The organism is Mariniflexile fucanivorans, assembly GCF_004341235.1.
GTDB classification, from domain to species: Bacteria; Bacteroidota; Bacteroidia; order Flavobacteriales; family Flavobacteriaceae; genus Mariniflexile; species Mariniflexile fucanivorans.
Genome location: NZ_SLUP01000002.1, coordinates 346029 through 403699, shown reverse-complemented (window position 1 = coordinate 403699; position 57671 = coordinate 346029). Strand labels below are relative to the sequence as shown.

At 31.7% G+C, this 57671-nt stretch carries 62 protein-coding genes and 1 tRNA gene (1 of these 63 only partly in view); 13 read left to right on the top strand and 50 right to left on the bottom strand.

All coding sequences use genetic code 11. The features are described 5' to 3' along the window. The 6 genes from EV196_RS05330 to EV196_RS19855 all read right to left on the bottom strand — a co-directional run. Positions 1–817, bottom strand: partial view of an exonuclease/endonuclease/phosphatase family protein gene (locus EV196_RS05330; RefSeq protein WP_132215759.1) — the 5' portion only. The gene continues 278 nt to the left of window position 1, outside the view; 817 of the gene's 1095 nt are visible here — the first part of the coding sequence; the start codon lies at positions 815–817; its stop codon lies off the left edge, out of view. A gap of 12 nt (positions 818–829) precedes the next feature. Next, on the bottom strand, positions 830–1486 hold the full coding sequence (locus tag EV196_RS05325) for a P-loop NTPase family protein (protein ID WP_132215757.1): 657 nt from the start codon (positions 1484–1486) through the stop codon (positions 830–832). Further along, positions 1470–2117, bottom strand: coding sequence for a hypothetical protein (locus EV196_RS05320; protein ID WP_132215754.1), 648 nt, complete (start codon positions 2115–2117; stop codon positions 1470–1472). Before EV196_RS05320 ends, EV196_RS05325 begins: the two co-directional genes overlap by 17 nt. Next, positions 2114–2404: a helix-turn-helix domain-containing protein gene (locus tag EV196_RS05315; RefSeq protein WP_132215751.1), complete on the bottom strand. Its 291-nt coding sequence runs from the start codon at positions 2402–2404 to the stop codon at positions 2114–2116. The genes EV196_RS05320 and EV196_RS05315 overlap by 4 nt, the downstream gene beginning before the upstream one ends. A 241-nt stretch (positions 2405–2645) precedes the next feature. Next, positions 2646–3482 (bottom strand): RteC domain-containing protein, encoded by an 837-nt coding sequence (locus EV196_RS05310; RefSeq protein WP_132215748.1) that lies wholly within the window; start codon positions 3480–3482, stop codon positions 2646–2648. Positions 3483–3731: 249 nt separating this feature from the next. Further along, on the bottom strand, positions 3732–4094 hold the full coding sequence (locus EV196_RS19855) for a helix-turn-helix transcriptional regulator (protein ID WP_165876106.1): 363 nt from the start codon (positions 4092–4094) through the stop codon (positions 3732–3734). A 641-nt stretch (positions 4095–4735) separates the two neighbouring features. Between EV196_RS19855 and EV196_RS05300 the strand changes: the two genes are divergently transcribed. Further along, a complete protein-coding gene (locus EV196_RS05300) occupies positions 4736–5713 on the top strand; it encodes a D-cysteine desulfhydrase family protein (RefSeq protein ID WP_132215742.1) in 978 nt (325 codons plus the stop codon). A 144-nt stretch (positions 5714–5857) separates the two neighbouring features. On the opposite strand, the gene EV196_RS05295 is transcribed toward EV196_RS05300, so the two are convergent. Next, positions 5858–5931: transfer RNA gene (locus EV196_RS05295), tRNA-Met, on the bottom strand. Between the two features lie 130 nt (positions 5932–6061). On the opposite strand from EV196_RS05295, the gene EV196_RS05290 reads away from it, so the two are divergent. Together EV196_RS05290 and EV196_RS05285 are read left to right on the top strand one after the other, a co-directional pair. Beyond that, positions 6062–6451, top strand: coding sequence for an START-like domain-containing protein (locus tag EV196_RS05290; RefSeq protein WP_132215739.1), 390 nt, complete (start codon positions 6062–6064; stop codon positions 6449–6451). A 57-nt stretch (positions 6452–6508) separates the two neighbouring features. Further along, on the top strand, positions 6509–7351 hold the full coding sequence (locus EV196_RS05285) for an aminotransferase class IV (RefSeq protein ID WP_132215736.1): 843 nt from the start codon (positions 6509–6511) through the stop codon (positions 7349–7351). On the opposite strand, the gene EV196_RS05280 is transcribed toward EV196_RS05285, so the two are convergent. The 5 genes from EV196_RS05280 to EV196_RS05260 all read right to left on the bottom strand — a co-directional run bounded on the left by EV196_RS05280 (position 7348) and on the right by EV196_RS05260 (position 11937). Continuing rightward, complete coding sequence (locus tag EV196_RS05280; RefSeq protein ID WP_132215733.1) at positions 7348–7908, bottom strand: YqgE/AlgH family protein; 561 nt, start codon at positions 7906–7908, stop codon at positions 7348–7350. The genes EV196_RS05285 and EV196_RS05280 overlap by 4 nt on opposite strands. A 124-nt stretch (positions 7909–8032) precedes the next feature. Then, complete coding sequence (locus EV196_RS05275) at positions 8033–8305, bottom strand: HU family DNA-binding protein (protein WP_117178369.1); 273 nt, start codon at positions 8303–8305, stop codon at positions 8033–8035. A gap of 190 nt (positions 8306–8495) precedes the next feature. Then, entirely contained in the window at positions 8496–9443 is a 948-nt protein-coding gene (gene fmt / locus EV196_RS05270) for a methionyl-tRNA formyltransferase (RefSeq protein ID WP_132215730.1), read from the bottom strand. Between the two features lie 49 nt (positions 9444–9492). Next, positions 9493–11397 carry a RecQ family ATP-dependent DNA helicase gene (locus tag EV196_RS05265; protein ID WP_132215727.1) on the bottom strand — a complete coding sequence of 635 codons (1905 nt, stop codon included), beginning with the start codon at positions 11395–11397 and terminating at the stop codon, positions 9493–9495. Further along, positions 11398–11937, bottom strand: a complete 540-nt coding sequence (locus EV196_RS05260) for an AAA family ATPase (RefSeq protein ID WP_132215724.1) — start codon at positions 11935–11937, stop codon at positions 11398–11400. Positions 11938–12303: 366 nt separating this feature from the next. On the opposite strand from EV196_RS05260, the gene EV196_RS05255 reads away from it, so the two are divergent. The 3 genes from EV196_RS05255 (at position 12304) to murA (ending at position 14643) form a co-directional block, all read left to right on the top strand. Then, positions 12304–12597 carry a DUF493 family protein gene (locus EV196_RS05255; RefSeq protein ID WP_132215721.1) on the top strand — a complete coding sequence of 98 codons (294 nt, stop codon included), beginning with the start codon at positions 12304–12306 and terminating at the stop codon, positions 12595–12597. A 64-nt stretch (positions 12598–12661) separates the two neighbouring features. Beyond that, positions 12662–13330, top strand: a complete 669-nt coding sequence (locus EV196_RS05250; RefSeq protein ID WP_132215718.1) for a DUF4290 domain-containing protein — start codon at positions 12662–12664, stop codon at positions 13328–13330. Positions 13331–13335: 5 nt separating this feature from the next. Then, positions 13336–14643 carry a UDP-N-acetylglucosamine 1-carboxyvinyltransferase gene (murA, locus tag EV196_RS05245; RefSeq protein WP_132215715.1) on the top strand — a complete coding sequence of 436 codons (1308 nt, stop codon included), beginning with the start codon at positions 13336–13338 and terminating at the stop codon, positions 14641–14643. A 3-nt stretch (positions 14644–14646) separates the two neighbouring features. Here murA and EV196_RS05240 read toward each other — a convergent pair whose 3' ends face one another. The 22 genes from EV196_RS05240 to EV196_RS05135 form a co-directional block, all read right to left on the bottom strand. Next, positions 14647–14880, bottom strand: a complete 234-nt coding sequence (locus tag EV196_RS05240) for a hypothetical protein (RefSeq protein WP_132215712.1) — start codon at positions 14878–14880, stop codon at positions 14647–14649. A gap of 174 nt (positions 14881–15054) precedes the next feature. After that, a complete protein-coding gene (locus tag EV196_RS05235; protein ID WP_132215709.1) occupies positions 15055–15270 on the bottom strand; it encodes a hypothetical protein in 216 nt (71 codons plus the stop codon). 275 nt (positions 15271–15545) lie between these two features. Next, positions 15546–16478: a TIGR01212 family radical SAM protein gene (locus tag EV196_RS05230; RefSeq protein WP_132215706.1), complete on the bottom strand. Its 933-nt coding sequence runs from the start codon at positions 16476–16478 to the stop codon at positions 15546–15548. A gap of 70 nt (positions 16479–16548) precedes the next feature. Beyond that, on the bottom strand, positions 16549–17853 hold the full coding sequence (locus tag EV196_RS05225; RefSeq protein ID WP_132215703.1) for a cryptochrome/photolyase family protein: 1305 nt from the start codon (positions 17851–17853) through the stop codon (positions 16549–16551). An 84-nt stretch (positions 17854–17937) separates the two neighbouring features. Next, a complete protein-coding gene (locus EV196_RS05220) occupies positions 17938–18399 on the bottom strand; it encodes an SRPBCC family protein (RefSeq protein WP_132215700.1) in 462 nt (153 codons plus the stop codon). A gap of 50 nt (positions 18400–18449) precedes the next feature. Further along, on the bottom strand, positions 18450–18911 hold the full coding sequence (locus EV196_RS05215) for a TspO/MBR family protein (protein WP_132215697.1): 462 nt from the start codon (positions 18909–18911) through the stop codon (positions 18450–18452). A 9-nt stretch (positions 18912–18920) separates the two neighbouring features. Then, positions 18921–19091 carry a Lacal_2735 family protein gene (locus tag EV196_RS05210; protein WP_132215694.1) on the bottom strand — a complete coding sequence of 57 codons (171 nt, stop codon included), beginning with the start codon at positions 19089–19091 and terminating at the stop codon, positions 18921–18923. Between the two features lie 6 nt (positions 19092–19097). Beyond that, positions 19098–19613 (bottom strand): glutathione peroxidase, encoded by a 516-nt coding sequence (locus EV196_RS05205; protein ID WP_394343240.1) that lies wholly within the window; start codon positions 19611–19613, stop codon positions 19098–19100. A 31-nt stretch (positions 19614–19644) separates the two neighbouring features. Further along, on the bottom strand, positions 19645–20328 hold the full coding sequence (locus EV196_RS05200; RefSeq protein ID WP_132215688.1) for an SDR family NAD(P)-dependent oxidoreductase: 684 nt from the start codon (positions 20326–20328) through the stop codon (positions 19645–19647). A gap of 4 nt (positions 20329–20332) precedes the next feature. Next, positions 20333–20563, bottom strand: coding sequence for a hypothetical protein (locus EV196_RS05195; RefSeq protein ID WP_132215685.1), 231 nt, complete (start codon positions 20561–20563; stop codon positions 20333–20335). A 4-nt stretch (positions 20564–20567) separates the two neighbouring features. Beyond that, positions 20568–21263, bottom strand: coding sequence for a GTP cyclohydrolase I FolE (gene folE, locus EV196_RS05190; protein ID WP_132215681.1), 696 nt, complete (start codon positions 21261–21263; stop codon positions 20568–20570). A 54-nt stretch (positions 21264–21317) separates the two neighbouring features. After that, the gene (locus tag EV196_RS05185; RefSeq protein ID WP_132215678.1) at positions 21318–21599 is read right to left on the bottom strand and encodes a TIGR03643 family protein; all 282 of its coding nucleotides are present in this window, start codon (positions 21597–21599) and stop codon (positions 21318–21320) included. After that, the gene (locus EV196_RS05180) at positions 21596–22018 is read right to left on the bottom strand and encodes a hypothetical protein (protein ID WP_132215675.1); all 423 of its coding nucleotides are present in this window, start codon (positions 22016–22018) and stop codon (positions 21596–21598) included. Before EV196_RS05180 ends, EV196_RS05185 begins: the two co-directional genes overlap by 4 nt. Positions 22019–22129: 111 nt before the next feature. Continuing rightward, positions 22130–23611, bottom strand: coding sequence for a cryptochrome/deoxyribodipyrimidine photo-lyase family protein (locus EV196_RS05175; RefSeq protein WP_132215672.1), 1482 nt, complete (start codon positions 23609–23611; stop codon positions 22130–22132). Next, entirely contained in the window at positions 23601–25133 is a 1533-nt protein-coding gene (locus tag EV196_RS05170; protein WP_132215669.1) for a cryptochrome/photolyase family protein, read from the bottom strand. The genes EV196_RS05175 and EV196_RS05170 overlap by 11 nt, the downstream gene beginning before the upstream one ends. Before the next feature lie 14 nt (positions 25134–25147). Beyond that, positions 25148–26443, bottom strand: coding sequence for a DASH family cryptochrome (locus tag EV196_RS05165; protein WP_132215666.1), 1296 nt, complete (start codon positions 26441–26443; stop codon positions 25148–25150). Then, on the bottom strand, positions 26413–26553 hold the full coding sequence (locus tag EV196_RS05160; RefSeq protein ID WP_132215663.1) for a DUF2256 domain-containing protein: 141 nt from the start codon (positions 26551–26553) through the stop codon (positions 26413–26415). The genes EV196_RS05165 and EV196_RS05160 overlap by 31 nt, the downstream gene beginning before the upstream one ends. Then, positions 26550–27974 (bottom strand): SDR family oxidoreductase, encoded by a 1425-nt coding sequence (locus EV196_RS05155; protein WP_132215660.1) that lies wholly within the window; start codon positions 27972–27974, stop codon positions 26550–26552. Before EV196_RS05155 ends, EV196_RS05160 begins: the two co-directional genes overlap by 4 nt. A 4-nt stretch (positions 27975–27978) precedes the next feature. Then, the gene (locus tag EV196_RS05150; RefSeq protein ID WP_132215657.1) at positions 27979–28614 is read right to left on the bottom strand and encodes a flavin reductase family protein; all 636 of its coding nucleotides are present in this window, start codon (positions 28612–28614) and stop codon (positions 27979–27981) included. Further along, on the bottom strand, positions 28614–29924 hold the full coding sequence (locus tag EV196_RS05145) for an ABC1 kinase family protein (protein WP_132215654.1): 1311 nt from the start codon (positions 29922–29924) through the stop codon (positions 28614–28616). Before EV196_RS05145 ends, EV196_RS05150 begins: the two co-directional genes overlap by 1 nt. Positions 29925–29931: 7 nt before the next feature. Next, the gene (locus tag EV196_RS05140; protein WP_132215651.1) at positions 29932–30588 is read right to left on the bottom strand and encodes a TetR family transcriptional regulator C-terminal domain-containing protein; all 657 of its coding nucleotides are present in this window, start codon (positions 30586–30588) and stop codon (positions 29932–29934) included. Between the two features lie 131 nt (positions 30589–30719). Next, entirely contained in the window at positions 30720–31619 is a 900-nt protein-coding gene (locus EV196_RS05135; protein ID WP_132215648.1) for an alpha/beta hydrolase, read from the bottom strand. Positions 31620–31721: 102 nt separating this feature from the next. Between EV196_RS05135 and EV196_RS05130 the strand changes: the two genes are divergently transcribed. Both EV196_RS05130 and EV196_RS05125 read left to right on the top strand, forming a co-directional pair. Continuing rightward, entirely contained in the window at positions 31722–32435 is a 714-nt protein-coding gene (locus EV196_RS05130; RefSeq protein ID WP_132215645.1) for a DUF1003 domain-containing protein, read from the top strand. Positions 32436–32508: 73 nt separating this feature from the next. Then, entirely contained in the window at positions 32509–33360 is an 852-nt protein-coding gene (locus tag EV196_RS05125; RefSeq protein ID WP_132215642.1) for a DUF2911 domain-containing protein, read from the top strand. 91 nt (positions 33361–33451) lie between these two features. On the opposite strand, the gene EV196_RS05120 is transcribed toward EV196_RS05125, so the two are convergent. From EV196_RS05120 to EV196_RS05060, 13 genes are all read right to left on the bottom strand, one after another. After that, complete coding sequence (locus tag EV196_RS05120; protein WP_132215639.1) at positions 33452–33652, bottom strand: helix-turn-helix transcriptional regulator; 201 nt, start codon at positions 33650–33652, stop codon at positions 33452–33454. Further along, the gene (locus EV196_RS05115) at positions 33642–34067 is read right to left on the bottom strand and encodes a hypothetical protein (RefSeq protein WP_132215636.1); all 426 of its coding nucleotides are present in this window, start codon (positions 34065–34067) and stop codon (positions 33642–33644) included. Before EV196_RS05115 ends, EV196_RS05120 begins: the two co-directional genes overlap by 11 nt. A gap of 126 nt (positions 34068–34193) precedes the next feature. Continuing rightward, complete coding sequence (locus EV196_RS05110) at positions 34194–35414, bottom strand: hypothetical protein (RefSeq protein ID WP_132215633.1); 1221 nt, start codon at positions 35412–35414, stop codon at positions 34194–34196. Then, complete coding sequence (locus EV196_RS05105; RefSeq protein ID WP_132215630.1) at positions 35407–37905, bottom strand: DUF2339 domain-containing protein; 2499 nt, start codon at positions 37903–37905, stop codon at positions 35407–35409. The genes EV196_RS05110 and EV196_RS05105 overlap by 8 nt, the downstream gene beginning before the upstream one ends. Positions 37906–38018: 113 nt before the next feature. Continuing rightward, complete coding sequence (locus EV196_RS05100) at positions 38019–39002, bottom strand: Gfo/Idh/MocA family protein (protein WP_132215627.1); 984 nt, start codon at positions 39000–39002, stop codon at positions 38019–38021. Next, a complete protein-coding gene (locus tag EV196_RS05095; protein ID WP_132215624.1) occupies positions 38983–40692 on the bottom strand; it encodes a sodium:solute symporter in 1710 nt (569 codons plus the stop codon). Before EV196_RS05095 ends, EV196_RS05100 begins: the two co-directional genes overlap by 20 nt. A 113-nt stretch (positions 40693–40805) precedes the next feature. Next, positions 40806–43328 (bottom strand): PIG-L family deacetylase, encoded by a 2523-nt coding sequence (locus EV196_RS05090; RefSeq protein ID WP_132215621.1) that lies wholly within the window; start codon positions 43326–43328, stop codon positions 40806–40808. A gap of 151 nt (positions 43329–43479) precedes the next feature. Beyond that, a complete protein-coding gene (gene corA, locus EV196_RS05085; protein WP_132215618.1) occupies positions 43480–44547 on the bottom strand; it encodes a magnesium/cobalt transporter CorA in 1068 nt (355 codons plus the stop codon). A 20-nt stretch (positions 44548–44567) separates the two neighbouring features. Further along, the gene (locus EV196_RS05080; protein WP_132215615.1) at positions 44568–45101 is read right to left on the bottom strand and encodes a mechanosensitive ion channel domain-containing protein; all 534 of its coding nucleotides are present in this window, start codon (positions 45099–45101) and stop codon (positions 44568–44570) included. Positions 45102–45177: 76 nt separating this feature from the next. Then, entirely contained in the window at positions 45178–45771 is a 594-nt protein-coding gene (locus EV196_RS05075; RefSeq protein WP_132215612.1) for a Maf-like protein, read from the bottom strand. Next, positions 45771–46682, bottom strand: coding sequence for a geranylgeranylglycerol-phosphate geranylgeranyltransferase (locus tag EV196_RS05070; RefSeq protein ID WP_132215609.1), 912 nt, complete (start codon positions 46680–46682; stop codon positions 45771–45773). The genes EV196_RS05075 and EV196_RS05070 overlap by 1 nt, the downstream gene beginning before the upstream one ends. Positions 46683–46783: 101 nt before the next feature. Then, positions 46784–47293 (bottom strand): KdsC family phosphatase, encoded by a 510-nt coding sequence (locus tag EV196_RS05065; protein WP_132215606.1) that lies wholly within the window; start codon positions 47291–47293, stop codon positions 46784–46786. Then, positions 47274–48041, bottom strand: coding sequence for a Rossmann-like and DUF2520 domain-containing protein (locus EV196_RS05060; protein ID WP_132215603.1), 768 nt, complete (start codon positions 48039–48041; stop codon positions 47274–47276). The genes EV196_RS05065 and EV196_RS05060 overlap by 20 nt, the downstream gene beginning before the upstream one ends. 154 nt (positions 48042–48195) lie before the next feature. Between EV196_RS05060 and EV196_RS05055 the strand changes: the two genes are divergently transcribed. The 3 genes from EV196_RS05055 (at position 48196) to EV196_RS19850 (ending at position 52105) form a co-directional block, all read left to right on the top strand. After that, positions 48196–48582, top strand: a complete 387-nt coding sequence (locus EV196_RS05055) for a group III truncated hemoglobin (protein ID WP_132215600.1) — start codon at positions 48196–48198, stop codon at positions 48580–48582. 167 nt (positions 48583–48749) lie between these two features. Next, positions 48750–51938, top strand: a complete 3189-nt coding sequence (ccsA, locus tag EV196_RS05050) for a cytochrome c biogenesis protein CcsA (RefSeq protein WP_132215597.1) — start codon at positions 48750–48752, stop codon at positions 51936–51938. Positions 51939–51946: 8 nt separating this feature from the next. Continuing rightward, positions 51947–52105 carry a hypothetical protein gene (locus tag EV196_RS19850; protein WP_165876105.1) on the top strand — a complete coding sequence of 53 codons (159 nt, stop codon included), beginning with the start codon at positions 51947–51949 and terminating at the stop codon, positions 52103–52105. Between the two features lie 2 nt (positions 52106–52107). Here EV196_RS19850 and EV196_RS05045 read toward each other — a convergent pair whose 3' ends face one another. After that, the gene (locus EV196_RS05045; RefSeq protein ID WP_132215594.1) at positions 52108–52764 is read right to left on the bottom strand and encodes an HAD family hydrolase; all 657 of its coding nucleotides are present in this window, start codon (positions 52762–52764) and stop codon (positions 52108–52110) included. Positions 52765–53120: 356 nt separating this feature from the next. Here EV196_RS05045 and rlmF point away from each other — a divergent pair, with 356 nt between their 5' ends. Then, entirely contained in the window at positions 53121–54032 is a 912-nt protein-coding gene (rlmF, locus tag EV196_RS05040; RefSeq protein WP_132215591.1) for a 23S rRNA (adenine(1618)-N(6))-methyltransferase RlmF, read from the top strand. 29 nt (positions 54033–54061) lie between these two features. Here rlmF and EV196_RS05035 read toward each other — a convergent pair whose 3' ends face one another. Together EV196_RS05035 and pckA are read right to left on the bottom strand one after the other, a co-directional pair. Then, positions 54062–54745, bottom strand: a complete 684-nt coding sequence (locus tag EV196_RS05035) for a DUF2490 domain-containing protein (RefSeq protein WP_132215588.1) — start codon at positions 54743–54745, stop codon at positions 54062–54064. A gap of 193 nt (positions 54746–54938) precedes the next feature. Continuing rightward, positions 54939–56570, bottom strand: coding sequence for a phosphoenolpyruvate carboxykinase (ATP) (gene pckA, locus EV196_RS05030; protein ID WP_132215585.1), 1632 nt, complete (start codon positions 56568–56570; stop codon positions 54939–54941). Positions 56571–56904: 334 nt separating this feature from the next. Between pckA and bshB1 the strand changes: the two genes are divergently transcribed. Continuing rightward, on the top strand, positions 56905–57624 hold the full coding sequence (bshB1, locus tag EV196_RS05025) for a bacillithiol biosynthesis deacetylase BshB1 (RefSeq protein WP_132215582.1): 720 nt from the start codon (positions 56905–56907) through the stop codon (positions 57622–57624). Positions 57625–57671 lie beyond the last annotated feature (47 nt).

Below are 57671 nucleotides of genomic sequence, written 5' to 3'. Positions count from 1 at the left end.
TTAAATTGGTTTGTTGGAGTAAAGGCGATAAAGAATCGCAATAGGACGGCGCATTAAGTGTGCCTGCAATTATGATGTTGGTTTTATCTTCAGCTATCTGTTCCTGATAGATAGTTGCAATGTAGTTTGCCTGGTTTTTTCTTAAGGCATCCGTGAAATCCTTATCTTTAGTTTGCTTTTGTAATTGGGTTGATAAAATATGAATGGTTAAATTATTTGGTGTTAAAACTTCATATTCAATAAGGCAATTTATGGGATGGGTTTTTATTGAAACTAATTTATGATCCGTACGGAGTAAAATGCCCAATTCCAATCCATTCAATTCTTTACTTTGAACAACAAAGGATTGTGCATAAGGTTTGCAATCAAATTTAGGTAAAATCAATTGGTTGAATTCTTCCAAAGAGGCTCTATCTTCAATTTCTTGAAGCAATAATATATCTGGATTAACAGCTGCAATAACGCGCCCTTTGTTATCGGTGGCTTCTGGTCGAATGGGTGTGGTTTGTAATTCTATCCAACCATTCCATTTTGTGAGGTCACTGGCTTTGGAATCGGTGGAATAGTTTAAGCCTTTCATATATAAAAAACCTGCTTTTCTGCGTAAAACAGCATAAGGTCGAGGACTAGATTTTTCAAAACCAGTTAAAAAAGAGAGCTCCCTAATGCGGGTTTGATCTATTAAAGATACGGATGGTTTTCGCATTAAATCATCAAGCTCGTTAATCCAATCGGTTAAATTTTTTCCAAAAGATTTTTCTAATAAGCTTTTATCACGATGGAATAAATTCTGGATGTTAAAGGTTGCTATTTTCATAATGTTTTGGTTTTATTTTCGTTTATCGTTTGTGTGCTTATCAAATGCAATAAGATTGAATAGAAGGCGCATTCTACTTCGTACTCTGTTTCCGTACAATTCTTCTAATTCTTCGGCATTTAAGTTTGTTGTGGCATGGGTTTTTATGTTGTGATTTAAGAAAAATTCGTAGCGAGACAAGAGTATTTCTCCCATTACATTGCAATCTTTTGCATAGTGTCTTCCAATGGGTTCGATACCCAAATCATCAAAACAAAAAAACTGACTGCAGCCGTAATCTTCAATGGTTTTGTAACCTATGTGGTTAAACCCGAAAACGATGTTACGAGAAGGCACTAAAACGTATGGACGCTGATGTGGCACAATGAATTTTAAAAGTCTCATTAAACTAGTTTTGCCACAGCCAACTGGACCAGAAAGTAAGATGCCTTTGTTCGGGTCGATGTCATTTCGTTCGCAATTTTCAATGTCTTTAATAAAATAATGGCACAGTTTCATAATGATATTATGGTCTTCTTCATAGATTTTAAAATGTTTACCAAAGAGCAGTTTTCCTTTGGCATCGAGGTAGATTAGTATTTTCTTAAAATCATAGGTAACAGCATTTCCATCGAATGTACCAATCGAAAATTCTACACCACCTTCGGTGATTTTAGAGGGGTTGGTCATAATCTTTGATTTTTGAGGTTTTAAGGTTATCCTTGTTTTGAGACACTGGCTCAATTTTTTTTATTTCATTTGCTTTTATCATCCAATTTGAAGCGGTTGCGTGCCAATCTGTAATTTTGATTTTGCCTCCAAGTTTCCAATCAATTGATTTGTAATGGTTATAAAATTTTAAGGCTTCAATTTCAGGCCAATTGTTCATTTTAAAAAAAGCGACAGCTTCATTTTTATTTTTTGGTAGCTTAAGTTTATTAATGTTTTCTATTTGTTTATTAATGTTTGTATTATGTATCAATGCCTGTTCAGAGCCTGTTTCGGGCTTATTCAGAGCCTGTTCAGAGCTTGTTTTAAAAATGAACATCCTAACCTTACTCCCTTTAAAAATGTTATATGAAGGTAAATAGCACAGATACTTCCAGTCGTTAAGGTTTTTTAAGCATTTGTGATAGGTTGCAATTCCGCCAATTTTGGCTATTCCCATAACTTCTTCCCTATTAATATAAAATTCTTCAGGGAAGCGATTGATATTCCAAAACTGAAACAAGGACATATACAAACTGATATGGGTGGGATTTAATCGGGAGTCTTTCGAGAATTGTTGAAACACAGCGTTTAAATGTTTTATATAATTCATAAATCTTCACTCAATTTAATTTGAACCCGGTTTTCTATCATGATTTTCTGGATTTCATCAGCTTCATAAAAATTAATATTTCCCATTTTAGTGTGTGGGATTGTGCCATTCATTCTAAAGTTTTGTAAAGTTCCAGCGCTTATGCTAAGTAAATCCATGACTTCGGATGATTTGAGATACTTTTTTAATCCTGTGCCAGATTGTTTGAATAGTATCTTTTTAATATCATTTAGTAGTTCAATTTTGAATTCTCTTAGGTCGTCGGTGGTTATAATACTTGTTGCCATGATAAGATTATTACATTATTATTTATGTAGGTGTTTGACATTCGTTTAGCAAATTTGATAAGTTTTGATGGTGTTTAAGCAGTAGTTGAACCGTAGTCGGGTTAGATTTTTTAGTTGTAAAAAAGTTGGAATTTGTAGTGATTTGAGTTTTTCAAAGGACTGTTTGGGTGGAGTAAATAGAAAAAAAGTAAATAAAATGGTAATTACAGGAGGTGCACCCGACTACGGTGATTTTGAAGTATTATTCCTCAGAATTATTGATGTAGGTAGTTAGTCCTTCTGATAGGTCATCCAAAAATTTTGTACGGCTCATTTTTCTTGTTTTTATTTCGGCAAAGGTTTTGTAGCAATCCCCAATGTCAAAATGTAAAACCCTTTCTAGTGCAGAAGCGATTTCTTTAATATCGGATTTACCATTATTAATAACTCTATTATGATGAAGGGCATAGATTAATTCGGTTAGATCTGTTTTTGTTGAAGTCCATTGTAGTTCTACCTCATTTGTAACTTTTAATTTGCTATTTATTTTTGGATTTTTAGAGTTAATCAATCTGTTTTGGAGGTAGGAAATAAAATTATTGTACGCCGTGAGTTTGCCTAATAACATATCATAAGGTGTACAGAAATCGGGATCTTGAAAGTAGAATTTTGAAGAAGTAATAGGAAGATTGTCAAAATAATCTCTTGTGAAGTATTGCTCGTCAAGATGCGTGTGTTTTGACTCTATATAATGTGCAAAGTCCATATTATAAAGAAAAAAACGATTTAGTTTGCTCAATTTCTTTTTTACATGTTTTCGTTGTTTGTTTATGTCAGCTCTTGGAAATTGGATTTCGAATGAACGGATTTCAGAATAGTAAATAAGTTGGTTAAGGGGAATTTGCTTTATGTTTTTAAAAAAAAATATTTCTTCATTTATTGATTTGAACCCTTGTTTAATGATTTCTTTTTTAAAAGTATTGAGAAGGTTTCGACAGGTTATTATGCTTTGGTTAGCACGTTCAATATTTTCTTGAGTGTCATATTTTATATCATCCAATTTTCTAAGAAGGTTCTTATTATGTAGTTTGAAGTCCATTTTGATTTACTAATATAATTAGTGCTTATTGAAAAAGATTTCAAATTAAAAGGACAATATCGATGAAGAAAAGAGAGAAGCATTTATATAATTAATCGTTCATTTTTTATGTTTCTCTTAATTTAGGTTTATTATTATTTTCACAAAATGTATAAAATAATATTTATGAAGCAAATAAATAGTTGCGTAATTTATGCGTATTTAATGTGAATATTATTCACAATTTCTAAGTAATAGTTGAAATTAAAGCTATTTTTCAAATTTTTTTATAAAATCTTCTTTATTGGAAACTCGCGATTTTATAAAAACATTGGAAGCATGTTTCCTTACCGTACTATAAGCTAGAAACATATTTTTAGCTATTTTTTTATAGCTATTACCTTTTATAATTTGAATGGCAATCTCATTTTCTCTATTTGTAAAATTATATTCTTTCCCAATATTTCGTTTTAATATAAAAGTGTTTTTCAGTCTATACAAATAACTATTAATTTCCATCGTGGTAACTATAAAAAAAGCCATAGTAACCAATGGCTGGGTAATGGGTTGAAAATCGCCAAAATAAGTAAGCAATGGCAAAAGAATAATTGATAATATAGATGATAGACCCATATAAGTTTGGACTTTAAAATAGCGTTGCCTTTTTACCTCATTTTTTATAGTTAGAAAGAAATAAATAAGGAATGTAATGGACAAAACTATAGGTATTATTAAGAAAAGACTTCTTGCGAAGTTAAGGGACTTAGTATAGTAATAAGGTATTATGAAGAATATGAAAAAGCTAAGCGACAATATGATTGACAAGTTTTTAATTTTAAAAAAGTGGTTAGGTGTCATGATGTTGAATTCAATATATAAATACCAGACAAGGTAAATACACATAAAAATAGAGATGCTATATGTTACTATATATTGCATAAATAGTGGTCCTGGAAGAGATTTATTTGGTAATAATCCATTCAATAGGTTGTATAAAAGAAATAGGATTGCTAAAACCAAATATCTGTAGGATGCCTTGTTAGTTTTTTGTCGATTGAAAACTATTTTAAATAATTGAAAAATAATGATTATACTAATAACAATGCACATGAAAAGTACAATCCAATGCATTGATGATGAGTATTCATACTCTGGTGTATAATAATAATTTTTTTGAATAAAAAGCATTAAAGTGTTGAATTACAAAACATTAATATAATATTTTTTTTACAATTAAAGAAGTTTTATCTTAGTATTAATTAAAAAACACCAAGATGCTTTCAAAAAAATATTCATTAGGTTTTTTTCCAACACCATTGGAGAAGATGGAAAACTTGTCAAAAAAACATCCTGATTACAATTTATTTATCAAACGGGATGATAACTCTGGTCTAGCGTCTGGAGGTAATAAGGTAAGGAAACTACAATTTTTTATTTATGAAGCTTTAGAAAAAGGGTTTGATACCATTATTACCGCGGGGGCACAACAATCTAACCATTGTAGACAAACCGCTGCAGCATGTGCAAAGGCAGGTTTAGAGTGCCACCTATTGTTAGGGGGTAATCAACCAGAAAATTACACAGGTAATTTATTGCTTTCACATTTATTAGGTGCCAATATCCATTTTGCAGGAGAAAATAGAAAGGGTGAAGATTTATTTTCTTTAAAGAAAAAATTAGAGGCACAAAACAAAAAAGTTTATGTAGTGCCCTATGGAGGTTCTAACTTGCTTGGTGCCTATGGGTTTGTTGATGCTGTAAAAGAGTTAAAAGAACAACTATCCAACATGAACTTGAAAATGGATTATATATTCTTTGCTTCTAGTTCTGGTGGAACGCAGGCTGGACTCAAACTTGGAGTAGATTTATATGGACTTGATGTAATATTAATGCCTATAAGTATTGATAAATTGGGCTACGGAGATACAACATTGGATGAAGCTGTACTAGAACTATTGCTGGAAGGTCAGAAAACATTGGGTATTGAAAAAACATATACAATTGAAGATGCAACACTAATTAGAGGTTATGATTCACAAGGATATGGTGTTGTTACTTCAAACGAAAGGAATGCAATAAAAGAATTAGCACACAGCGAAGGTATTTTGCTTGACCCTGTTTATTCAGGAAGGGCATTTTATGGTATGTTAGACCATCTTAAAAGTAATAAAATTAAAAAAAATTCCAATGTTCTTTTTTGGCATACAGGAGGTTTACCAGCTAATTTTTATTATTCTAAAGAATTAATGTAAGAAAATAATATGAGTTTAATTGAATTTGTTGCCATTTGTGTTTGTTTGGTGTATTAGTGTAAAAAAACACAAAATGTTTTAGCTATGTTTTAGCAAAAAAAAAAGTCAAGAAATTTTTTTCTTGACTTTCCTTTGTTTACCTTGTAGCGAGAGGGGGGCACGATCCCCCGACCTCCGGGTTATGAATCCGACGCTCTAACCAACTGAGCTACCTCGCCTAATTTGAGGCTGCAAATATAAAAACATTATTGTTGTCTGCAAATAATAGTTGAGTAAATTATTATTAAAATTTTCTGCTTTACTTAGTAATTAATGTATATATTGGGAACTAAATATTTTATAGTACTTATGGACGAGAAAATTAAATTTGAAATTGAATTTACAATACAAGCATCACCTCAATTAATCTATCAATATATCTCAACACCTTCTGGGTTATCAGAGTGGTTTTCAGATAATGTGAACTCTAGAGGCGAATTGTTTACATTTATTTGGGATGATAGCGAAGAAAAAGCAAAATTGATAAGTAAAAAAACAGGAGAACGCATCAAATTTAGATGGATAACCGATGAGGATGACCAAACCTCTTATTTTGAAATTAAAATTCAGGTAGATGAAATTACTAAAGATGTTTCGTTAATAATTACAGATTTTGCAGAAGAAGACGAAGTTGAAGAGTCTAAAATGCTTTGGGAAAATCAAATTTCTAGTTTAAAGCAAGTATTAGGCTCTGCTTAATTCCAAAACAATATATTTGAATTATATTTGTCCCGAATTTACTTCGGGACTTTTTTTATGACAAATTTTAACGGAACAATTACAGATCAAAATCAATTATTATCAATCCAAAACAGAGGTTATGCATATGGTGATGCTCTTTTTGAAACTATAAAAGCATCGTATGGTAAATTACTGTTTTGGGAAGATCATTATTTCAGGCTCATGGCTTCTATGCGAATAATGCGCATGGATATCCCTATGAGTTTTACCATGGAATTTCTTGAAGAAGAAATTCAAAAAACGCTAAAAGCTAATAATCTTGATAATGTATCTACAAGAGTAAAGTTACAGATTCATAGAAATGAAGGAGGACGGTATTTACCAACAAACAATGATGTTAGTTTTGTAATTTCAGTAATACAAATTGAAGATGATTTTTATGTGTATAAAAATGATTTTTATGAGGTTGATTTGTTTAAAGACCACTACCTATCACCAAGTTTACTATCAACCTTAAAAACAAACAATAAAGTTCTTAACGTAGTTGGAAGCATTTATGCGGAAGATAATAATTTGAATAATTGCTTCATTTTAAATACGGATAAACAAGTTGTTGAAGCCTTAAACGGTAATATTTTTGTTGTTAAAGGAAACACTATAAAAACACCACCAATAACTGATGGTTGCTTAAAAGGTGTGATGCGTAAACAAATTATTGATGTTTTAAAAACCTTACCAGAATATGAAATGGTTGAGGAATCTATATCTCCTTTTGAGCTTCAAAAAGCAGATGAAATTTTCATAACCAATGTTATTGTAGGTATTCAACCCATAACAAAATATCGTAAAAAGTTATTTACCGCAGATATATCGAAAATTATTTTGCAAAAATTGAATGTAAAACTACGCTTAAGTTAATTATAGTTAGGGTTTTCTGGCGCATTACTCCAAATACTATATTCATCTCCAAACTCTAACATTTTTTCTTTCCAAAAGGTTTCGTAGTTTTTTTCAATGATACCGTTTTTATAAATATTTTCGGTAACCACCCACGAGTTTGATTTTAGCTCATTTTCCAATTGATTGGCATCCCAACCAGAATAGCCTAAAAAGAATTTGATATCATTTTCACTAATAATTTCTTTGGCAATAAGTTCTGCTACATTATTAAAATCGCCACCCCAATAAATACCTAAAGAAATTTCAATGCTATTGGGGATTAAGTGTGGTATTTTATGAATAAAATAAAGGTTGTCTTGTTCAACTGGGCCACCATTATAAACTTTAAAAGTCGCTTCAACTTCTGGCACTAAATCGTTTATAGTATAATCTAATGGCTTGTTTAGAATAAAACCTATGGAGCCTTCAGCAGAATGATCAGCCAATAAAATAATAGATCTATTAAAAGAAACATCGCCAATAATGGTAGGTTCAGCGATTAACAAATTGCCTTTCTTTGGTGTTAGTGTTACCATATTGTTGAGGAATTAGTAACTAAATCTAATATTTATTTATTAAAAAAGCAACTCTTTACATAAAATATAAAAAAAATGCCTTCAAAAAACTTGAAGGCATTTTTAATATGAATATTGTAAATGATTAATTTACAGCGTTTGATAAGTCTGCTCCAGCTTTAAACTTTACAACTTTTTTAGCTTTAATTTTTATAGTAGCTCCAGTTTGTGGGTTTCTACCTTCTCTAGCAGCTCTTTTAGAAACTGACCAAGATCCAAATCCTACCAAAGAAACACGGTTACCTTTTTGTAAAGCACCTTCAATTTCAATAAGTGCGCATTCTAATGCTTTTTTTGCAGCTGCTTTAGTAATTCCAGCATGTTCTGCCATTGCATCGATTAAATCTGTTTTGTTCATAATGTAATATTTAATTATTAATAATTTAGTTAAACATTTTTGTTAAATCCTACTACAAATTTATACGGATTATGCAATCATGCAAGTTATAGCTAACGAAAAGCATGTTATTGTTGATAAATTAAGGCTTTTGTTAATAAAGAATGTGTGATTTACCGTTAAATAGACCAATCGCAATAATAATAGGGCTTTAGAGCATTTTTGCGTTTTCATTAAAATTATAACCATTTAAAAGTGATTTCACATCCATAGTACGCTTTCCAGGAAGCTTAATATCTTTAATAAAGATGTAACCGTTTGATACAGCAACTTTTAGTTCTTTTTTTGTAGAAATGATTGTTCCGTTACTATAATTATGAGGGGTAGATTCTTTGTCTGCAGTATAAATTTTTACATCCAAGTTTTCTTCTCCATTTATTAAAGTACACCATGCAGCAGGATAGGGGCTTAAACCACGAATAAGGTTGTAAATATTTTCTAAAGAATCGTTCCAATCAATTTTACAATTGTCTCTATCTAATTTATAAGCGGTTTTAATTTCTGAAGAATCTGTTTGAGGTATTGTTTTTACAGATTCATTTTGAATAGATTCTACTGTTTTTAAAACTAACTGGCTACCAGTAATCATTAATTTATCATGTAAGCTACCAGCATTTTCTTCAGGATTTATTTCGATGCTTTCTTGAAGAATCATATCACCTGTATCAATTTTTTCATCAATGAAGAATGTTGAAACACCTGTTTTGGTTTCACCATTTATTATAGCCCAATTAATGGGAGCAGCACCACGGTAGTGAGGCAATAATGAAGCATGCAAATTAAACGTACCATATTCTGGCATTTGCCATACGACTTTTGGTAACATTCTAAAAGCAACCACAATTTGTAGGTTGGCATTAAGTGATTTCAATTCATTTAAAAACTCCTCTTTTTTTAGATTTGTAGGTTGTAAAACAGTTAAGTTTTTTGAAACAGCATATTGTTTTACGGCACTTTCGTTTAGTTTTTGTCCGCGTCCAGCAGGTTTATCGGGAGCCGTTATAACTCCCACAATATTATAGTTGTTTTCTACTAGAGTTTTTAATGTGGCTACTGCGAAATCGGGCGTGCCCATAAATACAATTCTTAAATCTTTCATCGGTGGATGTTTATTATTTTTAATGAATCAGTTGTAACTAAAAACATGTTTACAAATGACTTAATTTATATGTGTTTTTGGGCGTTATAGAAATAATTTGGTGTTCTAAAAGTAATTTTAAAACAGTTTTTAATTCGGTTTCTGAACAGTTTAATGCTGAAATCATTTTTCTTGATGATTGATCGCCATTTTCCAAAAGTTCTATAATGCGGTTTTTAATGGTATTAATATCTTGAGGTTTTACACTTTTTTTTGTGCTTGTACACACCGAACAAATACCACAAGGTTTGGTGTCTTTCTCACCAAAATAGGCGAGTAGTTGCATGCTTTTACATACCGATTCGTTTTCAACATAATCAAGCATGGCTTTTACTTGAAACTGTTTTAGTTCATTTTGTTGTTCAATAATAGATGCTATGCGGTTGATGGTTTTATCATCTTCTCGTGGTTCAATAAAGGTAACTTGTGCATCGGTTTTTGCTAAATTAAGCGTAATAACTTCATCGCTTGCTAGCTTTTGAAGTGCTTGCGTCACTGTGTTTTCTGAAGTAGATGCTTTTTCGGAAATTTTAGTTAAATCAATTTTTGTATCATGATCAAAAATACCACCATACATACGAAGCATCGATTTTACAATTAAATTGAAATTGGTATGATTTTCTAAATAACTGAAAAGTGTTGCACTCGAAACAATAAATTGTGCAGATACTTTGTTTTTAAATTGTTTTGAAAGAGTAATAACGCTATTTCTATCTAATAACAATAAGGAGTTATAGGATAAAACGGGACTAAAATTGTATGTTTTGCAAAAGGTGTTAAAATCGAAATCGAAGGTTTCATATGCACCCTCACCATATGATATTTGAAAATAGCTACACAATTTTCTATACACTTGTTTTACAAAATCTACCGTTGGTAATACATTTAAAAATTGATTTTTTACTAAAACTTCATCACTGTTATTTTTTAAAATAACGGCAAAAGCTTTTGCTCCATTTCTACCAACACGACCTGCTTCTTGAAAATAACTCTCGATGCTTTCGGGTAAATTTAAGTGGATAACGGTTTTTACATCGGGTTTGTCAATACCCATTCCAAAAGCGTTGGTAGCCACCATAACTTGTTTTTGGTTTTGCAACCACAAGTTCATATTAGTATCTTTTTCAACATTGGTTAAACCACCATGATAGTGAGTAGCCGATATTTTTTTTGAATTTAGAAATGTGGAAACTTCCAGTGTTAATTTTCTATTGCGAACGTAAATAATGGATGATTCTTTATATTTTTTTAATATAGTTTCAATGCGATAGTATTTATCGTTTTCATGATACACCATATAGCCTAAATTAGGACGGGAAAACGATTGTTTAAATACTTTTGGTTGAATAAAATCCAGTTCTTTTATTATATCATCTACCACCTCGGGAGTTGCTGATGCTGTTAAAGCGACCACATTAACTGTTGGTTGTAGTTGGCGCAAAAGAACAATGTTTTTATAGGCTGGTCTAAAATCGCTACCCCATTGCGATATGCAATGTGCCTCATCAACCGCAATTAAATTCACGTTCATTTGTTTGATGCGTTCTTGCACGAGTTCTTGTTGCAAACGTTCGGGCGAGAGATATAGGAACTTGTAATTGCCATAAATGCAATTATCCAAAAGTGTATCTAATTGGCTATAGGTGATGCCACTGGTAAGCGCCATGGCCTTAATGCCTTTATCATTTAATTGCTGAACTTGGTCTTTCATTAAGGCGATTAAAGGTGAAATAACCACGCAAATACCTTCTTTGGCTAAAGCAGGTATTTGAAAACATAACGATTTACCACCGCCTGTTGGAAGCAGTACAAACGTATCTTCCCCTTCAATAACCGCATTGATGATGGCTTCTTGCTCGGGACGGAATTCTGTAAAATTCCAATAACGTTCTAGTATGTTTATGGGTTGTTCCATTTATGGGTTCAACGCTTTTAATATGAAATTGGTTCTATTTTCTACGGTACCAAAAGGTACGTCAATTAACTGGTAATTAAATTGTTGGTATATACTTAGTAACTGGTCGTGTATTTCTAAGGCTTGTTCAAAACTTTCATAGCGTTCGCTGTCGTTGGTATAAATGCTTTCCCAAGGTTTTAAAATAAAAACGGTATCGTACATGGCTTTTTCGCAGCTAAGAGCGAATGAAGGCGGGTAATTATTTCCAATAAAATTCATGTAGGCAAGAACATCGGGCAAGCCTCTATCAAAAAAAATAAGCTCAGCTTGCAATTTGTTAGCGTCTTCAAATTGTTGTTGTCTGCCTTTTAAAAGCAGTTCACTAAACAATAAAGGCTCGGTTAAAAAAAGCTGGTCGATACCTTCTTTTTTGGCATCTAAAATAATTTGACGCGATATTTCTTCAAGACAGGCGTGGCCTCTATTTATCAGTTCATTTATTAAAGTTGATTTTCCGGTGCCTGGACCACCAGTTATGACGATTTTTCTTGAGCTCAAAAGTGAAAATTTAGCTGTAAAATTAAGAATTGATAATTGATAATTAACAATGGATAATTAAAAATTAATATTGACCACCCATTCATCTTGAAAATATACGAGTGTAAAGCTAAATGTAAACGCTATTTTAAATGAGATTGAAAGTTGATTTTAAGTTTTTTTTAATTGTTAATTATCAATTATTCATTGTCAATTGTTTCGCGTTAGGGATAGTAGCGGAAAGCCCACAGCGACCCCGAAGCTTCGGGGGAGCGAGGACTTGCAGCGAATAGCCCGACCCGACGTAGGAGGGAAACGCCCAAATTAAAATAGGTTTATTTTTATAATATACTTACTAAATGTATATTTGCAATAGAAAAAAATACTATGAGTACACCCCAAAATTCGGATGAATTTTACGAAAAATTAAAATCGCAATTATACGATACTACTAGTTGGCCTTCGGATTATTTATATAAGTTTATAATAAAATCTGACGTTAAAAAAATAGCAAAACTAGAAGCTATTTTTAATAATATGGGTGCGGTTATACAAACTACCGAGTCTAAAAATGGTAAATACACGAGCGTTTCTGTTAATGTTTTATTGGAAAATCCAGAGGTTGTCGTTGAAAAGTATAAGGAAGTTGCAGAAAAAATAGAAGGTGTAATAAGTCTTTAGTTTTTTTTTGTACTTTGCACAGGCATAACAACTACATGCCAAATATTAAATCTACACAATTATTTTGACAATAGACGAATTAGAATACAACACAGAGCGTGAACATTTAATTATACCTGAATATGGACGCCATATGCAGAAAATGATTAACTACGCCAAAACCCGCGATACTAAAGAAGAACGTAATAAAGTTGCCAAAGCCATTATTTCGGTAATGGGAAACATGCAACCGCATTTAAGAGACGTTCCAGATTTTCAACATAAGCTTTGGGATCAACTTTTTATAATGGCTAATTTTGAATTGGACGTTGATTCTCCATACGATAAGCCCACCAAAGAACTTTTGGAAGAACATCCAGAGCCTTTGGCTTACCCACAGAATTTTCCGAAATATCGTTTTTACGGAAATAATATTAAAACCATGATTGATGTGGCGAATACTTGGGAAGATGGCGAGCTTAAAGAGGCTTTAACTTATACGATTGCCAACCATATGAAAAAGTGTTTTTTAAACTGGAATAAAGATACTGTGGAAGACGATGTGATTTACGACCATTTATATGAACTTTCTGGTGGAAAAATAAATTTAAAAAATACTGATGAAGATTTATCGGATGCGACAAGTTTATTACGTAGCAAAACGAAATTTTCTAATAGCAATAGTAATTCAAACAACAAAAAAGGCGGACATCATAAAAAAAACGCTTCAAATTATAAAAGAAAACGTTTCTAAACTATATGGGTACATTTAAAATTGAAGGAGGCCACCAGTTAAAAGGTAGTATACAACCTCAAGGTGCAAAAAATGAGGCATTACAAATTTTATGTGCTGTTTTATTAACGCCAGAATTGGTAACCATTAAAAATATCCCAGATATTGTTGATGTTAACAAGCTTATTAATTTATTAAGAAAACTAGGTGTTAAAATTGAAAAATTGGCCCATGGTACTTATACATTTCAAGCGGACGATGTTAATTTAAAATACTTAGAATCGGATGAGTTTAAAGTAGACGGACGTGGTTTACGCGGTTCTATTATGATTGTTGGTCCGTTATTAGCACGTTTTGGTAAAGGATACATTCCAAAACCAGGTGGCGATAAAATTGGTCGTCGTAGATTAGATACTCATTTTGAAGGGCTTATTAATTTAGGTGCCAAATTTAGATACAGTAAAGAAGAACAGTTTTATGGCGTTGAAGCAAAACGCCTAAAAGGTGCTTACATGCTTTTAGAAGAAGCTTCGGTTACAGGAACTGCCAACATCGTGATGGCTGCTGTTTTAGCCGAAGGACAAACTACCATTTATAATGCTGCATGCGAACCGTATTTACAACAGTTATGTAAAATGCTGAACCGTATGGGTGCTAAAATTAGTGGCGTAGGCTCTAATTTATTAGTTATTGATGGTGTGGATAATTTAGGAGGTACAGAGCATACTATGTTACCTGATATGATTGAAATTGGTAGCTGGATAGGTCTTGCTGCTATGACCAAAAGTGAATTGACCATTACCAATGTATCTTGGGATGATTTAGGTATTATTCCATCAGTTTTTAGAAAATTAGGTATTACGGTTGAAAAACGTGGAGATGATATTCATATACCTGCACATACAGATGGGTACGAAATACAAAGTTTTATTGATGGTTCTATTTTAACAATTTCTGATGCGCCTTGGCCAGGTTTTACACCTGATTTGTTAAGTATCATTTTAGTAGTGGCAACACAAGCTAGAGGAAGCGTACTTATTCACCAAAAGATGTTTGAAAGCCGCTTGTTTTTCGTTGATAAATTGATTGATATGGGTGCGAAAATTATTCTTTGCGATCCGCATCGTGCTACCGTAATTGGTCATGATTTTAAATCGACTTTAAAAGCAACAAACATGTCGTCTCCAGATATTCGTGCGGGTGTGTCGTTACTAATTGCAGCTTTATCTGCAAAAGGCACATCGACCATTCAGAATATAGAACAGATTGATAGAGGTTACGAGCGTATAGATGAACGTTTACGTGCTATTGGAGCTAAAATTGAGCGTCTTTAATTTTTAAGATGCTTTAAAGTTTGAGTGTACAATTTTTAAATTAGCTGGATACTTTTCATCTGTATTTAAAGGACTAATATGTTTCATTGATTTTACATAGTTTTCCAGAATAGCTATTGGAATGTCTAGAAAATCGCCCATATTAAGTCCTTCTTTAAATTCAATGTCTAAAGTTTTATTGTTTTTATTGAAACTTAAACTTTTAAGTATCGAAGGATTTAAATGTAATCGTATCATAGTTTGTTGGTTTTTAATGTGATACGATAAATGTAAGGCTAAAAAAACTCTTAAAAAATAAGCATAAGTACGTATTTTTATATTGTTTTCAATTGCTTTATGAAGAAATTAAAACTAAAAAAGCCCCTATTTAAAAAAATAGAGGCTTTTTTAATATTTATAAAGAACCTAAACTTAAGGTCTTCCTTTTAATCGTTTTTCAATTTTTTGTTTAATACTCGTTAAACGTTTCATAAGATCCATAATTTTTGGGTCTTGTTCCTTTTTGTATATTGTATTTAAACTTAATATAAGGTCTTTTACTTCTCTCGCTGCTTCTATGCGTTCGCTTGTTGTTTTAAAGGTTTGTTTTCTTTGTTCAAACTCTAAAGCGCTTACAATTATTTCCATGTGTTTTAATTTTTTTAATAATCTTGTGATAATGTTACTTATCAGAATTTTGCAAGGTAATAAAACTAATAAAGTTATACGGTTTTATAGCAATTATTAAAGAAATCTTAACATTTTAAAGGTATTTTACAAATTTACTTTGATATATTTCTAACACATTTTGAATAATTATAAACATATCTAACCTAATCCAATGGCCCAAAAAATTGAGACTACCTATAAATATTTACACTTTTTGGATCGCCAATTCTTAAAATAAGTATCATTTATATAAGTTATTCAGCATAGAATTTACCTTGCCATGTGTTTTTTTGGGTAAGTAATTTATCTATTTTATCTACAATTTCAAAATTTTTTAGTCCATTCCATTTAGGAGCAATCAAAAGTTCTTGAGGGGCTTCACTAACAAACCGTTCTATAATAATATCAGGACGTAACAAGCTTATAAATTCTGAAATAAATTCGATATAGTTTTCAGCTGTGAATAATTGAAATTTTTCAGGATCGTTTTTAAATTGACTAGCCATTATTGATTTTTTTACAATTTGTAAATGGTGTAATTTCAATGTGGTAATAGGTAATTTTGAAATTTCAATGGCGTGATTTAGTAACTCTTCTTTAGATTCTCCAGGCAATCCAATGATTAAATGTGCCCCTAAATGAATTCCTTTGTTTTCACATAGTTTGTATGCTGCTATGGTATCTTCAAAGGTGTGACATCTATTTACGTTTAAGAGCGTTTTGTTTAATGTGCTTTCTACTCCAAATTCAAGTGAAATGTAATAGCGTTTAGACAAATAAGATAGGTAATCTATAATTTCTTCAGAAATACAATCAGGGCGTGTGCCAATAACCAGTCCTATAACATTATCAACACTTAAAGCTTCTTCATACATTTTTTTTAACGATGCTAAATCGGAATATGTATTCGTATAAGCTTGAAAATAAGCAAAGTATTTTTGAGTAGTGTACTTTTTAGAAAACCAATGAATGCCTTCTTCTAGTTGTTGTTTAATGCTTTTTGTAGGAGAACAATAATCTGGATTAAAGGTGTTGTTGTTGCAATAAGTACAACCTCCAAAACCTTTAGAGCCGTCTCTGTTTGGACAGGAAAAACCTACATCTATAGATATTTTTTGAACACGATTTCCAAACGTAGATTTTATATAAGAAGAATAATCTAAATAGCGTTTTCCTGTAATTGGCATATAAAAAAGTTAAATGCAAAATTACTAAAAAATGAGAACCTATAATTGTTTTAACTGAATATTAAACGTGTTATTGCAAAGCTTCTTTATACACTTTCAAACAACGTTCTCTGGCAAATTTATGATCGACTATAGGTGTAGAATATGTGAGTTCTTGAAAATTTGGTACCCATTTTGAAATGTATTTTAAGTTTTTATCAAATTTTTCTATTTGTGTAGTTGGATTAAAAATACGGAAATACGGAGCAGCATCGACTCCGCAACCAGCAACCCATTGCCAATTACCAACATTACTAGACAATTCATAATCATGTAGTTTTTCGGCAAAATAAGCTTCACCCCAACGCCAATCAATAAGTAAGTGTTTGCATAAAAAGCTGCCAACTAGCATGCGTACCCGGTTATGCATAAACCCGGTTTTATTTAATTGTTGCATACCTGCATCAACTAGTGGGTATCCTGTTTTACCTTCGCACCACAGTTTAAATTCATCTTCGTTGTTTCTCCAAACAATTCTATCGTATTGAGGTTTGAAACTTTCGGTTACTGTATGTGGAAAATGCCAAAGTATAGTCATGAAAAATTCACGCCAAATAAGTTCTTGCCAAAATATTTCGTTTTGTTCTGCAATGGCTTTTTGTATCATTTTTCGAATGCTCACCGTACCAAATCGTAAGTGAGGTCCTAGTTTTGATGTGCTGTCTTGCGATGGAAAATTACGTGTTTCTTCATAATTTTTTATGAGTTCTGTATTTACCGTAAAATCTGCGATGGTTTGATTAGATTGAATGAATCCAATATCAGATAAACTTAAATTCGGTAATTCTTTGGTTTTAACTAAATTATTTAAAAGTGGTTTGTTGTCAAATATTTCAATATCACTTGTTTTAAAAGTAGATTTCCAAGTTTTCATATACGGTGTGTAAACCATATACGGTGTGCCATCACTTTTTACAATCTCATTTTTTTCAAATATAACGTGGTCCTTATAAGTATTAAATGTGATGTTATTTTCATTTAATAAATTTTTTATGCTCGTGTCACGTTCTTTAGCATAAGGCTCGTAGTCATGATTTGTATAGACGGAATGTATATTGTAATCTTCAATTAATTGCTGAAATATGTCAAAAGGTTTTCCAAAATACATCGCCAAACTACTTTTATAGTTTGTTTTAAGCGTTTTATTTATGTTTTGAAGTGTATTATGTATGAAGGTGACTCTGGCATCATCTTTCGGGAGTTTTTCTAATATGTTAGCATCAAAAATAAAAATAGGAAGTACAGGGTGGTTTCCGTTCAAAGCTTCAAATAAGCCATGGTTGTCATCTAAACGTAAATCACGACGAAACCAAAATATGTTTAGTGTTTCTTTCATCTGTTTATTGTCTTATATTGGTCAGGTACTGATCGCTATTAATCATTCCGTTGTGTTATAAAAATTTTAACATGCTCGTTTCATTTAGTATTTACCAAAGAGTTCTTCAAGCTTTTTAGTCCTGTAATTAAAAATTTCCTCCAATTTTGGTTTCACTAAAATAGGATGTACCATTTGACCTAATATGCCAAAAGGCACTTTATAATCTATAATATCTTCCATTTCTACACCACCATCAATTTCTTTTATAAAGTGTTTATGGTGCCAAAGGGCATAGGGTCCAAAACGTTGCTCATCAACAAAATAATGTTTATCAATAACATGTGTAATTTCGGTTACCCACTTTGTTTTAATACCCAAAACAGGTGTTACTATGTATTGAATTATTTGTCCAGCAAACATAGGTCTGTCTGCACCCGATAGAATGTGAAAACCCATATAATCTGGTGTTATTACTTTTAAATTCCCTGGATCTGATAAAAAATCCCATGCTTGTTGTAATGTAATTGGAAGATTTTGCTTTTTATGAAGCGTATATATTTTCATGGAGTGTTTGATTTCATTCCCTTGAATCCCGATAGATATCAGGTGGGAATCTAATTATTGATTAAAATATAAGCATTTAGTGATGTTGCTATGCATAACCAAATAAAATATGGCAGTATTAAAAGTGTTTTTGCTTTTAAATCATTTTTAAATGAAAACATAAAAATGGCTATTAAAATAGTCAATGCTACAATAACCATTAATCCCAAACTAACTAGATGCTGATTGAAAAAAATGTAGTTCCAACTGACGTTTAAAATGAATTGTACTGAAAATAAAATTTTAACTTTATTTGTCGGCATTTTTAAATACAAGTATGCCATGTAAATGGAAAATAATATCATAATTGTTGTCCATGCAACTCCAAAAACCCAACCTGGAGGCGTCCAAGGTGCTTGGTTAAGCGAGGTATACCATTCACTTTGTGGACCATTATTCATGAGCCAACTACCAATACCTAAGGCTGAAAAGTTAATAATCAAAAAAATGATTATTAGTTTAATAAGTTTCATGTGTATGTATTATTTATTTTTTAATTGTTCAATTCTAGGTATTAAAGCTTGAGCCAAAGCATATTTCTCATCACTAAGTTTTCTGTTTACACTAGATAAATCGTGCCATTCTCTCATTAACTTTTTAAAATTAGATTCTAATTTTTCAATTTCAGATTTTTTTCTAAATAAATTAAACATATCTTTTTATTTTAAATGATTAATAATTTTATCGTTTAACGGATTTGTAACAGAAAAATAATAATCGATTAATTCTCCATTTTTTCCTACTAAATATTTTTGAAAATTCCACTTAACAGAAGAATCGGTTTTTCCGTTTTTGGATTGTTTTGTAAGCCATTGGTAGAGTGGATGCTGGTTATTGCCTTTAACATCCACCTTTTCAGTCATTAAAAACGTAACACCATAATTTTGCTTACAAAAAGTTTCAATTTCTTTAAAAGTTCCAGGTTCTTGACCACCAAATTGATTACAAGGAACACCTATAACAACTAATTTATCTTGGTAAGTTTCATGTAATTTTTGCAAATCGTCATATTGCCCCGTGAAGCCACATTTTGATGCTACATTAACAAATAGTATGTATTTATTTTTAAATTGAGATAAATCGATGGGTTCTTCCTGTAAACTATTTATTTTGATGTTATAAATAGATTCTGAAGGACTTGTTTGTGCTTTCGATTTTGAGAATATGGAGAACATAAGACTTAATAAGATTAGTTTTTTCATGTGTTTATATTTTGAAAGAAACAATACCACAATCCATCTCGAAAATTTGACCAGATATGGAAGTTGCTTTGTCTGATATTAAAAATACAGCCATTTCTGCAACTTCGTCCGGATTTAATATTTTTTTAAGAGGATGACGTTCAGTAATGGCATCTATCATTTTATCATTTCGTAACAATTTTGAAGCTAATTGCGTGTTTGTAACCGTTGGTGCAATGGCATTTATTCTAATAGTAGGAGCAAATTCTGCTCCTAAAGATTTTACCAAACCTTCTACTCCCGATTTTGCCGTGGCAATACTAGCATGGTAAGGCATCCCTAATTTTGACGCCACCGTACTAAATAGTAAAATAGAGGGTTTATTAGCTTTTTTAAGAACCTCAATATACTTTTGAATGGTTTTTACTGCACCAAGTACATTAATTTCAAAATCTTCACGAAATTCATCTAAACTTAATCGTGAAAATGGTTTTAAATTGATGCTTCCTGGGCAATAAATTAGGCTGTCTATCGTATCTATTTCAGGCAGTTCATCTGCTAAAATGTCACAATTATAATGTGTCATATTAGTATGATTTTTTTCTGGTGCAGACCTACTAATATTTATAATTTTATGTGTATCTACTAAATTTTCAACAATAGCATGTCCTATGCCTTTACTCCCTCCAACTATTACAATGGTCTTCATTATGTTATATATTGGCAATTAAACTTCTTCCATGTAATCTTTTTTCAACTTTACGCTTTATAGCTGTTAAACGTTTCATGATATCCATTATCTTATCATCTTTTTTTTGCTTGTAAATTTCATTTAAAGCCAAAATTAAAGCTTTTGCCTTTCTAGAAATTTCAACTCTGTCGCTTGTAGAAAGCGATTTAAATTTTGTTTGTTCGAATTCTAATGCTTCGTTAATAATATCCATGGTTTTAATCTTTTAAATAATTTTGTAATTCTGCTATTTTTGATGCGTTGTTAAATTGACCTCCGTAATAGGATGTAACTGTTGCAGATGATTCATCTTTAATGCCTCGTGATGATACACATAAATGTTTGGCGTCTATAATAACGGCAACATCTTCAGTTTCTAAAATATTTTTTAAATCTTCTGCAATTTGATTGGTTAAACGTTCCTGTACTTGCGGGCGTTTGGAATAATATTGAACAATTCTATTTAATTTAGAAAGTCCAATCACTTTTCCAGATGAAATGTATGCCACATGTGCTTTACCATAAATAGGTACAAAATGGTGTTCGCAATTAGAATAAAAAGAAATATTCTTCTCAACCAACATTTGATTGTATTGATACTTATTATCAAACAATGCTATTTTTGGTTTGTTCGCTTGGTTTAAACCAGAGAAAATTTCATCTATGTACATTTTTGCTACACGCTCTGGAGTTCCTTTTAAAGAATCGTCGGTTAGGTCCAACCCCATAACGTCCATAATTTCTTCGAACAATAAAGCAATTCTTTGTTTCTTTTCGGTATCAGAGCGTTTAAAAGCATCCTTTTTCATGGGAGTTTCTAAACCAGTATATATGTGATCGTCTCCAATATCTTCAAACGAAAAAACGTTTAAGTTGTGACCATTTTTTTTGTTTACTACTGCTTCTTTAATCATAATGTCTTTTTTATGTGTTGTTTTTATGTACTCATCTCATAAAACAAAGCAACGTTATCGTTTTGAAATTGAGTTATGTGTTATTTGTTTCTGTCTTGAACATTTAAATCGGCCTTTTTCAAAGTTTCTTAATTTTTCATGCTTAGTTTTTCTTCCTTGAACACGTTTTCGCCACATTTTGAAACTGCTAGGTTTCATTTCTTTTCGCATCAATGCTATAATGTCTTGTTCTTTAAGGTTGAATTGAATTGTTATGGCTTCAAAAGGAGTGCGATCTTCCCAGGCCATTTCAATAATTCTATCAATATCTGTTTCAGAATATGTCATTAAATTCATAAAAAACTATATTGAGATTGGTACTGTATTTTCAAATCTAAAAGTTTATCAAAAAACGATTTGTTCTCTTTAAACGTTTTATTGTTTCTAAAATGAATAAAACGGCCTTGAGCATGAATACTACTACCATTTGTTTTGTAAATAACTAATTGATAGTAGGGGATTACCCAAGTATAATTTTTTAAACCTTTATTAATTAATACTAAAATGCCAATGGGACGTAATTCTAAATTTGCGTAATTAACATCGGAAACTGTATTAAGATATAATGTCATGTTCGGACTTACATCTTCAATAATCATTCGTTTTGAACCGATACCTTTCATTCTTAGCGATTGTAAAAAAGAGAAAGGTTTACCAACCAAATCATTAATTAGTTTGTCATGTTCTTTGTTAGAATGTGTGGTATCCAATAGCATACAGTAAAGATATGCAAAAATATTTATTTGTTTAACTTATTAGTTAAAATATTAAACAAAAATTAACATCTTGTACTGGAAGCTATATTTTGGATCTTATTACTATAATTTTTAAGACAGTTTTCTATTAGGAAGTGTGTGCTTGTTTAAAATACGTTTGGCTTCTTTTTTTACAGTGATATTGTTTCGTAATTCCCATAGCGTATCACTGGCTTTCTTTCTTGTTTTATCTAGATTTACAATAGGATTCGGGTAATCTACACCTAATTTAAAGTCATACAATCCTTGTTCCATCTCTGTCATTAAATATGGCTCGTGTGCAAATGGCGTATTTAATCGTCTTAGTTCTGGTACCCACTTTTTTATAAAGTTAGCTTCGGGATCATGTTCGTAGCTATTCTTAACAGGGTTGTATATGCGTAACATATTGGTACCCGTTTCTCCTGCTTGCATTTGTAGTTGAGGGAAATGAATGCCAGGTTCGAAATCTAGAAACATTTGGGATAGGTGTGTAGTAGCCTCTTGCCAAGGTTGCCATAAATTATGTGTAAAAAAGGAAACAACTAACGCTCGCATTCTAAAATTAAGGTACCCGGTTTCATTCAAGCACCGCATGCAAGCGTCTATGATAGGAAAGCCTGTTTTTCCACTTTTCCAAGCCTCTTGGTAGTTATTAGAAATGCTTTTTTTTAGTTTATGAAATCCTTTATTTATACTGGCTTCTTCCATGGTGTGCTCCATTTCAAATTTTTGTATAAAATGTCCTTGCCAGCGCAACCTTGACATAAAGGCTTCTAGGGATTTTTTGTGAGGTGATATTTTTTTTAAGTGATAAGCTCTATGATACACTTCTCTGACTGACAGGTTTCCCCAGGCAATATAAGGTGATATCCTGCTGCAACCTGTTCTTGCTAATTCAGGTTTTGAAATATGCAACATGTAGTTTTCATAACGTTTAGCAAAAAAGGAATCTAGATATTTTAAAGCCATAGTTCTTCCTCCTTTTTGAAAAGGTGAATTAGGATTTGTATCTAGAGAATGGTTTCTAAATAATGTTTCTAGTGTATTAACATCTTCAATGCTTATTAATTGATTGTAATCTGGATTGAATTTTAAGGGTTCAATCTCAAAATAGGCATTACATTTTTCTATCCAATCGATTCTGTTTTTTAAGCCTCTTTGTACACCATTATGAATGTTTTCATGCCATACTATAAAATTATTTTTGCAAAATCGTGTAAATTCTTTGTCTCTATTATAAGTTACTAAAATGCCTGTTTCTTGATGTGAATAAATATCGGATATCTTATATTTAGTAAGTAATTGGTTAATTGTGGCAATAATATCTGATTCTACAACAAGTACTTTCGAGTTGTGTTTTTTCAATCTATCATTTAAATCAACTAACGATTGTTTTATGAAATCCCAATGCCGTTGGCTATAGTGCGGATCATTTATAAGTAATTTTTCAAATACATATACCAAAAGCACGTTTCTTTTAGTAGCTAAAGCATTAAAAATAGCTTCGTTATCTTCTAAGCGTAAATCGCGTTTTAACCAAACAATATTTACATGGGGCTTGTTAGTATTCATCTTGATGTTCTATAATGTGTTTTGCCTTTTTTTTTAGTTTATGTAATTCCTCAGGTTTCATTTTGTTTAAAACACTGTACATCATGGTCATTCTAAAATTGTCACTTAAAAAAGCACGTTTGTCGTCTAAAAAATTCCAATACAAACTGTTGAAAGGGCAAGCGTTATCTTCTGTCTTTTTGTTTTTATCGTAATGGCATCCATCGCAATAATTACTCATTTTGTGTATGTATGATCCTGATGAAACATAGGGTTTTGTTGCAATTTTGCCGCCATCAGCAAATTGACTCATGCCTCTTGTATTGGTAAGTTGCACCCATTCTACAGCATCTACATACACGCCCAAGTACCAAGCATCAACTTCATCAGGATTTGTTTGAGTTAAAAGTGCATAATTACCTGTGATCATGAGGCGTTGTATATGGTGTGCATACCCATTATTTAAACTATTGGTTATGGCATGTTTTAAGCAATTCATTTTAGTGTTTCCAGTCCAGAAAAAGTTTGCGAGTTTATTAGTGTTTTCTAGTGTATTTATTTTTTTGTAATCTGGCATGAGTGCCCAATACATACCACGCATGTATTCTCGCCAACCAATTATTTGTCTAACAAAACCTTCTACTTGTGAAATATGAATGCTTTCTTGGTTTGCTTCATAATAGTTTAAAACAGTTTTTACGACATCTTTAGGTGAAATTAGCTTTGTATTTAAAGCAAATGATAGCCTAGAGTGAAATAAATAAGTTTCATTTGTGTGCATGGCATCTTGATAATCGCCAAAATGAACTAGTAAATGTTCGCAGAAATATTTTAATTGTTGTAAACTTTGAACGCGTGAAATAGGGTATTGGAATGTGTCACTTTCAAAAGTTCCAATGGTTTGAATGTTTGTCTTTTTAATATCATTTAAAATTTCAGATACGTTATTTTCGAAATTTATGAATTCTGGAATATCTGCTTCACCTTTCCACTTATTTCTATTGCTTTTATCATAATTCCACTTGCCGCCTTGTGGTTGATTGGCAACCATTAATATGTCGTGTTTTTTTCTCATGGAACGATAAAAATTTTCCATGAGATATTGTTTTTTACCTTTAAAAAACTCAGATAACTCGTTGCGTTTTGTGTAAAAATGTTCTGAAGCGTAGACTTCAGAATCAATGTTTAACGCTTTACAGAAATCGCTTAGTTGTTTATCAAGACGGTATTCATCAGGTTGTTGATATTCAAAGGTTTTGATGTTGTATTTTGATATAAGTTTTTCAATATTTTGGGTAAGACTTTGCGTGTTTTCTGAATCATTAATTTTGAAATAAATTACCTTATGGTTTTTGTTTTTTAAATCGTCTGAAAATTGACGCATGGCAGCAAAAAAACCTATTACTTTTTGAATATGATGATTCACATAATCTGTTTCCTGGCGCATTTCAAACAGGCAATACAAAACATCATCATCCGTGTTTTTAAACCACGAATGTTTTATGTTGAGTTGGTCGCCTAATATGAGTCGTAAAGTTTTCATTCAAAAAGTGTGTTTTAAAGCCAAATATTTTGAAATTTCCCTTTTGGGTCATACCGTTCGGCTTGTAGTTTTATATTGAATTTTCGGTCTCTGGGGTCATTACCAACCCCGGAAACGTACATCCAGTTTCCGTAATTGCTATGTACATCATAATCAATAAGCATAGCTTCAAAATAAGCAGCGCCAATGCGCCAATCTATTTCTAGTTCTTTAGCAAAAAAGGACGCTACATTTTGTCTGCCTCTATTGCTCATCCAACCTGTTTTTTTCAGCTCTATCATGTTAGCATTTACAAATGGTTCAGTAGTGGTGCCATTTATCCAATTGTTAATATGAATTTGGTCTACATTCCAATGATATTTTCTGTTGAGAATGCCATGAATTTTAAAAATATTATGGCCATGTTTGAGTGAAATGTACTTAAAATAATCCCTCCAAATAAGTTCAAAAACAAGCCAATAGGTAGAGTCATTATTGTAATGTTCTTTTTCGAATTGTTTTACTTCCCAATAAATAGTTCGTGCGGAAAGGCTACCATTGGCTAACCAAGGCGAGAATTTGGAACTAAAATCGGCACCAATTAACCCGTTGCGAGTTTTTTTATAAACGCCTAATTTATTGGTTTCAAAAAAATAGTTTCTCAATCGCTTCAAAGCATTTTCTTCACCGCCTAAAAATGGAAAGGCTGTTTTTGTATGCATTTTAAATGCTTCGAATCCTAAATCCTGTAAAGTTGGAACGGTAGTTTGTTTTATTTGGATAATATCTTGATTTGCTCTTGTAGACAAAGCATCTTTACGCACCAAACAGTTTTTTTCTAGATGCTTTCTGAAATTGGTGAAGACTTCTGGAATTTGATTAATATCCATTTTAATATCATCTGGATGATACAAAAACTGATCATAATTTTCAATAATTGAAATGGTATTTGGGAGATTATTCTTTACATTTTGTAAAACATTGACTTCCTCTGGAGTCCATTCTTTTTGAGTGTAAATAGTTTCAATATTATATTTTGAAACTAAAATCGGAATAATGTCTTCTGGCTTTTTAAAATATGTAAGTAAATTAATGTTTAAATTGGCTAAATTTGATTTTAAATTTAAAACCGATTGAATTAAAAACTGAGCTCTATACTTCTCAGTTTTTTTAAAACCATATTCAGTTAATTCAAAATCTCTAGGATCAAAACAATAAATGGCAATACAATTTTCATGTTTGGAGCTAGCTTCATATAAAGCACTATTATCACGAACACGTAAATTGTTTTTAAACCATACTAAAGCCGTTTTGTTTTGTTTCTCCTGCATTTTTCACTACAATATTTAACGTCAATCCAATTTAATTCCCATTTTTTTCGCCAAGTAAAAGGCTTATTGCAAACAGGACATATTTTTTCTGGTAAATGTTGTTTTTTCAAATACTAATCAGCTTATTTATCATACCTTTAAAAATAAGCCCATGAAAAGGTAAAACACTATACCAATACAATCTACCTGCCAATCCTCGAGGTCTAAATGTGGCGGTTTGTTTTAATAGACCATCTTCAATTTTAAATTCTAACCACGCTTCACCAGGAAGTTTCATTTCAGCATAAAGCAATAATTTTTTCTCTTTTTTGTCACTAAATATGACACGCCAAAAATCGAGAGCATCACCAGCATTTAAATCGGAATTATGTGTTCTTCCACGTCTTAATCCAATGCCTCCAAATAGTTTATCGAGATAACCTCTAACTTTCCATAAAACATTACCGTAATACCAACCTGTAGAACCTCCAATAGACCAAATTCTGTTAATAGTGAAAGTTTCGTCTACAATAGTTCGTTGTTTGTAATCTTTAAAACAACCGTATTTAGGAACGTTAATATATTTATGAAGGCTATTTTTTAAACGTCCGCTGCTTATCATAGAATCTTTCCAACTTGAAACAATGCTATTTTGTTCAATTTTTTCAAAAGCCAATTTTACAGCTTCCGTATATGTTAAAGGATCTACTTTTAGAATGTTATTAATATCACTAGGGTTTCCAACAATTTCAACACCCATACTATCCACGAGGGTTGATGCTAATTTATATGATGTTGAAGTAACAAAATAAAGCCAATAGGATGACAGTTTTGGGGTCATTACCGGAACTGTTAAAATGTAGCGTTTTAAACCTCTAATTTTGGCAAATTGTAGTAACATTTGCTTGTAGGTTAGGACTTCAGGTCCAAAAATATCATAAGATTTATTATAAAGCATTTCGTTCCCTTTTGCTTTTGAAAGAAAAGCTAAAACATCTCGAACAGCCAATGGTTGGGTTTTGGTATTCAACCATTTGGGAGCAACCATTACGGGTAATTTTTCAACCAAATCGCGAATAATTTCAAAAGAAGAACTCCCAGAACCTACAATAATACCCGCTTTAAATACAGTAAGCGCATAGGTGTTTGATGCTAATAAATCTTCAACGTTTTTTCTAGACTGTAAATGTTTTGATAGGTCTTCTTCGTTGGTAATGCCACTTAAATAAATGGTTTGTTTTAATTTGGAATCTTCAAAATAGGATTTAAAATTCTCGGCACATTTTGCTTCTAACTTTTCAAAATCTTTTGAGGTGTTAGACATAGAATGTATAAGATAGTAAGCAACATCAATGTCTTTTGGAATGTTAATTAAAGTTTCGGGTTTTAAAAAATCGGCCTCAACAATGCTAATATGTTCATCGTCCAAATAGGTTTTATCTGCCCTTAAAGCATCTCTTACAGCGCAAACTACATGATGACCTTCGTTAATAAGTATGGGTATAAGTCGTTTACCGATATATCCTGTAGCGCCTGTAATTAGAATTTTCATTTTTTTATGTTTTAATTTCAGATATTTTTTTTGGTCTTTGATATTCTAACCGTGTTTTTAATTTAGGAAGCGTATAACCATCTAACCCATTTATAGCTACAGTTTTTGCTTTTGAAAGGTTTACAAAACCATCGTCTTCCAATAAATCATCTTCAATATGTAAATCTATAATTTCACCTATAACTAATATGGTTCCATTCGCTTGAATGGGGTATTCTTCAACATATTTCATCGCCATTTGTACAGGAGATCCATTTACAAATGGTGCCCAAAAATCATTTTTATATACTTCTTCTAAATTCGTTACATCAAACTCAGATGTGTTCGATTCGTATTTCGCAGAGGTATGATGCGCATCTTCAATAATGGACTCGTGTATGTGATTTATAGTAAAATAACCCGTTTCCTTTATATTATCATACGTATTTCTAATCACCGTAGTTGGTCTTAAAAAAAAGCCAAACATAGCAGGGCTAGAACCAATGTGGGTGACAGAACTAAAAATAGCAACATTACTAATTCCTTTTGATGATTTTGTGCCAATTAAATTAGCCGATTTATACCCAGAACAACTATTTACAAGATTTATTTTATATAAATGTTCTAATTGCTGAATATCGTTTTTATTAAAATGTGGCATTATAAATTTTTAAAATTATTGATTTTGATGTCTTTTGCCTTTAAATCGAACATTAAATTATATAAGCCAAAAAAGGTTCGATTCATATAAATAAAATGTTTAGAACCGCGGTTACCATTCATTTTGCGTAACTCGGTATTTTTTGAATAACGTTGCCCTAAGTCGGCTATTTTTCCAAAGAAATTTGAGTCAGAGAAATCGAAGGTTTCCACTTGAAAAGGCTGCGTGAATAAGCTCAATAATTCATAAAACATCTCTGTGAAAAAGTCTAATTCTTCTTTAGAATCATCTTCCCGAAGAATTTCTAATTCATATAACTTAGATACAAAATATTTGTGATTTGATAAGTTTTCTGGTTTGGCCAATTCAAAATAAGGAACGTAAAAATCATTAGGAATTATTTTCATACAACCAAAATCTAAGGCAATTAATTCACCTTTTTTAGATACTAAAAAATTCCCCGGATGCGGATCGGCATGTACCTTTTTTAGCTTATGAATTTGAAACATATAAAAATCCCAAAGTGCTTGCCCTAATTTATTGGCAGTATCTTGGTTGGTGTTATAGGCGGTAAATTCTGAAAGGTGTTCACCTTCCATGTAATCCATAGTAATAATTCTATCCGATGATAATTCTTCATAATATTGAGGAAACAAAAGGTTAGAAATGTGCTTACAAGCTAGAGATATCTCTTTGCTTTGCTTCATTTCCAATATGTAATTTGTTTCCTCAATTAATTTTCCTTCAACTTCTTTAAAGTATTTATCCGAGTCTTTTCCCTTGATATTAAACATTTTCATAGCAATAGGCTTAACCAGAGCCAAATCGGATGCAATACTTTGTGCAACTCCTGGGTATTGGATTTTCACAGCAAGTTTTTTCCCATTTTTAGTTGCTACATGTACCTGACCTATACTAGCAGCATTTACAGAAGTTGTGTTGAAGGAATCATATAATTCATTTGGTTGTTTACCAAAATAATTCTTAAACGTTTTTAATACTAATGGCGGAGATAATGGCGGAACAGAAAATTGTGCCAACGAAAATTTTTCAACATAAGCCTGTGGCATAATGCTTTTTTCCATGCTTAGCATTTGTGCTACTTTTAAAGCACTTCCTTTAAGTTGCTTTAGGCCATCATAAATGTCTTCAGCATTGCTTTCGTTTAAAGTAGCTCTGGCTTCGGTTTCTGTTTTGGTTAATTTATCACCATAATATTTTAAATAATTGACGCCAACTTTAGCACCCGTAGAAACTAACTTTGAGGCACGATGTATTTTTGAAACAGGAATAGAATCGATTGTTTTCATATATATATTATTTCATGTGCATTTTTTCTTTGAAAATGAATTTTCCAAAGTCAATTACACTTTTTAGTGGTGCAATATTTAATACATCAAAACAGGTATTTACCGATTTTTCAATAAAAATATCAGTTTTTTCAAAAGAAGCAGAGGTGTCGTCCAACCAAAACTTTAGGGTTAAAAGTAATTGTACCCATCCAGATTCTTGAATGGCTTTATTTTGAATTTTTTCTAGCTGTTCTTGTTTTAAATCGATGGTTTCAATACCTAAATTTTGAATGTAATTTGTGAAACTTTTTTTAAGTTCAGAGAGTAGCGATAACCCTTTCATGCTGTTTTTATGCTTATGTAAAGCGTAAACAACATAACTTCTGTTGGCTGTTAAATTTTCAAAGAATGTAAAGTAGAAACTTAATAGCTTGTTTCTAGCATCAAATGATTGATATTCTTCATTGTTGATTAATGCAGAAAGAGTATTATCAAAAAATGCTTTAAAAATGAATTTCTCTACAGCTTCAAAAGAACCGAAATGTTCGTAAAATTTAGCTTCTTCGAAATTGTTTGCTTTAGCAAAAGCATAAACCGATTTCGGATTTTCATTATGTTCTAAGACATAATCCATGTAAAATGAAATTATGTCGTTGCTTGTAATAGTCTTCTTTTTTGCCATGATATTGAATTATATAGCAAATATACAAAATGTTTAACCTTATTTTGTAAAGATTAAACAAAATTTAACTTATTACAAGAATTTCAGATAGATAACAACAGAGAAAATAGGTTTACTTGTGTTATTTAGTGTTATTGAGTAATTTTTGCTTGGTAAAATTTATTGTTAAAAACCGTTTTGTTTAAGAAAACAAAAGCTTGATAGAAATCGTCCATAGGTAAGTTAAAAATGTCGTGACCTTTATTCAGGTAGCTATATAGTAAAAAACTGGTGTTGAAAGTTTCTAATTTTTCAGAAATAATTTTAGAACCGCTTAGCAACAAAAAACCAGGAGCCGTAGGCAAACACGATTGATGCGCACTGGTGTCGTAAGGCACTACCTTATCGTTAACCCCATGATACATGACGGTAGGTATCGCATTTTCTTTGATTATTAATTCTGGTTTAATTACGGCACCAGAAAGTGAAATGACTGCTGCTGGCTTAATATTTTTATAGAGTTCTTTGTTTTTTATTAGTAATTCCCTGTTGTAAACAATATTTAATGCTGTTTCACCACCTGCGCTAACACCAAATAGCACTATTTTGCTTCCATCTATTAAAAAAGCGTTTTTATATTTAACTAGATATTGTATAGCATTTAGTAAATCTTCAGCACCATTAGAAAATGCTTTTAGTTTATCTTTTGCTGGATAACTACAATTAATAAGTTTTTTCTTTACTAATCTATAATCAACGGAAGCTACAACAAACCCTTTTTTTGCTACATTTTCAGCTAAATAAATTGTAGAACCATCATTTCTTTCACCGTTCATAAAACCACCACCATGTATTATTACAAAAAGCGGTCTGTCAAGTATCGAATCATTTACAGGTTGGTAAAGGTCCAATTTTAAGGTGTCTTTATCTCTTATGGAATACGTGTATGTTTTAGAAGAAATGCTATCAAAAACCCTATCAAGATATCTTGTTTGAGAAATTGCATTAAAAGAATAAAATAATATAAAAATTGTTATTACCTTTTGAATCATATAGTCTTAAAAAAATAAATAATATTTGGAGCCTAAAATTTTGGCAAATGTAAGTGTTAAATTAACATCTACGAAACACTAATAACCAATTAATTTAAGTTTATGAAAACATTTGTAAGTAGTATTTCTAAAACAGAATTTACAGAGAGTGAAAAAGTACATGCTAAAACAATAAGAAAATCCATTTTTGAATTAATAAAGAAAGAACACCCCGATTTTAACTCCAAAAGTTTAATTGCTGTAGTAGAGTTAAACCAATACCGGCAAAAATATATTGCAGAATATTTAATGCAAGAAGTAGGGGAATTAAATGATTTGGAAGCAGATGTTTTGAAAACCTTGCAAAACCATGAAATTATTTCGAGTAAAATTGATATTGAAAATGACACTTCAAATTTTACTTTTGGACAACGATTGGCAGACAAAATTGCGTCGTTTGGCGGGAGCTGGAAATTTATAATAATGTTTGGACTCTTTATTTTTGTTTGGATTGGTTCTAATATTATTTTTTTATTGAATAAAGGGTTTGATCCGTACCCATTTATCCTTTTGAATCTTATTCTGTCATGTTTAGCAGCTTTACAAGCGCCTGTGATAATGATGAGTCAGAACAGGCAAGAAGAAAAAGACAGAGAACGTTCTAAACAAGATTACATGGTGAATTTAAAATCGGAATTGGAAATTAGAATGTTACACGAAAAAATAGACCATTTAATTGTTCACCAACAGCAAGAATTGTTAACTATTCAGCAAGTACAAGTTGAAATGATGGAAGATATTATGAAACAACTTAAAGAAAATAAAAACCAGAAATAGCCTAATTTAAGCTTTTGTTAACATTTTAGAAGTCCGTATTGATTAATTTTATAAAAACTTAAAACTATTGAAAATGAAAAAACTACTATTATTTTTATTAACCATAACAGCAACGTTGTCTGTTAATGCACAAATTAAAACGCCTCAACCAAGTCCTTTTAGTAAATTGGAACAGAAAGTAGGTTTAACCGATATTACTCTGGAGTATTCTAGACCATCTATGAGAGATCGTGTTATTTTTGGCAATTTAGTGCCTTACGGGAAACTTTGGCGTTTAGGGGCTAATGCTAACACTAAAATCACGTTTAGTACAGATGTAACCATTGGAGATAATGAGGTGAAAGCAGGTACTTATGCTATTTTTGCAACGCCTAACGAAACGTCCTGGAACGTTGTGTTTTATAGCGATGCAACAAATGGTGGGCTTCCTAAGGAGTGGGATGACTCTAAAGTAGTTGCTATGGTAACTGCTGAAGTGTATCCAATGCCCGTAAAAATGGAAACATTTACCATGCTTTTTGATGATTTAACCAGTAGTTCTGCTGTTTTGGGAATGCTTTGGGAAAGTGTTTATGTAGGTGTAAAAATTGAAGTTCCAACAGATGATATGGTGCTTACCAGTATTAACGATGTGATGAATGGAACACCAACAGGTAACGATTATTACGCTGCTGCTGTTTATTACTTACAAGAAGGAAAAGATATTAAACAAGCAAAAACGTGGATTGATAAAGCCATTACAATCGCTGGTGATAAAGTGGCTTTCTGGCAACTAAGACAGCAGTCTTTAATTTATGCTAAAGCGGGCGATAAAAGTGGTGCTATTGCGGCGGCAAAAAAATCGTTGGCAGCTGCTGAAAAAGCTGGAAATGCAGATTATGTGAAAATGAATAACGATTCGCTTAAAGAGTGGGGAGGTATGTAATCTATACATATATTAGATTTCTAGATTGTTAGAAATTTAGATAATACTATATATAAAAAGCGCAACAGATTAAGGTTGCGCTTTTTCGTTTTTAATCTTCATCTTCTAAGAAGAATATTTCTTCTACTGAAATTTTAAATAGGCGTGCTATTTTTAATGAAAGTACGGTTGAAGGTACATATTTATTTTTTTCCATAGCATTTATAGTTTGCCTACTTACACCAATTTTATCGGCTAAATCTGCTTGTGTCATATTATAAATAGCGCGTTGTACCTTTATATTATTCTTCATCGCTATTCAATTTTAGTTTTAAGAAATTAAAGCGCACAATAAAGAATATTAATGGTGTAAACATATTGTAAACTAAAACGGTAAAAAAATTGGCTTCATAAATAAATATTATTGTAAACAGAAGGATTATATAATTTAGAATTATCGCCCAAACTAAAGACTCGTGTCTTAACTTATGAATAAATTCATCTTCAGTTTTTTCCTTTGAAAAACCTACTAATAAACCACCAATAACTATTAAGACTGAAATAATTTCATCCAAAAATTCATATCCAAAATTATTTATAATGTCGATATTGAACAAATCATCTGTTGAATCGAAAACTTGAAGAAATATGCCTAAAATAATTCCTGACAAAAATAATAACCAACCAAAAGCTTTGTATTTGTTTGGTAATAAATAATTTGTTTTCATAACCGTTCGTTTTAAATTGATTTAAATGATTGATAAATCAAAAGTAAAACAAACTTTACATATAGACAAATAAAATTAACTTAAAGTAAAATTATTCAGTCTTTTACATGTGTTTGATCGATGAAATTAATTTTGTTTCTTTAAATCCTTTAGCAAGCCAAAAGCAAAATAGCTAATAACTAGAATGGCCAATATAATGCAAAGCCACATAAAAGCGTTTGTTTGCCAAAACGATTTAGTTTCCGAAACTTTATTTTGAGTATCTATTTTGTTAAAATTAGTAATGACTGCTTCGGGTAGATCGGTGTTAAACGAGGCTTTAAAATTAACTAAATCATATATTGGTTTTTGTAATGTGGTGTCAATAATAGCTTCATAGGCTTCATTCTTTTTCAAATTGCAAATCACATAAAGTGGTTTTTGAAAGAACTTTAAGTGTTTGATGTTTAATGGTGGATTATCATTATTTTCAATTTCAATAACGATTTCTTTTTCAAAAATATAAGGTAATTCAAACGTGTTATGTGTACCAGAATGTAACTCGAAATTAAAAACGTTTTCTTGGTAGGTTTCTATTCTTTTTTTGATGGTTCTGTTTTTATTTACCAAAATTTTTGCTTCACGCAGAAAAACTTCATTTTCAATATCGAAAACCATACTTTCAATGTGTTGGGGCATAGCGAAAGTGACGGATAATTGGGTTGTTTTATTTTTTTTATTGTTTGTGTTCTTTATTTTGAAATCGGTTATTTCTACTTGAGAAACCGTTGAAAACTGATTTTTATATACACCAACATTTAAAATTTGAAGTGGTAGCGATTCTTTGTTATTGAAATCGAATTTTATAAAAGCATAATCGGTTAAAGGAAATGAAAAGGTTTGTTCAACAGTTGTTTTCTCAGCTTCATTCAACCCATAAAAAACCTGATTTGTAGCCAATCCATACCATTCTTTTTTATCATTACTACCGCTAATCGTATATGTTTTTTTAACTTTTGTATTGGCGATTTTCAACGTGAAGTGGTCTAGTTTTTGTTTGTTTTTATTTTCAATAACAATGGAAGTAACAGAGTCTTTTGTGTTGTTAACATTTTCAAAATTAAATTCCGAATAGGAAGATTGCATGCTACTTTCATCATTTAACAATACATAGGGGACTTCATTTTCTTTAGCATCTAAAATTCGAAAATAATTGGTGTTTGATGCGCTAGCTGAACGAACTTCTGGCGAAAGCAATATTTTATGAAATCCATCTTGGTTTACTTCAGAAATAGCTCCTTTAAAGTTTTGAGAAACTAAAGTTACTGTTGAAAGTAATAAAAATATATTAAGAAAATGTTTATACATTGGTGTCTGGGTTTTTAGAAGCATCAGTATCTACTACTAGTTTTTTAATTTTTTGATATACGAATGAAATCACTAAAACAAGTACGCCTAAAAGGATGAATGCTATAATTTTCCCAGTTTCTGATACATTATTAATATCATAAACAAATAGTTTTATAATGGTTATTCCTAAAAGTGAAAGCGCTATAATTCGTAATTGTTTCCATTGTCTTTTTATACCTATAATTAAAAACACAAACGATAAAAAACCCCACAAAATGGGATACCCAATTTTAATAATTTGACGTTTTACATCATTAAATTCGCTATTAATAAAACTCGTTCTGCCGTAGTCGTCGTAATACGTATCGTTGGTAGTTTGAGTTGGATAATTTGTGTTCAATTCGGTGACATCAACTAATTGCGGCGTTAATTTTATACTATGAACAATAATTTCATTACTAAAAACATATACCATGGCAAAAGCAAAAATCCAAAGGGCGATTTTAGATTGTAAAAAGCTAAAAACAGGTTTTTCTTTTGCATGATTTAGTAGAGAAATGCCGAAGTAAATTAAGCAAGCAAGAATAACATAATGAAACAAAAATGCATAGTTATAATTGGTTTCTAAATTATAATTTGAAGCCATTTCATTGGAAGAGAGCTTATAAAAAAACAATATGTAAAACACGATATTAACCATGGCAAGTAGTAGGGTTACTTTAGTAAATTGTATATTTTTACTTCTTAACCCAAAAAATAATAATATGCTGCTAAATACAAAATGATAGGCAACTGCAAACGAAAGTGCCGAAGCTTGGTTGGCAATATATTGATTGGATTGGTAAATAATTTCAAGAATACCAACTAAATAACCAATACCAATTGCCGCCACTAAAAGCAGGTTTTTATAAAGTGAAAGGTTTAATTCGAAACCTAAAACTTTAAAATTAACGGTTTCTTTTTTAATAATAAAATAGGTAGCTATTAATGCAGCCACCACAACAATACCTGTAATAAATATGGGGTTTAAAATAATTTGCAATGTGGTTTCATTGTACATATCGTATTTCTGTACCCAATCTATCATCAAACTTATAATACTTAATCCTTGTACAATAATAGCCCCATATTTAAAGCCATTGATTTTCGATTTTTGAGATAACCAAAATAACAAAACAGCTTCGGCTGCCCAAAATAGCGTGATGTAATTTCCTTTAAATTGAATTGGAATAGTTAAGGTTACAAAAGTTAACGTTAAACCAATTAATAGATAAATGGCATTTTTGTCTAACCCGAATTTTTTATAAAGAATGATGGCATATACTAAATTATAAACGGCCAACGACAATGTGAAAACACCTTTTATTTGAAGTTCCCAATCGTGGATAATGGTTAATCCAATTCCGAAGAAAAAGAAAGTATTTGCAATAAGAATTCCATATTCAATTATTGAGAAAGTACCTTTGTTTCTCAGGTTATTTAACACAATAATGATGCTAAATATAAAATAGAAAAGTGTTGCGAAGGTAAGTGCTCCAGCATGCGGTAAAGTGTCGTTCATTAATTCTTTTACAACCCACGAAAAGAAAAGTAGTGTGGTAAAGATGAATGATAATATGGTAACAACTTTCCATTTTTTAAAATACGAAATGGCTAAAATCCCAATGTTTAAAATGGCAATGTATGTGAACAATACCATGTAATTGCCACTACCCGTACTTACCATAAAAGGTACTGCAAAACCACCAATTAACGATAGAACCGCCAATTCTTGCCGGTTATAAGCGACTGAAATTAACACACTAAACGCAGTAATAACAACCATGATAACAAACGCCACGGTTTGGTTAAACAACTGGTATTCATGAAACGCAATAGCAATGGTAAAATAAAAGATACTGATGGCACCAGCAACCATAACCGAGCTAAACGCTGCATAGTTTTTTTTGAGTTTATGGGCAATTCCCATAACCAACGAACCGCATAAAATACCAATTCCCACACGGGCATATTCATTAATCCAGTTTTTGTCAATAGCATATTTTACAAAAAAGCTGATGCCTAAAACTAAAATCAGAATCCCGATTTTATTAATAAGATTTTCACCAATAAACTTTTCTAAATCTGGGTTGTTTTCCTTAAATGTTTCATACCAAGATTTTTTAGGAATTACAGGTTCTTTAGATTTAACAGGCTCAGGAGCAGGAGCTGGTTTAGGAACAGGAATAGGTTTAGAAATAGCATCTGCAATAATAGGTTTTGGAGGTATAATAATTGGTTTTTCTTCAACCGGTTTTATTATTATTATTGGTTCAGCTTTTGTAGCTGGTTTTACATCTTCTTTAGCCTTAACGCTTGAATTTTCTAAAGAAGATAAGTCTTTTCTAAGTTGATTTAGTTTTTGATGGAGGCCATCTATGGAATTATTAATTTCTTTATAATGTGAACCGTTTTTAGAAAGAATAATAACGAGTAATATTAGAATAATTATAAGTAGAAAACCCTCCATAATATTTAATTTGTGAAGGTCAAATATAATCTATTTTTCAACAAAATAAGAGCAAGTAAAACTTACTTAGATTAAACACAAAATATTAGTAAAATAATGCGGTTGAACGGTATTTAATATTCTAATCCAATAATTTCACGAATATCATCAAGTGTTTTTATCAATTTTCGGCTAAAATCAAAAGTCATAATATCGCTTTCGGTTTTCCCTTCACGAATTAATTGGTTAAAATGAATAGCTTCATAGTTATACCCAATGGTATTGTATCCAAAATCTTTGGTTTCTTCCTTTCCATGAGCAATAATGGTAACTGTTGTTGGCGCATGGAATTGCGTATCAATTTTCAGTGTTCCTTTTTCACAATAGAAAATGGCTTGCGTAGGCAAAACATCTACAAGCGAGCTTTTTAAATATGCTTTCACATCGTTTTCATAACTTAAAACCATATTACATGTAGAATCAGTGCCATTTTCAAAAAAGGTAGCAGAAGCTTCCATGTTTTTAGGAGTGCCTAAAGTTGAAAGCGTCGCAAAAATAGGGTAGATGCCAATATCTAATAAACTACCACCGCCCATGGCTTTATTAAACAATCTGGCTTTGGTATTGTATGGCCGTTGAAATCCGAAATCACTTTCAATTTTCAAGATGTTACCATAGGTTTTATTCTTCAATTCTTTTATAACAAATTGGTAGTGCGGTAAAAAATAGGTCCAAAGTGCTTCCATTAAAAGAACCTTTTTTTCTTTGGCTTTTGCTATCATTTCTTCCACTTCTTGGGCATTCATTGCAAAAGGCTTTTCACCTAAAACAGCAATACCTTTTTCTAAACACATAAGTGCATTTTCTTTGTGTAAAGCATGCGGTGTGGCAATATACACAGCATCAATTTCTGGATCGTTTGCTAATGCTTCGTAGCTGTTGTATGCTTTTCGGGCATTGTGTTTATCAGCAAAATAATCTGCTTTTTCTTGATCTCTGGAGGCAACCGCGTATAATTCGGCATCATCAATAGTTGCTAAATCGGTTGCAAATTTATTTGCTATAGAGCCTAAACCAATAATGCCCCATTTTATTCTTTTAAGCGGTAATTCTGTCATTTTTATTATTTAATTGAAGTAAGCATGCAATAACTATTACAATAGCACAGCCTACAAAGTTTAGCCATAAAAATGGCAGATTTATTATGTGGTATTCATTAAGGAAAAACAATGCAATTACAACTAATTGTGTTACAATAGCAGCTATAAAAACAGCCTGTCCTTTTACAAACTTGAAGAAAAAAGCCAATAAAAAGATGCCCAACACATTGCCATAGAAAATAGACCCAATAATGTTAACAAGTTGAATTAAATTTTCTGCAAGATTAGCAACACAGGCAACACCAATAGCCATAATGCCCCACGCAAAGGTAAACCATTTGGAGGCTTTTACCATGTGTTCTTCGGTTTTTTCACCCGTGTTTCGTTTGTATAAATCGATGGTAGTGGTAGAGCCCAATGCGTTCAATTCACTTGCGGTACTGGACATGGCAGCACTTAAAATAACGGCCAATAATAAGCCTATTAAACCCCGTGGTAAATTGTTCAAAATAAAATGAATAAACACATAATCTTTATCGTTGCTTTCAACTTTTATATTTTGATTTTTCCCTGCTTTTTCAATTAAAATTCTGGCTCGATTTCTAAGGGAATCATTGTGTTTGTTTGCTGCTGAAATATAACTTGTAGCTTCAGGGTTATCAGAATTAACAAACGATTTTATGTAGTCTTGTTTATTGTTAAAAAGGATTTGTTGTTCTTTTTGAAGGTTTATGTATTCCTCAGCATATTCCGAATTTAAAACGACTTCTGTTGCTGTTGGGTTGAAGTTTATAGGCGCTTCATTAAACTGATAAAATACAAAAACCATAACACCAACTAACAGAATAAAAAATTGCATGGGTACTTTTAAAAGTCCGTTAAAAATCAATCCCAATTGCATTTCCTTAACCGATTTTCCAGATAAATAGCGCTGTACTTGGCTTTGGTCGGTTCCAAAATAAGACAGCATTAAAAACGTACCACCAATAATACCACTCCAAAAGGTGTAGCGGTTATTCAAATCGAATGAAAAATCTAAAATTTCCATTTTTCCATTAGCACTAGCAATGTTCAATGCTTTTGTAAATGTAATATCTTGCGGAAGCTTATCAACAATTAAGAAAAAGGCGATAAACATACCAATAAAAATAACCACCATTTGGTGTTTTTGTGTCACGTTTACGGCACGTGTTCCACCAGAAACGGTGTAAATAATAACAAGAAACCCAATAATGATGTTCAGGGTTAAAAGATCCCAACCCAAAACTACCGATAAAATAATGGCAGGTGCAAAAATGGTAATACCAGCCGCTAAACCACGCTGAATCAAGAATAAAATAGCTGTTAAAGTTCTGGTTTTTAAATCGAAACGATTTTCTAAAAATTCGTAAGCTGTATATACATTTAAACGGTGATACAACGGAATAAATACCATGCAAATAACCACCATGGCAATAGGCAATCCAAAATAAAATTGAACAAAGCCCATACCGTCGTTATAAGCTTGCCCAGGGGTTGAAAGAAAGGTGATGGCACTTGCTTGGGTTGCCATAACCGATAGGCCAATAGTCCACCATTTTGAGGTGTTTCCGCCTTTTAAATAATCTTGAACATTTTTGCTTCCTTTGGTTTGCCAGGTGCCATACCCAACAATAGCAAGTAAAGTTGCGCTTAATACAATCCAATCTAATAGACTTAATGTTTGCATATTAAAAGGCTTGCATGATTAAGTAAAACAGAATAAAATAAATAGCATTGGCAATTAAAACTAAAGAATATAATTTTAACCAAGGCTGTTTTGTTGGTTGGTTTTTGTTCATATTAATCGTTTAATTTAGCTTCAAATTTTAAATCTTCTTTTCCTATGGAAAGCATGTTGGCGAATAATCTATAAGCACCAGAAACGCCTTCTGGAAATTCCCTAAAAAAGCTCAAACCTGTGTATATGTAGTAGCCTTTTCCGTATTTTGCGACTAATAAACTACCCTCTTTTGGGGATTCATTTTTATCGCTCATTGATAAGATAGGAGTGAAGTCTGCAGCCCATGAATTTGGGAAATATAAACCGCGCTCTTGTGTCCAGCCTTCAAAATCTTTTTGAGTTATTTTGTTTGGATAGTTTAAAATAGGATGATTGGGGGTAAGGAAACGAACTTCTGCATTTTCATCGGTCACTCTATCATTCGATAATTTTAGCATATAAGGCGAAAAATTATCTGTGATTAAACCACGGCTGGTATTGTATTGTACAATCATATTACCTCCATTGGCAACAAAATCGAATAACAATTGCTGTTTAAATTTAAGGTTTTCTACGGTGTTATAAGCTCTAATGCCAATTACTACGGCATCAAATTTACTTAAAGTTTCGGCGTTTATAGCCTCAGGCTCTATGGTTAAAACGTTGTAACCTATTTGTTGTAAACTTTCAGGAACCACATCGCCAGCACCCGCAATATAGGCGATATTTTCACCTTTCTTTTTAATATTCAATCTCACAATTTTGCTTTCACTTGGCAATAAAACAGTTTGAAATGGAATATGCTCGTAATTGATTTCTATAAGTTCTTTGTTATAGTCGGCATCATTTATATGCACCACAGGACTTACGTAACCTTCGCTTTGATTTTTTGGAGGAACAATCGTAAACGTAAGTATTTGCTCTTCACCTTTATGAACAATATTTACTTTTTGTTTTTCAGGAAACACGTTCCAGTCTTTAGGGTGGCAAACTTCAACATATCCTTCTAAATTATCACGACCTGCTTTTACAATTATATTGATATCACGTTGTTTGTCATTTTCAAAAATGATGACTTTTTCTGAAATTTTAGCCGAAGCTTCAGGAATGATTTCAAACGGTCTGTACAATTCACCTTTATCTGGTTTTGCATACCGATATACAACAGGTTTACTGAAAGTGATTTTGGTATTATTTATTTTTAAATTGAAGTTAACAATAATACTTCTAGGTGTTTCTGGTAAACCTATAAATAATTTGTTTTCAACAGTATACATGCCTAATGTTCCTTTTGTGTTTAACCAGTATGGTGACGTATTTTTTTCTTCCGTAGAAATATAATAATCAGTATCGAACTTTTCAGAATCATTATTTTTTAATGCTATATTTTTTGAAATGGTTTTTCCATCTCCTTGCGTCACACTTTCTAAAACAATGTTTTGATTGCTTCTGTTTAGAGCCTCAATATTGATTTTAATTGTTTGGTTTAAAGTTGAGGATGGTGTTTCTGCCGATGCTTCTAAAAATAAACCCGTACACATTTCTATAATCGATTTTAGCTCATTTGTTTTTTGGGTTTTCCAATGTGTGTCTTCAATGTTTTGGAGCAATTTATAAGCTTCTACTAATTGTGATAAGTGTTCTGATGGATTTTTGAAATTGAAATTAGCTTCAATAGAATTTAATATGTTGCCTATAGCTTTTCCGCCTTTTATCCGATTCCATGAGGTGTCTATACCCTCGAATAAATTTTGGTTATCTGTTAACGCATCACCTTTTAAAAATTCTAAATATTCATTTTGAGTACCGCGTTGCGATACTCTTCCAAAACCTTGGCTTAAATGTTGGCTACTTGCTATGGAAGCCATTTCGTTATTTGATTGTCCTTTTAAAGGATAAAAGATTCCAATATCAAAACTAAGTCTGTTATCTTTATTGGCTTCATCAAATTCCTTTTGCGAGCGATAAAACCAAGAATTGGTATTAAAAAACAAACGTTTTGGTTGCCAAGGGCTAGCTTGTTTTTGCAATTCTGGAAAGGCAGAAGCATTATTAGCTAAATCGAACGCTTCATAACTTAATAGGGCAGAAGCGGTGTGATGACCATGAGTAGTTCCTGGTGTTCTATGGTCAAAACGGTTAATTATAATGTCTGGTTTAAGCTTTCTTATAGCTAAAACCACATCGCTTAAAACAGCTTCTTTGTTCCAAATGGCTAACGTTTCATCAGGGTCTTTTGAAAAACCAAAATCGTTGGCTCGGGTAAATAATTGATCACCCCCATCAACACCTCTAGCGGCTAAGAGTTCTTGGGTACGGATAACGCCTAACAGTTCTCTTATTTCTGGACCAATTAAGTTTTGCCCGCCATCACCTCGTGTTAAAGATAAATACGTTGTTTTTGCTTTTACTTGGTTCGATAGGTATGAAATTAAACGGGTGTTTTCATCGTCTGGATGTGCTGCAATATATAAAACCGACCCTAAAAAATTAAGTTTTTGAATGGATTCAAAAATACTTGAAGATGAATGTGTTATAGGTTTTTGTGCGTGGGAAAACGAAAAATAAAATAGGAATATAAAAGAAAGTAAAACTCTTTGCATGTTTGATTTTTTAGCTAAAAAATCAAATATAACAAAGTAATAGGGGCTACTTGGTGGTTTTAATGTTTATTTAACGTTCAATAAATTTATAATTTACGGTTCAGGATTTTATAAAAAAAAGTATTAATTGGCATGCATTAAGCAACTAGTATTAAAGCCATTTCTTCCGTTTAAAATAATAAAGCATCCCTAAAAATATAATAATCATAACGCCCCAAAAAACAGGGTAGGCATATTCATAATGTAATTCTGGGATATGGTCGAAGTTCATACCATAAACCCCAGCAATAAATGTTAATGGAATAAAAATGGATGCCATTATGGTTAGTACTTTCATAACTTCATTCATTTTGTTGCTAATGGTGGTCATGTACATATCCATTAAACTCCAAATCATTTCACGATAAATATCAATGTTTTCGGTAACTTGTATTAAATGGTCGTAAATATCGCGGTAAAATGTTTTTGTTCTTTTTTGAATAAGCGAACTTTCGTGTTTATCAATTCTGCTAATTACTTCGCGAAGCGGATAAATTGAACGACGAATTTTTAGAATTTCCCTCTTTAAATCTTGAATCTCTTTGTTAATTGAATTATTTACGTTGCCGTTAAAAATATCGGTTTCAAAATCTTCAATTTTATCACCCAATGTTTCAATAATAGTGAAGTAATTATCAACAATAGCATCCATTAAAATGTATAGTAAATAATCCGACTGCATCGTGCGAACCCGACCTTTTCCATGCCTAATGCGTTCTCTTACAGTATCAAAAACATCACCTTCCGATTCTTGAAAAGACAAAACATAATTTTTACCTAAAATAAAGCTAACCTGTTCATATAGAACATTATCATCTTTATCATGATAAAGCATTTTAAGAACGACAAACAGATAATCTTCATATTCATCTATTTTCGGACGTTGTGAAATACTTACAATATCCTCTAAAACAAGGGGGTGCAAGTTATAGTGATTACCTAATTTTTCAATGGCATCAACATGGTTTAAACCGTTAATGTTTATCCATGTTACGGAATCGGAACCTTTAAAATCGAAAGCATGTTCAATAGTTGGAAGTTCTTCTTCGGTACATTTTTCAACGTTATAATCGAAAACTTCAATGAATAGTTTTTTAGTAGATTTTTCTCCGGTATAAATCATGCTACCGGGTGCTTTCCCTATTTTTTTATGCTGCTTTTTTATTCTGTTTTTAGCCATTTAATAAATATATGAAATATTTAAATATCTGCTATACTATCATCGTCTATGGCATCTTTTTGAATAAGTGTTACCGCTCTTTGTAGCATTAAATTATTGGGATAGGTTACTAAGTCGCCATTCTCTAAGCGTAAATGCAGTTGGAATGCTCTAATATCTTCAATAATGCCTTCAAGCGGAAAATCCTTATCGTGTATTTGAATTTTGTCTCCTACCTTATAAGGAAATGAAAAGAACATAATAATGCCAGAAGTAATGTTGCTTAAAATAGACCAAATAGCAAATAAACCAATACCAATTACGGCAAAAACAGATGAAAATATAACTACTAAATCGTGTGCTTCTGTTCCAAAAATAAAAGGAATAATAATAAGAGCAATTAAAAATAATGTAACCGATACATATCTGTTTATTAAATGAATACGTGCTAAGTTAATGCCTTTTTTACGTGATATTTTTGTGATGAGTGTTGTTAAAACAAATCGAACGATAAGTAAAGTAAGAAGTAAAAAACCAGTTTTTATTAATTCGATTTTGTAGGTTTCAAAAAACATTTTTTAATTTGATTTAATTCGACTAATTAGCAAAGATACATTAGTAACCTAAAAAAGCATTACTGTAATTTGATTTTCACAAATGATTAACGATATCATTCAACGTTTTGTAAACGATATGTGTAGGCAACCCCATAACGTTGAAATAGGAACCTTCAATTTTGGTAACGCCAATAAGCCCAATCCATTCTTGAATACCATAAGCACCCGCTTTATCAAAAGGTTTGAAGGTGTTTATGTAGTAAAGAATTTCATCATCATTTAGGTTTTTGAAAGTAACTTTAGTAACGGCATTCAATGTTTTTTCGAACGTTTTTGTGGTGAAGCAAATAGATGTTATTACCTCGTGTGTTGTATTGCTTAAAGATTTTATCATTTGAAAAGCCTCCGTTTCATTTCTAGGCTTTCCCAAAGCTTGTTTATTATGCCAAACAATAGTGTCGCTTGTAATAAGAATATCGTTTTCTTTCAATTCGTTTTTAAAAGGCAAAGCTTTTAACTGCGCCAAATAATCACTTATTTCAAAATGTGTTAAGCGTGGTGGATATTCTTCAGCTATTGGTTTTAATCGAATTTCAAAATCTAACCCTAAAGTTTTAAAAAATTCCTGCCTTCTAGGTGAACCAGAAGCTAAAATAATGTTGTAATCTTTTAGTTTTTCGTTTAACATCAGAATAAAATATACTTATATAAAAGTAAAGAAAGCATTCCAAAAAACATCACTAATTTAAGTAGATTGCTTATATGGTGAAAGTCTTTTTTTGTTGAAGCACTAAAAAATTTAATGGTAATATAAAGTAGGGGTGCTATTATAAAAATTAAAAAGTATATAACAGCTATGTAGTTTTTATAAAGTGAGTTTATAATGTATGAACCAACAAGGAATAGAGGAATGAAAGATAAAACAAACAAAACTTTAGTGGCACGTTCGGTACCAATCGCAATAGGTAAGGTGTTCATGCCTGCTTTGTAGTCACCATTTATATCTTCTAAATCTTTGGTTATTTCACGAAGTAAATTAATGATGAATGCAAGCACAGCATAATCGAAAATAATTTTAAAAAAGGTTAATTGCATTTGTTGGTTAAGGCTGGTAGTAGCTGGCAATAAATCGAAAATCCCCACAATAATTAATGATAATGCTACTAAAACCGAAATTACAATGTTCCCAATTAAAAGCGTTTGTTTTAAATAGGTTGCATACACATAGAGTAAAACAGAGATGATAACAAACAATGAAAAAAAGGCACTCCTGCCAACCAAATGCGATAAATAAAACCCAATGCCAACACCAACTACGTTAAAAAGGATAAACAAGTTGTAAGCTGTTTTTTCCGAAATGGATTTTCCAACAATAAGTTTATCTGGTTTGTTTATAAAATCGGTTTCAATATCATAAATATCATTAATAATGTTACCTGCCGCTGCAATACAAATGCTTGCAAAAATTAACAGGGAAATACCCAAAATATTTAAACTGGTTTGAACGCCAAAAGGTTCTAAAAGGGCATATTTAATAAGTAATTGCACGATAGCAATCATTACTAAATTTTTCCAGCGAATAAGGTTTAATAAGTTCAAAAGTAAAAAGTTAGAGGTTTAGAAGGTTAGGGAGTTTAGATTAACACCTTTAAAGTTGATTGGTAGTTAACTGAAAACTGTCACTGCATACTATGACTAAATTAAAGCGCCCATTTACCTTGTACTTTTAGTACTTGTTCAATAACATCTCTGGCAGCACCTTCACCACCTTTTTTATGTGATATGTATTTAGAAATGCCTTTAATTTCGGGTATGGCATCTTGTGGACAAGTTGGTAAACCTACTACTTTCATAACTGGATAATCGGGAACATCATCACCCATATAAAGTATGTTTTCAGGGTTTATGTTGTTGTTTATTATGTAAGTTTCAAATTGTTTTATTTTATCATAGGCACCCAGATATACATCTTTAATACCTAAACTTTCTAAGCGTAATTTTACGCCTTCATTAGTTCCTGCCGAAATAATAGCCACATTATATCCTGCATTTACAGCAAATTTTAAGGCAAACCCATCTTTAACGTTCATATTTCTAAGTAACTCGCCAGTTGTTGTTACCAATACATTACAATCTGTTAAAACACCATCTACATCAAAAATAAATGTGGTAATGTGGTTTAGGTATTCTTTATAGTTTTTTTCTTCCATGTGTGCGCTGTATAGAACTAGTTAAGAGGTTATAAATATCTGTGTGATGTTGGTCTTTCAAAAGCTTTAAATGCTTTTTTAAGGTTTTTTTATCGTTACGTTTTGCAGGACCAGTTTGCGCCATATATGGTGAATGGTCTTGAACTTTTTTGGCGGTTTCTAAAATGAGTGGTTTTAAAAGATCAAATTCCGCTCCTTCACTTTCAGTTATTTCATGCGCGACTCTGTAAAGTTGATTGGTAAAATTATTTACAAAAACGGCTGCTAAATGCAATACTTTGCGTTGATCTGTATTTACTTTTTTGGTAGGGCTACCAATGAGTTTAGCTATTTTTTTTAATAATTGATAATCGGTACTTTCTAAAGCTTCAATACAAATGGGAACATCAGCAAAATTAATTGATGCAGTTTTGCTAAAGGTTTGAAGCGGATAGAACACACCACGTTTGTGTTTTTTATCAATATCATAAACGCCAGCTGCTCCCGATGTGTGTACAACCAACCTATTTTCAAAAGGAAGTTGAGATGAAAGCGATTTAATGGTATCATCACTCACAGCTAAAATGTATAAATCGGCTTCTATTAGTTGTGATAAATTATCAATAATTTCTACTTCATTTTTATAGGGTTTAATAGCATCAATACTTCTATTATACCATTGAATAACAGAAACTTGACCTGTTTTACTAAAGGCTTTAAATAAATGTGTAGCGACATTGCCAGCACCGAGAATTACTACTGAAATCATTCAGCAAAAATACACAAGTTAAGTTGAAAGTTGAAATCATAAACTTAAAAATTAAAAATAGTTTTTAGTCTCAGCCACGGTTTTTAGGATTTAGCAATTTTGATGCTTTGCGTGTTAGTTATTTTACGGAAAAAAAAGTTGTAATTTTGCTATTATGAAAAAGGATATAAAAACAAGAGAAGACGTCTTTCTATTAGTGTCTTCATTTTATAAGAAGGTTAGAAAGGACAACGTTTTAGGTCCGTTTTTTAATGATACTATAAAAGATTGGGATGCCCATCTAGAAAATTTAACCACGTTTTGGGAGGCTAATTTGTTCTTAAAAACCAAATATTTAGGTAACCCATTGGAGGCACATGCGAGGGTAGATAAAGAAAGAAACAATAGCATTACCGAAATGCATTTTGGTTTGTGGCTCAACCTTTGGTTTGAAACTATTGATGAACTTTTTGAAGGTGATTACGCCCAAAATGCCAAACAGCGTGCCCGTAAAATGGGCACTTTTCTGTATTTGAAAATTTTTGAAGCTCGGGGTAAGTAGTTTTAGTCGTTGCCTCAATTTTCAATCACTTTGAAACTCCGTAGCTGTGAAACTTTGAAACTTATAAACTTTAAAACCTTGAAACTTTGAAGCTTTTTCACAAACTTTAACATTTCAAAACAAACTTAAATACTTAAATTTGCCCGACCTAAAAATGGGTATTTATTATGCAAAATAAACTCGCGAAAATTCTTTTCTCAACACGACTTACCGGTATTTTATTTATAGTATTTGCAGCAGCAATGGCTACGGGTACTTTTTTGGATGCCGGACAAAGCACATCCCCAACTCCATACACAAGAAATTTAATTTATAATGCTTGGTGGTTTGAGGCAATCATGGTGTTTTTTATTATCAATTTTATAGGTAATATTTTTAGATATAAATTACTTAGAAAAGAAAAATGGGCTACATTAATTTTACATCTATCTTTTATTTTTATTCTTTTAGGTGCTTTTATTACCCGATACATTAGTTTTGAAGGGATGATGGCCATTAGAGAAGGAGCTACCGAAAATACTTTCCTATCTCAAAAAACATATATAACTTCCTATATAGATGGTGATTATAAAATTGATGGTGTAACTCAGCGTTTGCCTATTGAACGTGAAGTCGATTTTTCAGCACGTTTAGAAAACGATTTTAAAATTCAAACCAATTATAATAAACAACTTGTCACAATTGAGTTGGAGAAATTTATAAAAGGTGCTGAAGAAGATATTGTTCCAGACGAAAATGGTGCCGAATATTTAAAAATGGTTGAAGCTGGTGGCGGTGGCGCCCATAACCATTTTTTAAAAGTTGGTGAAGTACAAAGCATACACAACATTTTATTTGCCCTTAATAATCCAACCAATGGTGCTGTAAATATTACATACGAAAATAATGCCTTAACTATTCAATCACCGTTTGAAGGAGAGTATATGGTTATGGCTACTATGGCACAGGGCAAGTTAGTAAAAGACAGTTTACAGCCTTTAATATTGCGTTCGCGCTATGTAATTGGCGATATGCAAATGGTATTTCCAAAGCCCGTGGTTAAAGGGGTGTTTGATATTGTTCAAAAATCGCAAATTTTAAGGAATGATGATGATGGTGTGGTACTTAAAGTTACCGCTAATGGTGAAACCCAGCGGGTAGGTTTATTAGGAGGTAAAGGTATGAATAATGCTTTTAAACAAGTGAAAGTTGGCGGATTGGATTTTGCTTTCAAATACGGTTCAAAAGTATTGGAATTACCATTTTCAATAAAATTAAACGATTTTGAAGCAGAACGTTATCCGGGTACTGAAAAAGGATATTCATCATATTCAAGTCAAGTGACCGTAATTGATGATAAAGAAAGTAGCTACGACTATAAAATTTTCATGAATAATATTTTAGATCATGGTGGCTATCGTTTTTTTCAATCGAGTTTTGATCCTGATGAAAAAGGTACAATCCTATCTGTAAACCATGATTATTGGGGGTCGTTAATCACTTATATTGGGTATTTTTTACTGTATTTTGGTTTAATGGCGATTCTTTTTGTTAAAGGTTCCCGTTTTGGTGAATTAAAAGTAATGTTAGAAAAAGTAAAAGCAAAAAAAGCGAAATTATTAGGTATTGTATTATTGCTTTTTGGTTTAAATACATTTGCTCAAACTCATACAGATGATGATGGGCATAACCATAATACTAAACCAACAAAAGCTCAAATAGATTCTGTTTTAGCTGCAAATATTACGCCTAAAGCGCATGCCGATGCCTTTGGTCATTTGGTAATTCAGGATTTAAGCGGACGCATGATGCCCGTTAATACCTATGCATCTGAAATGCTTCGTAAGTTGAGTAAACATGATGATTATGAAGATTTTGATGCCAACCAAGTATTTTTATCGATGCAAGAAAGCCCGATGCTTTGGTATAATGTTCCAATTATTTATTTGGCAACTAAAAAAGCAGATACTATAAGACATCTTATCCAAGTCGATGCGAAAGAAGAATATGTAACGCTTGCCGATTTTTTTACTGAACGAGGTGAGTACAAATTAACTCCTTTTTTAGATGAAGCCTATAAAGCTTTGGCTCCCAATGGGTATCAAAAGGAAATTAAAGAAGCCGACCAGCGTGTTAACTTATTGTACAACACTATTGAAGGTGCTTCATTAAAAATTTTCCCAATTCCAAACGATGAAAATAATAAATGGATTTCAGCTAATGAATATCAATATGGTGAGTATAAAGTTCAAGATTCCCTTTACGGAAATTTCATAAAAAATGGTTTCAAAATGTATTTAATTACATTAAATAGAGCCAAACAATCGGGTGATTTTTCCGAAGCCACAAAATTATTGGATGCCTTCAAAAAAACGCAGCATCAATATGGTGGTGATGTTATGTTGACTGATAAAAAAATAAACGCCGAAATTCTATACAATAAGTACGATATTTTCAAAAAATTATTTAGCTGGTATTTGTATGCAGGTAGTTTAATGTTTGTGCTGCTAATTGTACAAATTTTTAAAGAGAAAAGTAAAGCTCTTGATATTTCTGTAACCGTTTTCAAAGTCATTATTTTAGGATTATTTGTTTTACATACTTTAGGATTGATAATGCGTTGGTACATTTCGGGTCATGCACCTTGGAGTGATGCTTATGAATCTATGATATACGTTGCGTGGGCAACCATGTTTTTTGGTTTAGCCTTTGGAAGAAAAAGCGATTTAACCTTCGCATCTACCGCATTTGTAACGGCTATGTTATTAATGATTGCACATTGGAACTGGATGGATCCTGCTATTGCCAATTTACAACCCGTTTTAAACAGTTATTGGTTAATGATACATGTAGCGGTTATTGTGGCAAGTTATGGACCATTTACTTTAGGGATGATTTTAGGTGTGGTTTCATTATTATTAATGATTTTTACTACTGAAAAGAATAAGGTGAAAATGGATTTAAACATTAAAGAACTTACCATAATTAACGAAATGTCGTTAACAGTTGGTTTAGTAATGCTTACCATAGGAAACTTTTTAGGTGGTATGTGGGCTAATGAAAGTTGGGGACGCTATTGGGGTTGGGACCCAAAGGAAACTTGGGCGCTTATCAGTATTATGGTTTATGCTTTTGTAATACACATGCGATTAATTCCTGGGCTTCGTGGACGTTGGTTTTTTAACCTCATGTCTATTGTAGCGTTTTCAAGTATTATTTTTACTTATTTTGGAGTTAACTTTTACTTGTCTGGTTTGCATTCTTATCAATCTGGACAACAAATTGCAAGCTTGAATATTATATTGATTGCGATTGGCATCATTGTTTTGTTAGGGATTTTCGCCTATTTGGGTTATAAAAAACATTATAAAAAGTAGGTGTTGTAATGGCAAAAACAGGTCGGGATAAAAACACTAAAAACAAAGCGAAGCATTCCAAATTAATGGATCAAAAAATTAATAAGAAAAAGGAAGAGGCTAAACTTAGAAAAGAACGCTTAAAGGCTATTATTAATAAAGCGAATCAAGCAAAAGATGAAAAATGATTTTATAGTAAGTCTTTTACTTTGTGAAAATTAATTTCGTTAAAGTCTTTTATAACTAAATCTGCTTTTGTGTAATCTTGGTTTTTAGAATGGAAACTATCAAAACCAACACAAAAAACACCTGCGCCTTTTGCGGCTTCAATACCGTTGGTAGAGTCTTCAATAACCATACATTCATTGCTGTTAAAGCCTGATGCTTTTACAGCATTGATAAAAATTTCTGGATGTGGTTTCGATTGTTTTAAATCGGCGCCACTTAATTTTGCAACAAAGTATGGGTTTAAATCAAATCTATCAAATATTTGTTCTATACTCGTCATAGCTGCCGATGAGCCCAAAACCAACTTTAAGCCATTACTGTGGTACTCTTTTATTAAATCTTCAACACCATCAATTAGTGATAAATCTGAATTAGTTTCAAAAAACCGTTTGTAATGTTTTCGTTTTAAAGAGACCAGGTGTTCTGGAGATTCAGAAAGATCAAAAGCATCACATAAACGTTTACAAATATTAAGGGTAGATTGCCCTGTAAACGATTCGTAAAGTTCATTTGAAACAGAAATGTTAACTTCATTAAACATATCATGATATGCTTTGTGGTGCATGGGTTCACTATCAATTATCACCCCGTCCATATCAAAAATAACAGCTTTAAGCATTTTTTTATTTTTTTTTGCTAAGATATAAGAATCATTATAAAACCCCTAAGAATCTTTTTTAATATCATGACAAAAAGGTACACTAAATGTGGTTATAGAGGGTGTTTCGCTATCATTATTGCCATTATACTATTGGAATTAAAAGTGCGTCATGGTGAAATTTTGTATTATCAAAAGGTTTAGGAAACGATTTAAAAGGCAGAGTATCTGTAACATTTTATATAATTGGTATTATTCGGCATTTATAAATGTTTGGATAAGTGGTTTTATGCTTATTTTTGCAGCTATAATTCGACTAATTCCAGGTAAAGGTTTAAAATACACTTCAAAAAAAATCTAATTAATAAACACAAACCATCAAAAACAATCACAATTTTCATCCTAAAAACAAACATAAATCAGGCTATGATATAGATGCTTTATGCGAAGTATACCCTGATTTAATTCCATTTATATTTGAAAATTCTTTTCAAACTAAAACCATAGATTTTGCTAATCCTAAAGCGGTTAAAGCACTTAATACGTCTTTGTTAGTTAAATATTATGGTATTACCTTTTGGGAATTTCCAGACACAAATTTATGTCCACCAATTCCAGGACGAGTCGATTATTTACATCATCTTTCAAGTTTGCTACAGGCTTCTAAAATAAATGATAACGTAACTGTTTTAGATATTGGTACCGGGGCAAGCTGTATTTATCCCATTTTAGGAAACGCAGAATATAACTGGAAATTTACAGGTGTAGATATTGATGAAACTTCATTAAAACATGCAAAACAAATTTTAAACCGAAATGAATTAGCTGATGCCATTTCGTTAATCCATCAAAAAGATAAAACACTTATTTTTAAAGGTGTTATAAATACTTCAGATAGGTTTACTGCTATTATGTGTAACCCACCGTTTTATAAATCGGAAGAAGAGGCTTTAAATGCTACAACTAAAAAACTACAGGGATTGAATATTAGAGAAAATAAGGTAGTTAGAAATTTTTCCGGCACCTATAATGAATTGTGTTATAAAGGAGGTGAAAAGGCTTTTCTCCATAATTATTTATATGAGAGCTCTCTGTTTAAAGCACAATGTTTTTGGTTTTCAACATTAGTTTCTAAAAAGGAATTAGTAAAAGGTATGTATGCATCATTAAAAAAACTGGGTGCAAAAGATATAAAAACCATTAATATGGGACAGGGAAATAAACTGTCTCGAATAGTGGCTTGGACTTTTTTAAATCTTGATGAGCAGAAAAAATGGAATCAAAATTAATCAAGATAGCACCCAAAAACTTGTAAACTTTAAATAGTTTTCTGTTTTTTTCTTAAATCTGTTTTTATTAAAAGCATAATTTGTAGCCTGTGTAAATTTAATCCTTTAATCTTTTGGTTCATATACCCAAATTGTATGTTATTGGATTTAGATAAATTGAAGCCCAAAGCGCCATATAGCCTATTTTCATCAAAAACATCGCCTTGTAAATTTGCAAAAAACTCATTGTTAGCATTTATAAATAAAAGATCGTTTATTTTAATTTTTGACCCGAGGCAATAACGAAACCTATGCTCTGTAAAGGTTTTGCTTAAATAGCTAAAAAATCTATTCTCTAAACGTAATTTGTGGTAAACAGGTAATTTTCCTAAATTATGGTTATAGGCAATTTGCTCAAAAATGGTATTCTCGTATAAATGTGGTGTATTATGAATTACAAAAGTCTTATCTACATCTATGTAATAATATCCAGCTGAAAGTGTTGTTTTTGGGGTTAGTTTATAATTGATGCCTGCATAGAAAAAAATGAGATTTATATCATCAAAAACCTCATAATCACGTAATTGCACACCGGTTGTAAGACTTATTTTGTCTGATAACGTATGGGTGCCATCTACAGTGTACCAAGCGCCTAATTTCTTTTCTACAGGTGTTTGTGCGTTTAATAATTGTATTGAAATAGTGATAAATAAAAGAGTAAAAATTGTTTTCATTAAAAAGTAAAGAATAATAATTGAGTGAATAAAAATAAAGAGACTGTCTAAAAAAAGTATTTTGTATGAGTTGTCAGTTTGAGCTTGATTAAAACCGATATTTATTAAATCGGTTTGTTAAAATATTATTACATGCTCAATAAGACATACAACTACAATTTTCAGACAGTCACTTAACTATAATAAGAATCTTTTAAAAGTGTTCTTCTAAATGATGGTGTTCATCAATTAGTGGACCACCTTCAATAATTTGTTGTGAAGCTTCATTTGCGAATTTTTCAAAATTTAAATGGAATGAATGCGCCAATTGAATAGCTTTACCTATATAGGCTCCTTTTTGTAACCAAGTATTCATAGGATCCAGCATTTCTGTTGGTACACCAGGGCAGTATTTCGGCATGAATAATCCAAAAATAAAGTTTTGTTCAAAATCTACATTATCCAAATCTCCATTTAATATGGCGGTAATCATGGTACGTGTATATTTTAGTTTTATTCTATTACCAACGCCGTAAGGTCCTGCACTCCAACCTGTGTTAATTAACCATACATTCACACCAGCTTCTGTCATTTTTTTGCTTAACATTTCTCCATAAACAGTAGGGTGTAGAGGCATAAAAGGTTCACCAAAACAGGCAGAGAATGATGGTACGGGTTCTGTAATGCCCGCTTCAGTTCCTGCAACTTTAGCAGTATAACCAGAGATAAAATGGTATGCAGCTTGTCCGGGTGTTAATTTCGATACTGGAGGCAATACACCAAAAGCATCACATGTTAAGAAAAATATGTTTTTTGGGTTTTTGGCATAAAGTGTTTCTTGAACGTTATCAATATGGTTAATAGGATAGCTAACGCGTGTGTTTTGTGTAATACTACTATCTAAATAATCTACTTTGCCATCCGCTTTAATTACTACATTTTCTAATAAAGCACCGGGTCTAACCGCTCTAAAAATATCTGGTTCTTTTTCTTCGCTCAAATCAATTACTTTGGCGTAGCAACCACCTTCAAAGTTAAAAATTGTGTTATCTGCAGCCCAACCATGTTCGTCATCGCCTATTAATTTTCTATTTGGGTCGGCAGATAGGGTTGTTTTTCCAGTTCCAGATAATCCAAAGAAAATGGCCGTGTCTCCATCTTTTCCAACATTTGCGGAGCAGTGCATGGGGAGCACATTTTTTTCAACTGGTAAAATTAAGTTTAATGCAGAAAAAATACCTTTTTTAATTTCTCCTGTATAAGCAGAACCACCAACTAAGGCTATTTTTTTAGTGAAATTAATGATTGAGAAATTTCCTTGGCGTATGCCATATGCAGCTGGATCTGGGCAGAGATAACCAGGTGCGCAAAGTACTAACCACTCTTCATTAAAGTTTTCTAATTCTTTTTCGCTTGGTCTTAAAAACATATTGTAAACAAAAAGGCTAGACCAAGGTAGTTCTGCAATCGTTCTAATATTGGTTCTGTATTCTGGTTCAGCACATACATAGCCATCACTTGCATAAATATCTTTTCCAGAAAGATATTTTTTTACTTCAATTTCAAGTTTGTCAAAATTTTCAGAAGAAACAGGTTTGTTAACTTTTCCCCACCAAACTTTATCTTTGGTATAATCGTCCTTCACAATAAAACGGTCTTGTGGTGAACGTCCTGTGAATTTTCCAGTATTTACGGCTAATGTTCCATTTATTGTTTCTTTACCCATGTTTTTTTCAACTGTAATTTGTTGAAGAACTTTAGGAGATAAATTCCAATGTGCGGTAACATTTGTAAGCCCGTATTTTTCTAAGCTATGGTTTTTAGAAATAGTTGCTGATTCTTCCATTTTATTCAATTTTAAGATTCCTATAAATATTTATTCAAAAAGGTCATTTAAAAAGACCTTAGATTTTATATATTATTTTACTTTTACATATCATAGAACATATTAATAAGATGTATGTTATGTATTTATAATACCATAAATTTACATTAGAATATTTCATTTTATTATGATTAATGTCATGAATTAAATGAGGTTTGTGTTTTTGATGATATTTGAACTTTTTATGTTTTTTATTGCATAAAAAATTTACGAAATCGTAAGAGTAATGTTGTTTTTTTAAGAAAATGAAATAATTTCTATTGAAAAACGAATTATTACATAATTTAATTAAAAGATGAAATTAGATATTTTAGCAATTGGAGCACATCCAGACGATGTGGAATTAGGATGCGGAGCTACGCTAGCTAAAGAAATTGCCAACGGTAAAAAAGTAGGGATTTTAGATTTAACTAAAGGAGAATTAGGTACACGCGGTACTGCTGAAACAAGAGCTCGAGAAGCCCAGGATGCTGCAAACATATTGGGAGTTTCTATAAGGGAGAATTTAGCATTTGCTGATGGTTTTTTTATAAATGATAAGGTGCATCAATTAGCAATTATTAATAAAATACGGGAGTACCAACCTGAAATTATTATATGCAATGCGTTTGATGATAGGCATATAGACCACGGAAAAGGTAGTAAATTAGTAAGTGATGCTTGTTTTTTAAGCGGATTAGTTAAAATTGAAACTAAAACCAAAACAGGCGAATTACAAAATGCTTGGAGACCTAAGCAGGTTTATCATTATATACAATGGAAAAGTTTAGAACCCGATTTTGTAGTCGATGTTTCTGATTTTATGGAAGTTAAGATGAGATCTGTTTTAGCTTATAAAACACAATTTTATGATGCCAGCAGTAAAGAACCTGAAACGCCTATTTCAAGTAGAAACTTTACAGATAGTATAGAGTATAGGGCGAGAGATTTAGGACGTTTAGTAGGAGTAGAGTATGCTGAAGGTTTTAATGTAGAACGTTTTGTTGCCGTTGATAGTTTGTTCAATTTGAAATAGTTATAAGCAAACAATATTTTATTTATAAAATACTTAAAAAATTTTCA

What these genes read in the sequence shown, in the direction of transcription:
- EV196_RS05060 (WP_132215603.1), bottom strand. Translation starts at nt 48,041, where the DNA reads ATGATTTCAGTAGTAATTCTCGGTGCTGGCAATGTCGCTACACATTTA.
- EV196_RS05315 (WP_132215751.1), bottom strand. Translation starts at nt 2,404, where the DNA reads ATGGCAACAAGTATTATAACCACCGACGACCTAAGAGAATTCAAAATT.
- EV196_RS05110 (WP_132215633.1), bottom strand. Translation starts at nt 35,414, where the DNA reads ATGTATAAACATTTTCTTAATATATTTTTATTACTTTCAACAGTAACT.
- EV196_RS05280 (WP_132215733.1), bottom strand. Translation starts at nt 7,908, where the DNA reads ATGGTAACACTAACACCAAAGAAAGGCAATTTGTTAATCGCTGAACCT.
- EV196_RS05120 (WP_132215639.1), bottom strand. Translation starts at nt 33,652, where the DNA reads ATGAAGAATAATATAAAGGTACAACGCGCTATTTATAATATGACACAA.
- pckA (WP_132215585.1), bottom strand. Translation starts at nt 56,570, where the DNA reads ATGGAAGAATCAGCAACTATTTCTAAAAACCATAGCTTAGAAAAATAC.
- EV196_RS05185 (WP_132215678.1), bottom strand. Translation starts at nt 21,599, where the DNA reads ATGAATTTAATGACATATTCTGAAACAGATATTGATAGAATTATTGAA.
- EV196_RS05130 (WP_132215645.1), top strand. Translation starts at nt 31,722, where the DNA reads ATGAAAACATTTGTAAGTAGTATTTCTAAAACAGAATTTACAGAGAGT.
- EV196_RS05100 (WP_132215627.1), bottom strand. Translation starts at nt 39,002, where the DNA reads ATGACAGAATTACCGCTTAAAAGAATAAAATGGGGCATTATTGGTTTA.
- EV196_RS05285 (WP_132215736.1), top strand. Translation starts at nt 6,509, where the DNA reads ATGACAAATTTTAACGGAACAATTACAGATCAAAATCAATTATTATCA.
- EV196_RS05210 (WP_132215694.1), bottom strand. Translation starts at nt 19,091, where the DNA reads ATGTTTAATTTATTTAGAAAAAAATCTGAAATTGAAAAATTAGAATCT.
- EV196_RS05150 (WP_132215657.1), bottom strand. Translation starts at nt 28,614, where the DNA reads ATGCCACATTTTAATAAAAACGATATTCAGCAATTAGAACATTTATAT.
- EV196_RS05225 (WP_132215703.1), bottom strand. Translation starts at nt 17,853, where the DNA reads ATGAAAGAAACACTAAACATATTTTGGTTTCGTCGTGATTTACGTTTA.
- EV196_RS05175 (WP_132215672.1), bottom strand. Translation starts at nt 23,611, where the DNA reads ATGAATACTAACAAGCCCCATGTAAATATTGTTTGGTTAAAACGCGAT.
- EV196_RS05325 (WP_132215757.1), bottom strand. Translation starts at nt 1,486, where the DNA reads ATGACCAACCCCTCTAAAATCACCGAAGGTGGTGTAGAATTTTCGATT.
- EV196_RS05200 (WP_132215688.1), bottom strand. Translation starts at nt 20,328, where the DNA reads ATGAAGACCATTGTAATAGTTGGAGGGAGTAAAGGCATAGGACATGCT.
- EV196_RS05170 (WP_132215669.1), bottom strand. Translation starts at nt 25,133, where the DNA reads ATGAAAACTTTACGACTCATATTAGGCGACCAACTCAACATAAAACAT.
- fmt (WP_132215730.1), bottom strand. Translation starts at nt 9,443, where the DNA reads ATGAAAGATTTAAGAATTGTATTTATGGGCACGCCCGATTTCGCAGTA.
- murA (WP_132215715.1), top strand. Translation starts at nt 13,336, where the DNA reads ATGGGTACATTTAAAATTGAAGGAGGCCACCAGTTAAAAGGTAGTATA.
- EV196_RS05035 (WP_132215588.1), bottom strand. Translation starts at nt 54,745, where the DNA reads ATGAAAACAATTTTTACTCTTTTATTTATCACTATTTCAATACAATTA.
- folE (WP_132215681.1), bottom strand. Translation starts at nt 21,263, where the DNA reads ATGATTAAAGAAGCAGTAGTAAACAAAAAAAATGGTCACAACTTAAAC.
- EV196_RS05095 (WP_132215624.1), bottom strand. Translation starts at nt 40,692, where the DNA reads ATGCAAACATTAAGTCTATTAGATTGGATTGTATTAAGCGCAACTTTA.
- EV196_RS05275 (WP_117178369.1), bottom strand. Translation starts at nt 8,305, where the DNA reads ATGAACAAAACAGATTTAATCGATGCAATGGCAGAACATGCTGGAATT.
- EV196_RS05090 (WP_132215621.1), bottom strand. Translation starts at nt 43,328, where the DNA reads ATGCAAAGAGTTTTACTTTCTTTTATATTCCTATTTTATTTTTCGTTT.
- EV196_RS05240 (WP_132215712.1), bottom strand. Translation starts at nt 14,880, where the DNA reads ATGATACGATTACATTTAAATCCTTCGATACTTAAAAGTTTAAGTTTC.
- EV196_RS05230 (WP_132215706.1), bottom strand. Translation starts at nt 16,478, where the DNA reads ATGCCAATTACAGGAAAACGCTATTTAGATTATTCTTCTTATATAAAA.
- EV196_RS05255 (WP_132215721.1), top strand. Translation starts at nt 12,304, where the DNA reads ATGAGTACACCCCAAAATTCGGATGAATTTTACGAAAAATTAAAATCG.
- bshB1 (WP_132215582.1), top strand. Translation starts at nt 56,905, where the DNA reads ATGAAATTAGATATTTTAGCAATTGGAGCACATCCAGACGATGTGGAA.
- EV196_RS05220 (WP_132215700.1), bottom strand. Translation starts at nt 18,399, where the DNA reads ATGAAAATATATACGCTTCATAAAAAGCAAAATCTTCCAATTACATTA.
- EV196_RS05215 (WP_132215697.1), bottom strand. Translation starts at nt 18,911, where the DNA reads ATGAAACTTATTAAACTAATAATCATTTTTTTGATTATTAACTTTTCA.
- EV196_RS05290 (WP_132215739.1), top strand. Translation starts at nt 6,062, where the DNA reads ATGGACGAGAAAATTAAATTTGAAATTGAATTTACAATACAAGCATCA.
- EV196_RS05140 (WP_132215651.1), bottom strand. Translation starts at nt 30,588, where the DNA reads ATGGCAAAAAAGAAGACTATTACAAGCAACGACATAATTTCATTTTAC.
- EV196_RS05065 (WP_132215606.1), bottom strand. Translation starts at nt 47,293, where the DNA reads ATGGAAGAAAAAAACTATAAAGAATACCTAAACCACATTACCACATTT.
- EV196_RS05155 (WP_132215660.1), bottom strand. Translation starts at nt 27,974, where the DNA reads ATGAAAATTCTAATTACAGGCGCTACAGGATATATCGGTAAACGACTT.
- EV196_RS05135 (WP_132215648.1), bottom strand. Translation starts at nt 31,619, where the DNA reads ATGATTCAAAAGGTAATAACAATTTTTATATTATTTTATTCTTTTAAT.
- corA (WP_132215618.1), bottom strand. Translation starts at nt 44,547, where the DNA reads ATGGCTAAAAACAGAATAAAAAAGCAGCATAAAAAAATAGGGAAAGCA.
- EV196_RS05115 (WP_132215636.1), bottom strand. Translation starts at nt 34,067, where the DNA reads ATGAAAACAAATTATTTATTACCAAACAAATACAAAGCTTTTGGTTGG.
- EV196_RS19855 (WP_165876106.1), bottom strand. Translation starts at nt 4,094, where the DNA reads ATGGGTCTATCATCTATATTATCAATTATTCTTTTGCCATTGCTTACT.
- EV196_RS05045 (WP_132215594.1), bottom strand. Translation starts at nt 52,764, where the DNA reads ATGCTTAAAGCTGTTATTTTTGATATGGACGGGGTGATAATTGATAGT.
- EV196_RS05145 (WP_132215654.1), bottom strand. Translation starts at nt 29,924, where the DNA reads ATGAAAACAATCGATTCTATTCCTGTTTCAAAAATACATCGTGCCTCA.
- EV196_RS05080 (WP_132215615.1), bottom strand. Translation starts at nt 45,101, where the DNA reads ATGTTTTTTGAAACCTACAAAATCGAATTAATAAAAACTGGTTTTTTA.
- EV196_RS05205 (WP_394343240.1), bottom strand. Translation starts at nt 19,613, where the DNA reads ATGTTCTCCATATTCTCAAAATCGAAAGCACAAACAAGTCCTTCAGAA.
- EV196_RS05165 (WP_132215666.1), bottom strand. Translation starts at nt 26,443, where the DNA reads ATGCAGGAGAAACAAAACAAAACGGCTTTAGTATGGTTTAAAAACAAT.
- ccsA (WP_132215597.1), top strand. Translation starts at nt 48,750, where the DNA reads ATGCAAAATAAACTCGCGAAAATTCTTTTCTCAACACGACTTACCGGT.
- EV196_RS05195 (WP_132215685.1), bottom strand. Translation starts at nt 20,563, where the DNA reads ATGGATATTATTAACGAAGCATTAGAATTCGAACAAACAAAATTTAAA.
- EV196_RS05265 (WP_132215727.1), bottom strand. Translation starts at nt 11,397, where the DNA reads ATGGAACAACCCATAAACATACTAGAACGTTATTGGAATTTTACAGAA.
- EV196_RS05320 (WP_132215754.1), bottom strand. Translation starts at nt 2,117, where the DNA reads ATGAATTATATAAAACATTTAAACGCTGTGTTTCAACAATTCTCGAAA.
- EV196_RS05310 (WP_132215748.1), bottom strand. Translation starts at nt 3,482, where the DNA reads ATGGACTTCAAACTACATAATAAGAACCTTCTTAGAAAATTGGATGAT.
- EV196_RS05300 (WP_132215742.1), top strand. Translation starts at nt 4,736, where the DNA reads ATGCTTTCAAAAAAATATTCATTAGGTTTTTTTCCAACACCATTGGAG.
- EV196_RS05105 (WP_132215630.1), bottom strand. Translation starts at nt 37,905, where the DNA reads ATGGAGGGTTTTCTACTTATAATTATTCTAATATTACTCGTTATTATT.
- EV196_RS05235 (WP_132215709.1), bottom strand. Translation starts at nt 15,270, where the DNA reads ATGGAAATAATTGTAAGCGCTTTAGAGTTTGAACAAAGAAAACAAACC.
- EV196_RS05055 (WP_132215600.1), top strand. Translation starts at nt 48,196, where the DNA reads ATGAAAAAGGATATAAAAACAAGAGAAGACGTCTTTCTATTAGTGTCT.
- EV196_RS05125 (WP_132215642.1), top strand. Translation starts at nt 32,509, where the DNA reads ATGAAAAAACTACTATTATTTTTATTAACCATAACAGCAACGTTGTCT.
- EV196_RS05180 (WP_132215675.1), bottom strand. Translation starts at nt 22,018, where the DNA reads ATGCTATTGGATACCACACATTCTAACAAAGAACATGACAAACTAATT.
- EV196_RS19850 (WP_165876105.1), top strand. Translation starts at nt 51,947, where the DNA reads ATGGCAAAAACAGGTCGGGATAAAAACACTAAAAACAAAGCGAAGCAT.
- EV196_RS05075 (WP_132215612.1), bottom strand. Translation starts at nt 45,771, where the DNA reads ATGTTAAACGAAAAACTAAAAGATTACAACATTATTTTAGCTTCTGGT.